The 57671-nt window shown below is 66.6% G+C and carries 53 protein-coding genes, 4 tRNA genes and 1 pseudogene (2 of these 58 cut by a window edge); 46 read left to right on the plus strand and 12 right to left on the minus strand.

Annotation, left to right across the window (positions count from 1 at the left end; all coding sequences use genetic code 11):
• The 5 genes from V3G39_07060 to V3G39_07080 form a co-directional block, all read left to right on the plus strand.
• Nucleotides 1-146: the final stretch of an enoyl-CoA hydratase-related protein gene (locus V3G39_07060; protein XAS77793.1), read on the plus strand. It extends 649 nt beyond the left edge of the window; only the last 146 of its 795 coding nucleotides appear in the window; its start codon lies off the left edge, out of view; it ends in the stop codon at nucleotides 144-146.
• Between the two features lie 93 nt (nucleotides 147-239).
• Entirely contained in the window at nucleotides 240-1019 is a 780-nt protein-coding gene (locus V3G39_07065; protein ID XAS77794.1) for an electron transfer flavoprotein subunit beta/FixA family protein, read from the plus strand.
• Nucleotides 1020-1048: 29 nt separating this feature from the next.
• Entirely contained in the window at nucleotides 1049-2008 is a 960-nt protein-coding gene (locus tag V3G39_07070) for an electron transfer flavoprotein subunit alpha/FixB family protein (protein XAS77795.1), read from the plus strand.
• Nucleotides 2009-2172: 164 nt separating this feature from the next.
• Nucleotides 2173-2712, plus strand: a complete 540-nt coding sequence (locus V3G39_07075; protein ID XAS77796.1) for an MOSC domain-containing protein — start codon at nucleotides 2173-2175, stop codon at nucleotides 2710-2712.
• 12 nt (nucleotides 2713-2724) lie between these two features.
• Nucleotides 2725-3189, plus strand: a complete 465-nt coding sequence (locus V3G39_07080) for a PPOX class F420-dependent oxidoreductase (protein ID XAS77797.1) — start codon at nucleotides 2725-2727, stop codon at nucleotides 3187-3189.
• A gap of 15 nt (nucleotides 3190-3204) precedes the next feature.
• Here the strand turns inward: V3G39_07080 and V3G39_07085 are convergent, their stop codons facing one another.
• Nucleotides 3205-4302: a hypothetical protein gene (locus V3G39_07085; protein ID XAS77798.1), complete on the minus strand. Its 1098-nt coding sequence runs from the start codon at nucleotides 4300-4302 to the stop codon at nucleotides 3205-3207.
• 111 nt (nucleotides 4303-4413) lie between these two features.
• On the opposite strand from V3G39_07085, the gene V3G39_07090 reads away from it, so the two are divergent.
• The 31 genes from V3G39_07090 to V3G39_07240 all read left to right on the plus strand — a co-directional run bounded on the left by V3G39_07090 (nucleotide 4414) and on the right by V3G39_07240 (nucleotide 39114).
• Nucleotides 4414-5619: a cysteine desulfurase family protein gene (locus tag V3G39_07090; GenBank protein ID XAS77799.1), complete on the plus strand. Its 1206-nt coding sequence runs from the start codon at nucleotides 4414-4416 to the stop codon at nucleotides 5617-5619.
• On the plus strand, nucleotides 5619-6755 hold the full coding sequence (gene mnmA / locus V3G39_07095; protein ID XAS77800.1) for a tRNA 2-thiouridine(34) synthase MnmA: 1137 nt from the start codon (nucleotides 5619-5621) through the stop codon (nucleotides 6753-6755). The genes V3G39_07090 and mnmA overlap by 1 nt, the downstream gene beginning before the upstream one ends.
• Before the next feature lie 5 nt (nucleotides 6756-6760).
• Nucleotides 6761-7663: a septum formation family protein gene (locus tag V3G39_07100; protein XAS77801.1), complete on the plus strand. Its 903-nt coding sequence runs from the start codon at nucleotides 6761-6763 to the stop codon at nucleotides 7661-7663.
• A gap of 19 nt (nucleotides 7664-7682) precedes the next feature.
• The gene (locus V3G39_07105) at nucleotides 7683-8660 is read left to right on the plus strand and encodes a methionine synthase (protein XAS78194.1); all 978 of its coding nucleotides are present in this window, start codon (nucleotides 7683-7685) and stop codon (nucleotides 8658-8660) included.
• 104 nt (nucleotides 8661-8764) lie between these two features.
• Entirely contained in the window at nucleotides 8765-10915 is a 2151-nt protein-coding gene (gene ligA, locus V3G39_07110; protein XAS78195.1) for an NAD-dependent DNA ligase LigA, read from the plus strand.
• 56 nt (nucleotides 10916-10971) lie between these two features.
• The gene (locus tag V3G39_07115) at nucleotides 10972-11835 is read left to right on the plus strand and encodes an SDR family NAD(P)-dependent oxidoreductase (GenBank protein ID XAS77802.1); all 864 of its coding nucleotides are present in this window, start codon (nucleotides 10972-10974) and stop codon (nucleotides 11833-11835) included.
• Complete coding sequence (locus tag V3G39_07120; GenBank protein ID XAS77803.1) at nucleotides 11832-12749, plus strand: crotonase/enoyl-CoA hydratase family protein; 918 nt, start codon at nucleotides 11832-11834, stop codon at nucleotides 12747-12749. Before V3G39_07115 ends, V3G39_07120 begins: the two co-directional genes overlap by 4 nt.
• Nucleotides 12750-12814: 65 nt before the next feature.
• The gene (locus V3G39_07125; GenBank protein ID XAS77804.1) at nucleotides 12815-13069 is read left to right on the plus strand and encodes a glutaredoxin domain-containing protein; all 255 of its coding nucleotides are present in this window, start codon (nucleotides 12815-12817) and stop codon (nucleotides 13067-13069) included.
• A gap of 43 nt (nucleotides 13070-13112) precedes the next feature.
• Nucleotides 13113-13409: an Asp-tRNA(Asn)/Glu-tRNA(Gln) amidotransferase subunit GatC gene (gatC, locus tag V3G39_07130; GenBank protein XAS77805.1), complete on the plus strand. Its 297-nt coding sequence runs from the start codon at nucleotides 13113-13115 to the stop codon at nucleotides 13407-13409.
• Nucleotides 13410-13420: 11 nt separating this feature from the next.
• The gene (gene gatA / locus V3G39_07135; GenBank protein ID XAS77806.1) at nucleotides 13421-14956 is read left to right on the plus strand and encodes an Asp-tRNA(Asn)/Glu-tRNA(Gln) amidotransferase subunit GatA; all 1536 of its coding nucleotides are present in this window, start codon (nucleotides 13421-13423) and stop codon (nucleotides 14954-14956) included.
• The gene (gene gatB / locus V3G39_07140; GenBank protein XAS77807.1) at nucleotides 14953-16455 is read left to right on the plus strand and encodes an Asp-tRNA(Asn)/Glu-tRNA(Gln) amidotransferase subunit GatB; all 1503 of its coding nucleotides are present in this window, start codon (nucleotides 14953-14955) and stop codon (nucleotides 16453-16455) included. Before gatA ends, gatB begins: the two co-directional genes overlap by 4 nt.
• A 47-nt stretch (nucleotides 16456-16502) precedes the next feature.
• Nucleotides 16503-17771: a cytochrome P450 gene (locus V3G39_07145; GenBank protein XAS77808.1), complete on the plus strand. Its 1269-nt coding sequence runs from the start codon at nucleotides 16503-16505 to the stop codon at nucleotides 17769-17771.
• Nucleotides 17771-18700 carry a 2-hydroxyacid dehydrogenase gene (locus V3G39_07150; GenBank protein XAS77809.1) on the plus strand — a complete coding sequence of 310 codons (930 nt, stop codon included), beginning with the start codon at nucleotides 17771-17773 and terminating at the stop codon, nucleotides 18698-18700. The genes V3G39_07145 and V3G39_07150 overlap by 1 nt, the downstream gene beginning before the upstream one ends.
• 55 nt (nucleotides 18701-18755) lie before the next feature.
• Nucleotides 18756-19277, plus strand: coding sequence for a histidine phosphatase family protein (locus V3G39_07155; GenBank protein ID XAS77810.1), 522 nt, complete (start codon nucleotides 18756-18758; stop codon nucleotides 19275-19277).
• A gap of 76 nt (nucleotides 19278-19353) precedes the next feature.
• Complete coding sequence (gene ilvD / locus V3G39_07160) at nucleotides 19354-21054, plus strand: dihydroxy-acid dehydratase (protein ID XAS77811.1); 1701 nt, start codon at nucleotides 19354-19356, stop codon at nucleotides 21052-21054.
• A complete protein-coding gene (locus tag V3G39_07165) occupies nucleotides 21047-21847 on the plus strand; it encodes an ABC transporter ATP-binding protein (GenBank protein XAS77812.1) in 801 nt (266 codons plus the stop codon). The genes ilvD and V3G39_07165 overlap by 8 nt, the downstream gene beginning before the upstream one ends.
• Nucleotides 21832-23406, plus strand: coding sequence for a hypothetical protein (locus tag V3G39_07170; protein ID XAS77813.1), 1575 nt, complete (start codon nucleotides 21832-21834; stop codon nucleotides 23404-23406). Before V3G39_07165 ends, V3G39_07170 begins: the two co-directional genes overlap by 16 nt.
• Nucleotides 23407-23476: 70 nt before the next feature.
• Complete coding sequence (locus V3G39_07175) at nucleotides 23477-24151, plus strand: NAD(P)H-binding protein (GenBank protein XAS77814.1); 675 nt, start codon at nucleotides 23477-23479, stop codon at nucleotides 24149-24151.
• A gap of 339 nt (nucleotides 24152-24490) precedes the next feature.
• Nucleotides 24491-26284, plus strand: a complete 1794-nt coding sequence (locus V3G39_07180; protein XAS78196.1) for an acetolactate synthase large subunit — start codon at nucleotides 24491-24493, stop codon at nucleotides 26282-26284.
• A 49-nt stretch (nucleotides 26285-26333) separates the two neighbouring features.
• On the plus strand, nucleotides 26334-26846 hold the full coding sequence (ilvN, locus tag V3G39_07185; GenBank protein ID XAS77815.1) for an acetolactate synthase small subunit: 513 nt from the start codon (nucleotides 26334-26336) through the stop codon (nucleotides 26844-26846).
• A gap of 77 nt (nucleotides 26847-26923) precedes the next feature.
• Nucleotides 26924-27943 (plus strand): ketol-acid reductoisomerase, encoded by a 1020-nt coding sequence (gene ilvC, locus V3G39_07190; protein ID XAS78197.1) that lies wholly within the window; start codon nucleotides 26924-26926, stop codon nucleotides 27941-27943.
• A 448-nt stretch (nucleotides 27944-28391) separates the two neighbouring features.
• Nucleotides 28392-29468: a 3-isopropylmalate dehydrogenase gene (locus V3G39_07195; GenBank protein ID XAS77816.1), complete on the plus strand. Its 1077-nt coding sequence runs from the start codon at nucleotides 28392-28394 to the stop codon at nucleotides 29466-29468.
• Nucleotides 29469-29553: 85 nt separating this feature from the next.
• Nucleotides 29554-30648 carry a branched-chain amino acid aminotransferase gene (locus V3G39_07200; GenBank protein XAS77817.1) on the plus strand — a complete coding sequence of 365 codons (1095 nt, stop codon included), beginning with the start codon at nucleotides 29554-29556 and terminating at the stop codon, nucleotides 30646-30648.
• A gap of 265 nt (nucleotides 30649-30913) precedes the next feature.
• Complete coding sequence (gene cimA / locus V3G39_07205; protein ID XAS77818.1) at nucleotides 30914-32521, plus strand: citramalate synthase; 1608 nt, start codon at nucleotides 30914-30916, stop codon at nucleotides 32519-32521.
• A 34-nt stretch (nucleotides 32522-32555) separates the two neighbouring features.
• A complete protein-coding gene (locus tag V3G39_07210) occupies nucleotides 32556-33461 on the plus strand; it encodes an SGNH/GDSL hydrolase family protein (GenBank protein ID XAS77819.1) in 906 nt (301 codons plus the stop codon).
• Nucleotides 33462-33542: 81 nt separating this feature from the next.
• Complete coding sequence (locus V3G39_07215; protein ID XAS77820.1) at nucleotides 33543-34325, plus strand: fumarylacetoacetate hydrolase family protein; 783 nt, start codon at nucleotides 33543-33545, stop codon at nucleotides 34323-34325.
• A 56-nt stretch (nucleotides 34326-34381) separates the two neighbouring features.
• Nucleotides 34382-35233 (plus strand): glutamate racemase, encoded by an 852-nt coding sequence (gene murI / locus V3G39_07220; protein ID XAS77821.1) that lies wholly within the window; start codon nucleotides 34382-34384, stop codon nucleotides 35231-35233.
• Nucleotides 35230-36018, plus strand: coding sequence for an MBL fold metallo-hydrolase (locus V3G39_07225; protein ID XAS77822.1), 789 nt, complete (start codon nucleotides 35230-35232; stop codon nucleotides 36016-36018). The genes murI and V3G39_07225 overlap by 4 nt, the downstream gene beginning before the upstream one ends.
• Before the next feature lie 134 nt (nucleotides 36019-36152).
• Entirely contained in the window at nucleotides 36153-36929 is a 777-nt protein-coding gene (gene rph, locus V3G39_07230; protein ID XAS77823.1) for a ribonuclease PH, read from the plus strand.
• Complete coding sequence (gene rdgB / locus V3G39_07235; GenBank protein XAS77824.1) at nucleotides 36929-37531, plus strand: RdgB/HAM1 family non-canonical purine NTP pyrophosphatase; 603 nt, start codon at nucleotides 36929-36931, stop codon at nucleotides 37529-37531. Before rph ends, rdgB begins: the two co-directional genes overlap by 1 nt.
• On the plus strand, nucleotides 37528-39114 hold the full coding sequence (locus V3G39_07240) for a molybdopterin-dependent oxidoreductase (GenBank protein ID XAS77825.1): 1587 nt from the start codon (nucleotides 37528-37530) through the stop codon (nucleotides 39112-39114). Before rdgB ends, V3G39_07240 begins: the two co-directional genes overlap by 4 nt.
• Before the next feature lie 420 nt (nucleotides 39115-39534).
• Here the strand turns inward: V3G39_07240 and V3G39_07245 are convergent.
• A pseudogene (locus V3G39_07245) lies at nucleotides 39535-39927 on the minus strand (GNAT family protein).
• A gap of 204 nt (nucleotides 39928-40131) precedes the next feature.
• On the opposite strand from V3G39_07245, the gene V3G39_07250 reads away from it, so the two are divergent.
• Nucleotides 40132-41019: an alpha/beta hydrolase gene (locus V3G39_07250; protein ID XAS77826.1), complete on the plus strand. Its 888-nt coding sequence runs from the start codon at nucleotides 40132-40134 to the stop codon at nucleotides 41017-41019.
• 31 nt (nucleotides 41020-41050) lie between these two features.
• On the opposite strand, the gene V3G39_07255 is transcribed toward V3G39_07250, so the two are convergent.
• A tRNA-Leu gene (locus V3G39_07255) sits at nucleotides 41051-41132 on the minus strand.
• Nucleotides 41133-41197: 65 nt separating this feature from the next.
• Nucleotides 41198-41665 (minus strand): thioredoxin-dependent thiol peroxidase, encoded by a 468-nt coding sequence (gene bcp, locus V3G39_07260; GenBank protein ID XAS77827.1) that lies wholly within the window; start codon nucleotides 41663-41665, stop codon nucleotides 41198-41200.
• A gap of 102 nt (nucleotides 41666-41767) precedes the next feature.
• On the opposite strand from bcp, the gene V3G39_07265 reads away from it, so the two are divergent.
• On the plus strand, nucleotides 41768-42046 hold the full coding sequence (locus tag V3G39_07265; GenBank protein ID XAS77828.1) for a DUF3618 domain-containing protein: 279 nt from the start codon (nucleotides 41768-41770) through the stop codon (nucleotides 42044-42046).
• 53 nt (nucleotides 42047-42099) lie between these two features.
• On the plus strand, nucleotides 42100-42396 hold the full coding sequence (locus tag V3G39_07270; protein XAS78198.1) for a co-chaperone GroES: 297 nt from the start codon (nucleotides 42100-42102) through the stop codon (nucleotides 42394-42396).
• A 96-nt stretch (nucleotides 42397-42492) separates the two neighbouring features.
• Here the strand turns inward: V3G39_07270 and V3G39_07275 are convergent.
• Nucleotides 42493-42568: transfer RNA gene (locus V3G39_07275), tRNA-Lys, on the minus strand.
• A 125-nt stretch (nucleotides 42569-42693) separates the two neighbouring features.
• Here V3G39_07275 and V3G39_07280 point away from each other — a divergent pair.
• Nucleotides 42694-44466 carry a YihY/virulence factor BrkB family protein gene (locus V3G39_07280; protein XAS77829.1) on the plus strand — a complete coding sequence of 591 codons (1773 nt, stop codon included), beginning with the start codon at nucleotides 42694-42696 and terminating at the stop codon, nucleotides 44464-44466.
• 55 nt (nucleotides 44467-44521) lie between these two features.
• On the opposite strand, the gene V3G39_07285 is transcribed toward V3G39_07280, so the two are convergent.
• The 3 genes from V3G39_07285 to V3G39_07295 all read right to left on the minus strand — a co-directional run bounded on the left by V3G39_07285 (nucleotide 44522) and on the right by V3G39_07295 (nucleotide 45636).
• Nucleotides 44522-44597 (minus strand) — tRNA-His (locus V3G39_07285).
• Between the two features lie 96 nt (nucleotides 44598-44693).
• Nucleotides 44694-45338, minus strand: a complete 645-nt coding sequence (gene orn / locus V3G39_07290; GenBank protein ID XAS77830.1) for an oligoribonuclease — start codon at nucleotides 45336-45338, stop codon at nucleotides 44694-44696.
• 224 nt (nucleotides 45339-45562) lie between these two features.
• A tRNA-Arg gene (locus tag V3G39_07295) sits at nucleotides 45563-45636 on the minus strand.
• 77 nt (nucleotides 45637-45713) lie between these two features.
• Between V3G39_07295 and V3G39_07300 the strand changes: the two genes are divergently transcribed.
• The 3 genes from V3G39_07300 to ettA all read left to right on the plus strand — a co-directional run bounded on the left by V3G39_07300 (nucleotide 45714) and on the right by ettA (nucleotide 50843).
• On the plus strand, nucleotides 45714-47429 hold the full coding sequence (locus V3G39_07300) for an ABC transporter (protein ID XAS77831.1): 1716 nt from the start codon (nucleotides 45714-45716) through the stop codon (nucleotides 47427-47429).
• The gene (locus V3G39_07305) at nucleotides 47426-49069 is read left to right on the plus strand and encodes a GTPase (GenBank protein XAS77832.1); all 1644 of its coding nucleotides are present in this window, start codon (nucleotides 47426-47428) and stop codon (nucleotides 49067-49069) included. The genes V3G39_07300 and V3G39_07305 overlap by 4 nt, the downstream gene beginning before the upstream one ends.
• A 91-nt stretch (nucleotides 49070-49160) precedes the next feature.
• Nucleotides 49161-50843, plus strand: a complete 1683-nt coding sequence (gene ettA, locus V3G39_07310; protein ID XAS77833.1) for an energy-dependent translational throttle protein EttA — start codon at nucleotides 49161-49163, stop codon at nucleotides 50841-50843.
• Between the two features lie 104 nt (nucleotides 50844-50947).
• Here ettA and V3G39_07315 read toward each other — a convergent pair whose 3' ends face one another.
• Nucleotides 50948-51910 carry an acyl-CoA thioesterase II gene (locus V3G39_07315; GenBank protein XAS77834.1) on the minus strand — a complete coding sequence of 321 codons (963 nt, stop codon included), beginning with the start codon at nucleotides 51908-51910 and terminating at the stop codon, nucleotides 50948-50950.
• A gap of 57 nt (nucleotides 51911-51967) precedes the next feature.
• Between V3G39_07315 and V3G39_07320 the strand changes: the two genes are divergently transcribed.
• Together V3G39_07320 and V3G39_07325 are read left to right on the plus strand one after the other, a co-directional pair.
• Complete coding sequence (locus tag V3G39_07320) at nucleotides 51968-52426, plus strand: thioesterase family protein (GenBank protein XAS77835.1); 459 nt, start codon at nucleotides 51968-51970, stop codon at nucleotides 52424-52426.
• 2 nt (nucleotides 52427-52428) lie between these two features.
• Nucleotides 52429-53061 carry a hypothetical protein gene (locus tag V3G39_07325; GenBank protein ID XAS77836.1) on the plus strand — a complete coding sequence of 211 codons (633 nt, stop codon included), beginning with the start codon at nucleotides 52429-52431 and terminating at the stop codon, nucleotides 53059-53061.
• A gap of 26 nt (nucleotides 53062-53087) precedes the next feature.
• Here the strand turns inward: V3G39_07325 and V3G39_07330 are convergent, their stop codons facing one another.
• The 3 genes from V3G39_07330 to V3G39_07340 are packed head-to-tail and all read right to left on the minus strand — an operon-like array spanning nucleotide 53088 to nucleotide 56090.
• Nucleotides 53088-54737, minus strand: coding sequence for a glycoside hydrolase family 13 protein (locus V3G39_07330; GenBank protein XAS77837.1), 1650 nt, complete (start codon nucleotides 54735-54737; stop codon nucleotides 53088-53090).
• Nucleotides 54730-55152, minus strand: a complete 423-nt coding sequence (locus tag V3G39_07335) for a globin (protein ID XAS77838.1) — start codon at nucleotides 55150-55152, stop codon at nucleotides 54730-54732. The genes V3G39_07330 and V3G39_07335 overlap by 8 nt, the downstream gene beginning before the upstream one ends.
• A 23-nt stretch (nucleotides 55153-55175) precedes the next feature.
• Nucleotides 55176-56090 carry a mechanosensitive ion channel domain-containing protein gene (locus V3G39_07340; protein XAS77839.1) on the minus strand — a complete coding sequence of 305 codons (915 nt, stop codon included), beginning with the start codon at nucleotides 56088-56090 and terminating at the stop codon, nucleotides 55176-55178.
• Between the two features lie 74 nt (nucleotides 56091-56164).
• Between V3G39_07340 and malQ the strand changes: the two genes are divergently transcribed.
• Nucleotides 56165-57671, plus strand: the 5' portion of a protein-coding gene (malQ, locus tag V3G39_07345; GenBank protein ID XAS77840.1) for a 4-alpha-glucanotransferase. 608 nt of this gene lie beyond the right edge of the window; only the first 1507 of its 2115 coding nucleotides appear in the window; it begins with the start codon at nucleotides 56165-56167; its stop codon lies beyond the right edge, outside the window.

Consider the following 57671-nt stretch of genomic DNA (forward strand, 5'->3'; position numbering starts at 1 on the left):
ACCGAGGCCTGGACGTCGACCTGGACACCGGGCTGAGTATCGAATCGGCGTTGTTCGCCGGCCTGTTCGCTACCAGTGACCGAGCTGCCGGGATGGAGTCGTTCGTCACGCAGGGTCCGGGCAAGGCGCAGTTCACCGGCCGCTGAGGTCGATGAACGGGGCGTTACTCGCCAGTAACCGGGTGACGTAGAATTTTCAGCAGAAGTCGTGAGTACCGCGTCAAAACGAAGGGCTAGGCCATGAACATCGTCGTCTGTGTCAAGTACGTGCCGGACTCCCAGAGCGATCGCACGTTCAACGATGACCACACCACCGACCGCACGAACGTCGATGGTCTGCTCTCTGAGTTGGATGAGTACGCCGTGGAAGAAGCGTTGAAGCTGGTCGAAGGCAGCGAGGGTGAGGTCACCGTCCTGACGGTCGGTCCTGCAGTCGCTCTGGAAGCCATCAAGAAGTCGCTCAAGATGGGCGCTCACAAGGGTGTGCACGTCTGCGACGACGCGATCCACGGTTCGGACGCCGGTGGCACCTCGCTGGTGTTGGCCAAGGCCATCGAGAAGATCGGCTCACCAGACCTGGTGCTGACCGGACTGGCATCGACCGACGGCACGATGAGTGTCGTTCCGGCAATGTTGGCCGAGCGCCTCGGGTTGCCTCAGGTAACCCAGGTGTCGGAGTTGTCCGTTGCGGACGGCGCCGTCAAGGGTCGTCGCGACACGGACGTCGCTTCGGAGACCATCGAAGCGACGATGCCCGCGCTGGTCGGCGTGACCGATCAGATCAACGAGCCGCGCTATCCCTCGCTGAAGGGGATCATGGCGGCCAAGAAGAAGCCGGTCGAGACCTGGTCCCTGAGCGACCTCGGCCTGGATGCGGCGCAGGTCGGCTTCGCAGGCGCATGGACGAAGGTCATCGACGTGACGCAGCGTCCGGCGCGCGCGAAGGGCGAGGTGACGCCGGACGAAGGTGACGGCGGAACCAAGCTGGTGGAGTTCCTGTCCAAGGCCAAGCTGGTCTGACGTGGCGATGAGCGAAGGAAGACAACAACATGGCTGAAGTTCTGGTTCTGGTAGATCACACTGACGGAGCGGTCAAGAAGACCTCTGCGGAGTTGCTCACCATCGCGCGCCGGCTGGGTACGCCTGCCGCCGTGTTCATCGGTAGCAACGTCGAGGCGGCGCGCCCCCGGCTTGCGCAGTTCGGTGCCGAGAAGGTCTACGTCATCGACAACCCGGACATCGACACCTATCTCGTGGCGCCGCTTGCCGAGGCGCTGGAAGCCGCGGTCAAGGCGTCCGGCGACGTGGCGGCCGTCCTCGTGACGACCAGCGGTAGCAACAAGGAGGCCGCTGCCCGTCTTGCGGTCAAGTTGGAGTCGGGTCTGATCACCGACGCGCAGGACGTGCAGGCAAGTGATGAGGGCATCATCGCTACCCAGTCGGTGTTCGCCGGTGGCTACACGCTGCAGGGCATCGTCACCCAGGGCACTCCGATCATCACCGTCAAGCCCAACACCACTGCGCCGCAGGCCTCTCAGGCTTCCGCGACTGTGGTGCAGGTCGAGCTGACCGTCTCCGACAGCGCCAAGGGCGCGAAGATCACCGACATCCAGGAGAAGAAGGCGTCCGGTCGTCCGGAGTTGTCCGAGGCCGCCATCGTGGTCTCCGGCGGTCGTGGCACCGGCGGCGACTTCTCCCCGGTTGAAGGTTTCGCCGACAGTCTCGGCGCAGCAGTCGGCGCCTCGCGCGCAGCGGTGGATGCCGGCTGGTACCCGCACAGCAACCAGGTCGGTCAGACCGGCAAGCAGGTCTCGCCGCAGCTGTACGTGGCGTGCGGGATCTCCGGTGCCATCCAGCACCGTGCCGGCATGCAGACGTCCAAGACGATTGTCGCGATCAACAAGGACGAGGAGGCACCGATCTTCGAACTCGTCGACTTCGGCGTCGTCGGCGATCTGTTCAACGTGCTGCCGCAGGCCACCGAGGCAGTGAAGACCGCCAAGAACTGACGCACTGCAATCGCGCCTACGCCCGCCTCGCCGCACCGGTGAGGCGGGCGTTCGCGTCTAGGGGCCTGCGACGTTTTGGTCGCCAGCGACGCAAACGTCGGGAAAATCGTCGATCGTCCGGCATTCGGGTCGCTAGCGACGCAAACGCTTGGGATGATGTCGCAATGCCCGCAGCAGTGATCGCCGTCCACGTGAGCAGCGTCCACGAATTCAGCAAGGACACGCAAGACCAGATCGTGCTCGACGAAGGCCTGGGGGTGCGCGGCGACGCGCACTACGGAGCGACAGTGCAACACCGGTCGCGTGTCGCTGTCGATCCCAGCCAACCGAATCTGCGGCAGGTGCACCTCATACCGGTGGAGGTTCTGCAGACCGTGCGCGAGGCGGGGTACGACGTGCAGCCCGGTGATCTCGGCGAGAACATCACCACCCGGGGCATCGACCTACGTGGTCTGCCGGTGGGCACTCGACTGACGATCGGCGATGCAACGGTCACGGTGATGGGACTGCGTAACCCCTGTCACCAGATCAACGGGTTGCGCAGCGGCCTGCTCAAGCAATTCCTACGCACCGACGCTGCCGGCCATGTCGAACGACTTGCGGGCGTCATGGGCATCGTTTCCCGCGCCGGTACGATCGCGCCCGGTGACGTGATCACGATGCAACTACCGCCGCAGCCCATGTTCCCGCTCACGACTGTCTGACAGGCTGGGGGCATGAGTCCCAGAGCTGCCACGACTACCCGCGTCGATGCCACCGAGTTGACCGATTTCGTTCGCCCGAGGCACCAGTTCGTGCTGATCACCACCCGCCATGACGGCTCGCCGCAGGCTTCGCCGGTGACCGGCGGTGTCGACGCCGAGGGCCGACTGGTGATCTCCTCCTATCCGGAGCGCGCGAAGTCCCGTAACGCAGCTCGGGATGCCCGGGTCAGCGTGCTGGTCCTGTCCCAGGAGTTCGACGACGAGTGGGTGCAGATCGACGGTACGGCCCAGGTGCTGGCGGGGGAGGAGGCGATCGAGCCGCTCGTGGAGTATTTCCGGGTGATCTCCGGTGAGCACTCGGACTGGGCGGACTACCGCGACGCGATGCGCCGACAGGGCAAATGCCTGATCCGGGTCACCCCGACGCGATGGGGCCCCATTGCAACGGGGGGATTCCCGCCCCGTCTCACCGACTGACCTGCAAAACCGGAGCTACTTCGCGCCGGTCGACCAGGCGGCTACGGCCTTTTTGGACGTCGGTGAGCTCAGCTCCAACAGCGTCCAACTGTTCGGCAGTCCACCTTTGGGCACCCAGAACACAACCGTGTAGGTGCCGGATTTCCCGGACTTGATGAGTGTGTTGCTCAGTGTCTCTCCGGGCGAGGGCAGCCCCCCGAAGCGACATGGCCTGCCCTGACCGTCGAGCAGCACGAACTGGCGGCGGTCCACGTACGCGTCCGCACCTTTCGCGCTGATCTGCAACGAAACCCCCACCCCGCTGACGTCGGCGGGGACCGCATCGGACGCCGGCAGTTCGCGTGGTTTCGGTGCCTGGGCGGTCACGCTGATCCCGATAGCGTCCTTGACGGTCGAGGCCGGCTTACCGAACGGGAACGTCGCGACACCCTTGCGGTCGTAGCCGACCTGCGGACCGTCGCACGCGTTCGTGACGGTCCGGCTTGGTGCGGTGCCCTGTGGGGACCACTTCGCGAGCGCCTGCCGGTCGGTAGGGTTGGCGACGTAGACCACCGAGTACTTCGCCAGGTCTGCATCGGTGGGCACCAGGAATGCAATGTTGCCGTCCGCGCCCGCGCCGCCGCGCACAGTGCTCAGCTGGTAGGGGTCCGGGAGTGGATTGGTAGCCGGTCGCGGGCAGACCCGCCCACTTTCATCGACCAGGACCACGGACGCCGGGGAGACCGCATACGTCCCGTTCGTGACGACTCGCGCCGAGACGTGCACTGAGGCGATGCCGTAGTTCTTGTTGCCGGTGGACGCGGTCGACATGGTCGGTGCGCTGGCCTGCGTGGCCACAGCGCTCTGGTCCCGTGTCGTGACCGGCGCGTCGAATGCCGTGCCCGCACCCTGGTAGGCCGGGGCGGCGCCTCCCGAACAGCCGGCTGGTCCCGCGTTGGTGGTGGTCGTCGGGGACTTGGAAGAACCGGACGCCGTGCTGCCGGGAGTACTGCTGCAGCCCGCCAATCCGAGGGCGGCGCAGGAGGCCACGGCGGCGACACCGACGAAGCACGCGCGTGATCGACCAGCGCGCGATGGTCTGGACGGCACGTTCCGGTAAGCCTCGGTGAACACTGCTGACCTCTCATCGGGATATGGGCAGGGCCCAGTGTGTCAAAGCCCGCCCCGGCGGGCCTGCGACGCTCGGGTCGGCGTGCACCTCCGCCCGGCTCGTAGAATCGAGTGGTGCGCCACTACCTCGACCACGCCGCGACCACGCCGGCGCTCCCGCAGGTCGCCACAGCCGTTGCCGAACAGATGGCCGTCGCGGGCAATGCCTCCTCACTGCATGCCTCCGGGCGGGCTGCCCGCAAGGTCGTGGAGGAATCGCGCGAGATCGTCGCCTCGGCGCTGGGCGCGGGACCCTCGGAAGTCATCTTCACCTCCGGGGGTACCGAGTCGGACAACCTGGCAATCAAGGGTCTCTTCTACCAGCGCCGCGCGGATGACCCGCGCCGTACCCGGCTGGTCGTATCCGCGATCGAGCACCACGCGGTGTTGGACTGCGTCGACTTCCTGGTCGCCCACGAGGGTGCCCAGGTCACCTGGGTACGCCCCGACGGTCAGGGGCGGATCGACCCCGCCGCGGTCCGCGAGGCCATTGCCCTCGACCCGGCGCAGGTGGCGTTGGTATCGGTGATGTGGGCAAACAACGAGGTGGGCGCCGTGCAACCGATCGCCGAGATCGCGGCGGTGGCGCACGAATTCGACATCCCCGTGCATACCGATGCGGTGCAGGCGATGAGCACGCTGCCGATCGATTTCTCCGGTGTCGGTACGGATCTGCTGACCGCAACCGGTCATAAGATCGGCGGGCCGATGGGTGTCGGTGTACTACTCGCCCGTCGCGACATCCGGCTGCGGGCACTGACACAGGGCGGTGGCCAGGAGCGCGGACTACGCAGCGGCACTCTTGACGTCGCGGCCATTCGCGGGCTGGCAGTTGCGGCAGCCGCCGTCACCGCTGACCTGCCTGCCGAGCAGGACCGGCTGGTGGCGCTACGCGACAAGATGATCCGCGGGTCACTCGATGCGGGGTACGACATCTCGGTGAGCGGTCCGCACGAGGTCGGAGATGTCACGCACCGACTGTCCGGCAATGTGCATCTGCTGGTGCCCGACTGTGACGGTGATTCGCTGCTCTACCTGCTGGATGCGGCCGGCATCGAGTGTTCGACCGGTTCGGCGTGCCAGGCCGGGGTGCCGCGACCCAGCCACGTGCTGCTCGCGATGGGGGTGCCGGAGAAGCAGGCCGGCGGGGCGCTGCGCCTCTCACTCGGTCATACCTCCCACGACGCAGACGTGGCCGCCTTCCTGCAAGCGCTACCGGCGGCCGTCGAACGAGCGCAGCGCGCCCACCATGCCGGACGCACCGGCGAGAGGCGGCGCTGATGCGCGTCGTGGCCGCCATGAGCGGCGGAGTGGACTCGGCGGTGGCAGCGGCCCGGATGTTGGATGCTGGGCACGACGTCGTCGGCGTACACCTGGCGCTGTCGCAATCGGCGGCGACGCTGCGTGAATCATCGCGCGGCTGCTGCACGATCGAGGACGCCGGAGACGCGCGTCGGGTCGCTGATCGACTCGGTATTCCGTTCTACGTCTGGGACATGGCGCAGCGCTTCAAAGAGGACGTCATCGAGGACTTCATCGCCGAGTACGCCGCCGGTCGGACACCGAACCCGTGCCTGCGGTGCAACGAGCGCATCAAGTTCGCGGCGCTCTTGGACAAGGCACTGGCGCTCGGGTTCGATGCCGTCGCGACCGGTCACTATGCGCAGATCGTGCAGGGTCCGCACGGGCGCGAACTGCACCGGGCGGTCGACCCTGCGAAGGACCAGTCCTATGTGTTGGGGGTGTTGGACGCCGACCAGCTCTCGCGGGCCTTCTTCCCGCTCGGCGACACCACGAAGCCGATGATCCGCCAGGAGGCGGCAGAGCGCGGTTTCTCGATCGCCAAGAAGCCGGACAGTTACGACATCTGTTTCATCGCCGACGGGGACACCAAAGGCTGGTTGACCTCCCGCCTCGGCGCTGCACCCGGTGACATCGTCGACGACGCGGGCGAGGTCGTCGGCAGCCACGATGGCGCGTTCGCCTACACCGTCGGCCAACGGCGCGGACTGGGTCTCACGGTGCCCCGCGAGGACGGCGCCAAGCGCTATGTCGTCGACGTTCGCCCACAGACCCGGCAGGTCGTCGTCGGGACCCAGGAGCTGCTCGGTATCGACGAGCTCAGCGCCGATCACGCTCGCTGGTGCGGGCCGCCGCCGTCGGGTGAGATCCGGGTGGGCGCGCAGGTGCGGGCGCACGGTGAGGAGATCCCGGCCTACGCAACAGCATCCGGCGAACTGGTGCACGTGCGGTTGGACCGGCGTGTCCGAGGAGTGGCGCCGGGACAGTCGGTGGTGTTGTACGACGGCACGCGTGTCGTCGGATCGGCGACAATCGCGGGAACGGGTCGGGTCTCGCGCTCGTCCAACGACGAAGCCGACGCATCCCGTGCGGCGCATCCGCCGATCAAGGAGTGAGAACGATGAAGAAACCGATCCTGGCAGTGGTGGCTTGCGCGGGGCTCCTCACTGCCTGCGGGGGCGGCGGGAGCGGGCCTACGGTGCAGACATCGGCACCGTCTGCGCCGTCGAGCAGTTCGTCGTCGGGTTCCTCCTCGCCCAGCGCATCCTCCAGTTCCTCCCCGAATTCCTCGTCCTCCTCCAGTGCCGCCGCCTCGACGATCTCTTCGTCCGTCCAAACCGGTCAGTGCCTCGCGGACAAGGACTCCTACGCCGTCGTGCCGTGTACCCAGACCCACATCTACCAGGTGACGGCAGTGATCAAGGACGCCAGGGACACCAGCGATCCGAGCGCTCGCCAGGTTCTACGCACCGAGACCTGCAATGCCTCTGTCCTGAAATTCACCGGTGGTGCCCCGGTGGGGCTGCTCGCCGTCGGTCAGCCGGTCAAACTCCTGGATGACCCGCTGAACGCGAGTCGGATTGTCTGCCTGGTGCACCTGCGCACCGGAGACGACTCCGCCAACCTCCCGATCAACTACACGCTGGCGGACAAACTGACCGGAGCCAATGCCTTCCAGTACACGTTCTGCGTTGACAAGGCTGCCAAGAACTTCAAGATCGTGTCCTGTACGCAACCGCACGGGGCTCAGAGCGTCGGCGGATACCTGTCCGGTCGATATGTCGAGAAGTTTCCAGGCAGGGCGCACCTCGTGGCCCAGCGCGCGAAGCTGTGCCCGCCCGTCGGCCGAGCCTTTCTCGGCACCGACGGCCGCAGTGATATCGAGATCACCGGCCTCTTCGTGAGCGAAAGCGCATGGAAGCTGGGCGACCGGTACGCCGCGTGTTTCGTGCAGGTCAAGACCGGAACCGTCAAGAAGTCGCTGCAAGGGATCGGCACGAAGTCGCTGAGTTCCTATCGTTGATCTGCCGCGTGTCACCGGGATCGGGTCGTGGCCGGGCACCGACCCCAGGCGTGCCAACAGGATGATCCGGGATCTGCTCGCCGAGGAGGGGCTACCTTTTCTGGCGGAGTTGCCGGCCCGGGGCCCGGGCGCGGACCTGGTCGGTCGTACGGCGGCCGCGTTGCCGGATCTGGCCGTTGATCTGCAACCCAGCGGGTGGCGGTTGGCCGGCGGTCGGGGCAGGGATTCCGCACGCGGGGCGGCCTACCTGCGGCAGGATCTGGACGAGTTGGCCGAGGCGTACGACGGGTACACCGGCGAACTGAAGCTGTCGATGTGCGGGCCGTGGACGCTGGCTGCTCAGGTGGCGCTTCCGCGCGGGGAGAAGGCGCTGTCGGACCCGGGCGCGTGCCGGGATATCCGGCAGGCGGTGTGCGCCGCAGCGGTGGACCACCTCGCGCAGGTGCAGTCCCTCGTGCCCGGTGCCACGTTGATCCTGCAGTGGGACGAGCCGGGGTTGACCGCGGTCCTGCAGGGTCGGGTACCCACGGACTCCGGGTTCTCCCGGTTGCGGGCGGTTGATCCGCATACCGCGCGCGAAGCATTCGCCGAGGTGGTCGCCACGACGGTCGGGATCGCACAGGAGGTGGTGCTGCACAGCTGCGCCGGCACGCCGCCGCTCGCGCTGACAGCGGATGTCGCGGGACTCGGTATCGCGGTCGACAGCTCGCTGCTGGAGTTCGGGGAGTGGGAGCAGGTGGCAGAGTTGGTCGAAAGCGACCGCGCCCCGTGGCTGGGGATGCTCCCCTCCGACACCACAGCGCGTCATCCGCGGGAGTACGTCGAGCGGGTCACGACCCAGTGGGGGCGGCTCGGGCTGCGCCCGGCACAGATGGCCGGGTTGACCATCTCGCCTGCCTGCGGGTTGGCCGGTAACAGCGAAGAGCACGCTGTCGCAGTACTGAAACTGTTACAGGCTGCAGGCCAGGAACTGGCGGAGGCCGCGCAGAACTCCTGAACCATTGCGTTGCGTCCTGCTGCAGGTGAGCGCGTGCTCGGGTTGTCGGTCCCCTCGGGCAGGATGGCTCCGTGACCGATCGATCCGTAGTCAGCGACAGTGGAATCCCCGACGAGGCCCGGCACGAGTGGACGACGGCGGCCGAGCAGGCGCGAGCGCACCAGTTCGCTTACCACGTCCGCGACGCGCCTACCGTGAGCGACGGCGAATACGACGCATTGATGCGGCGGTTGAGCGAGCTGGAGCGCGAGCACCCGGCCCTGCGCACCCCGGACAGTCCGACCCAGCAGGTCGGCGCGACCTACAGCACCGATTTCACGCCGGTCGATCACCGCGAGCGGATGCTGAGCCTGGACAACGCGTTCAACGCCGAGGAGATGGCCGCGTGGGCCGCCCGGGTGCAGCGCGATTCCGGCGGCGCAGCAGTGCATTACCTGTGCGAGCTGAAGATCGACGGCCTGGCGATCAACCTGTTGTACGAGGACGGCCGGTTGGTACGCGGAGTGACCAGGGGGGACGGGCGGACCGGGGAGGATGTGACGCTGAATGTACGCACCATCGAGGGCATTCCGCACACCCTGTCCGGCGGTGAGGTGGCAGTGCCGAAGCTGGTCGAGGTTCGCGGCGAGGTCTTCTTCCCGGTCGAGGCGTTCGCCGGGGTCAACGAGCGAATGGTCGAGGCGGGCAAATCCCCTTTCGCCAACCCGCGCAACGCGGCAGCGGGATCTCTGCGGCAGAAGGACCCGAAGGTCACCGCGACGCGGCCGTTGCGGATGCTGGTGCACGGCATCGGTGCCCGCGACGGCTTCGACATCGCCCGGCAGAGCCAGGCGTATGAACTGCTCGGTGCGTGGGGGTTGCCGGTGTCGACGCACAGCAGGGTGGTGGACACCCCGGCGCAGGTCCAAGACTATATCGAGTGGGCGGGTACCCATCGGCACTCCGTGGAACACCAGCTCGACGGGGTGGTCGTGAAGGTCGACGAGGTGGCCGTACAACGTGCGCTCGGGTCGACCTCGCGGGCACCGCGGTGGGCGATTGCCTTCAAATATCCGCCTGAGGAGGTCAACACCAAACTCTTGGACATCCAGGTCAACGTCGGTCGGACCGGGCGGGTGACGCCGTTCGGGGTGATGGAGCCGATCAAGGTGGCAGGCTCCACCGTGGAGATGGCCACTCTGCACAATGCATCCGAGGTACAGCGCAAGGGTGTGCTCATCGGTGACACGGTGGTGCTGCGGAAGGCCGGCGACGTCATACCCGAGATCGTGGGGCCGGTCGTCGAGCTGCGCGACGGCAGCGAGCGAGAGTTCCAGATGCCCACGCACTGCCCGTCGTGCGGTACCCCGCTGGCCTATGAGCGCGATGGTGACAAGGACATCCGCTGCCCGAACGCGCAGTCCTGCCCCTCCCAGCTACGGGAGCGACTGTTCGGGTTGGCCGCTCGTGGCGCGTTTGACATCGAGGCGCTCGGTTGGGAGGGCGCGATCGCGCTGCTGCAGGCAGGCGCGCTGCAGGACGAATCGACATTGTTCCGGCTCACGGCCGCCGACCTGGTGCAGGTCGACCTCTATACGAGGACCGCGAAGAAGTCCGATCCGGAAGACGCGGTCGTGCAGGGTCGGGTGCTGTCGGCGAACGGGCAGCGCTTCCTGGACAACCTGCAGGTCGCCAAGACCCAGCCGTTGTGGCGGGTGCTGGTGGCGTTGTCCATTCGGCACGTGGGGCCCACAGCGGCGCGGGGGCTGGCCGCTGAATTCAGCACCATGCAGGCCATCCGTGAGGCGACCCGCGAGCAGTTGGCCGCAACCGACGGGGTCGGCCCGATCATCGCCGCCGCTGTCATCGAGTGGTTCGAGGTCGACTGGCATCAGCAGATCGTGGCGCGGTGGGAGCAGGACGGCGTGCGGATGGCAGACGAGGTCGACACCTCGATCGACCGGACGCTGGAGGGATTGACGATCGTGGTCACCGGGTCGATGGAGGGGTTCTCACGGGATGAGAGCAAAGAAGCCATCATTTCCCGCGGGGGCAAGGCCAGCGGCTCGGTGTCGAAGAAGACCGACTTCGTCGTCGTGGGCGCCAACGCCGGCACGAAGGCGACCAAGGCCGAGGACCTGGGCCTGCGAATCCTGGACGAGGCGGGGTTCCGGCTACTGCTGGCCGGTGGAGCGGACGCTGTACCGCTGCAGACTGAAACAGGCGGCACCGGCGGCGAGCAGGGTGGTGAGGGCGATGGCGGCGATGAGTACTAGGACTCCGTTGGAGTTCTGGGGCGGACGGATGCGCTCACCACTGCAAAGGAATGCTCATGACGTTGCCTGATATCGAGGTTGCCGGGTCAGTCGCGCTGGTGACGGGCGCTGCGGGTGGGATGGGCGAGCACCTCGCTCTCGGGCTGGCCCGACGTGGCGCGAGCGTGGTGCTGTTGGACCGCGACGAGCCCGGGTTGGCGCGAGTAGCGGCAGCGATCAAGCGGCAGAGCCCGTCGGTGAACGCGTCCACCTATGTAGTGGACCTGTCCGATCGAGAACAGACGGATACTGCCATCTCACGGATTGTGGTCGCTCACCCTGACCTGAATCTGCTCTTCAACAACGCGGGGGTCGCACTCGGTGGCCGCTTCACGCAGACCAGCGAGGCAGATTTCGATTGGTTGATGCAGATCAACCTGCTGGCACCGATCCGAATCACCCGAGCGTTGCTACCGCTGCTGATCGAGAACGGAAATGCCCACATCGTCAACACCTCATCGTTGTTCGGGCTCGTCGCTCCACCCGGTCAGACGGCGTACAGCACCAGTAAGTTCGGGCTGCGCGGGTTCTCCGAATCGCTGCGTCACGAGCTCGGGGAAGAGGACCTTCCCGTGGGTGTCACCGTGGTTCACCCCGGCGGCATCCGCACCAATATCGCTGCTAATGCCCGGGTTGCCGCAGGAGTCACCGCGAGAGAGCGGGTCATGCAGCAGAAATCGTTCGCGGCGATGCTCAGTTACCCTGCCGACAAAGCCGCCGAAGACATCCTTGCAGCTGCGATACACCGCAAGCCACGGCTGTTGATCGGCCGGGACGCGAAGATGCTGGACGTTATGGCGCGTACCCGGCCGGGCAGCTATTGGAAGCTGATGAAAGCCTCGATGACCGTAGTCGCCCAACGAAAGGCCAAGTCCTCATGAGCACCGAATCCGCCCTCGCCACAGATGCCGCCGATGCCACAGCTGCCTACGAGACGATCGAATACGACATCGTCGATGGCATCGCGACCATCACCTTGAACCGACCCGACGCGCTGAACTCCTTCACCGTCGAGATGGCCGATGAGCTGATCGACGTCTTTGCTCGCGCGGGGGCAGACGACGCGGTGCGCGCTGTCATCGTCACCGGATCAGGACGCGCATTCTGTGCGGGGATGGACCTCACCGCCGACGGCAACGTATTCGGGCTCGACCCGGCACTGAAGCCGACCCCTCAGGACCTTCTCGAGCAGTACGACGACCCGGCGATGGTCGACGGCGTGCGCGATACCGGCGGCAGAGTGTCGCTGGCGATCTTCGACTGCCCCAAGCCGGTCATCGCGGCGATCAACGGAGCGGCGGTCGGGGTCGGCGCGACGATGACCTGCGCAATGGACTTCCGACTCGCGTCCACCAAAGCCCGTATCGGGTTCGTCTTCGGCAAGATCGGCATCGTGCCCGAAGCGTGCTCGACGTGGTTCCTGCCGCGGATCGTCGGCATCCAGCAGGCGCTGGAGTGGGTCTACACCGGTGACATCCTGACCGCCGAGCAGGCACACGACGGCGGACTGATCCGCTCGATCCACGAGCCGGAGGACCTACTCGCTGCCGCGACCGAGCTCGCGCACCGCTTCACCGATAACCGCAGCCCGGTAGCTGTCGCGCTCACCCGGTCGATGATGTACCGCAACTCTGCCTCCCCCCACCCGCGCGAGGCGCACAAAGCGGAGTCCCTGGCGATGTACTGGACCAGCTTCGGCGACGGCGTCGATGGTGTTGCCTCCTTCGTTCAGAAGCGGGCCCCCGAGTTCACCGGCAGAGCATCGGAGCTGCCCGACATCTTTCCCACGGACTGACGGGTCGCAGCCTCTGGTGGCCGCGCGCCGGGCATACAGAACGCTGCGGGGACGTTGCACCGCCTGTGACTGAGACGACTGACAAGAGCGACGTGACGATCTACTGGCGACCGGGGTGCGGCTACTGTTCGCGTCTGCGCGCCGACCTCGGCGCTGCCGCAGACGCCGCCACCTGGCGCAACATCTGGGAAGACGACCAGGCTCGCAGCTACGTTGCGAGTGTCAACAACGGCAACGAAATCGTGCCGACCGTGGTCATCGCGGGCAAGGCGCACACCAATCCGAAGCCGGACCTCGTGTTGGCGGCGCTCGTCAGCTGAGCGGCCGGGGCGGGGCACTGCGGCCCACCGATAGAATGGCCGCATGCCACAGCTGTCTACCGCCGAGGTTGCGCATCTCGCCTCGTTAGCCCGGATCCAGCTGTCCGACGCCGAGCTGGAATCGCTCGCCGGACAGCTGGACGACATCATCGGATTCGTCGCCACGGTGGGCGAGATCGCCTCCGATGACGTGCCGCCGATGTCGCACCCGTTGCCGCTGGTCAACGTGACCCGCGAGGACGTCGTACGCCCGAGTCTGTCCCGCGTCGATGCGCTCTCGGGAGCACCCGACGTGCAGGCCGACCGATTCGCCGTCCCCCGCATCCTCGACCAAGAGTGAGTGTGCCTCCCGTGTCTTCAACTTCAGATATCACCACCCGCAGTGCGGCCGACCTCGGCGCCGCGATCGCCGACGGTTCGCTGTCCAGTGTCGAGGTGACCCAGGCCCACCTGGATCGCATCGCCGAGGTCGACGGTGCCGTCCACGCCTACCTGCACGTCGACGCCGATGGCGCCCTGGCAGCGGCCCGCGCGGTCGACGAGAGCCGCGCGGACCGTCGCAGCGACGGCCGGATCTCCCCGCTCGCCGGCGTACCGATCGCGGTCAAGGATGTCGTCGCGACCCGCGGTCTGCCCACCACGGCCGGTAGCAGGATGCTGGAAGGTTGGATCCCGCCGTACGACGCGACGCTGGTCACCCGCCTACGCGCCGCCGGTATGCCGATCCTCGGCAAGACCAACATGGACGAGTTCGCGATGGGCAGCTCGACCGAGCACTCGGCGTACGGGCCGAGCTTCAACCCGTGGGATCTGGAGCGCGCGCCCGGTGGATCCGGTGGCGGTTCCGCCGCGGCCATTGCCGCGTTCGAGGCTCCGCTCGCGATCGGCACCGATACCGGAGGCTCGATCCGTCAGCCTGCGGCATTCACCGGCACGGTGGGCGTCAAGCCCACCTATGGCGGGGTGTCCCGTTACGGCCTGATCGCCCTTGCCAGTTCGCTCGATCAGGCCGGGCCCTGTACCCGCACCGTGTTGGACTCCGCGCTGCTGCACGAAGTCATCGGCGGGCACGACCCGATGGACTCCACCTCCATCGACGCGCCGATCCCCGGCGTGGTTGCGGCTGCACGTCGCGGCGACGTGGCGGGCCTGAAGGTCGGTGTCGTCCACGAGATCTCCGGCGACGGCTTCCAGAGCGGAGTCAAGGACCGCTTCGAGGAGTCGCTGAAACTGCTGGAGGCGCGCGGCGCCGAGATCGTTCAGGTCGGCTGCCCCAGTTTCGTGAAGGGGTTGGCCGCCTACTACCTGATCCTGCCGAGTGAGGCTTCCTCGAACCTGGCCAAGTTCGACGCCATGCGGTACGGCCTGCGCGTCCGTCCCCAGGGAGTGGACAGCCCGAGCGCCGAGCAGGTGATGGCCGCAACCCGCGATGCCGGCTTCGGTGACGAGGTCAAACGTCGCATCATCCTGGGCACCTACGCACTGTCCGCCGGGTACTACGACGCCTACTACGGCCAGGCGCAGAAGGTCCGCACCCTGATCGCCCGCGACTTCGCGGCCGCCTTCGAGCAGGTGGACGTGCTGGTCACCCCGACTGCGCCGACCACGGCGTTCAAGCTGGGGGAGAAGTTGGCTGACCCGATGGCGATGTACCTGAACGACGTGGCCACCATCCCGGCGAACCTGGCCGGTGTCCCTGGAATGTCCCTGCCCAACGGCCTGGCAGAAGATGGTCTGCCCAGCGGCCTGCAGATCCTGGCACCGGCGATGCGCGATGACCGGCTCTACGAAGTCGGCGCAGCGCTTGAATCAGCGCTGCTGGAGCAGTGGGGCGCCCCGATCCTCACCCGAGCACCACACCTTGCCACCATGGAGGCGACCCGATGAGTCTGACCGCCGAAGTCGTCGACTACGACGACGCCGTCGCCCGCTACGACCCGGTCTTCGGGCTCGAGGTGCACGTCGAGCTCAACACCGCGACGAAGATGTTCTGCGGCTGCGCGACCGGCTTCGGCGCGGAGCCCAACACCCAGACCTGCCCGGTCTGCCTCGCGCTGCCGGGTGCGCTGCCGGTGGTCAACACCATGGGCATCGAGTCGGCGATCCGGATCGGCCTCGCGCTCAACTGCGAGATCGCCACTTGGTGCCGGTTCGCCCGGAAGAACTACTTCTACCCGGATATGCCGAAGAATTTCCAGACCAGCCAGTACGACGAGCCGATCGCCTTCGAGGGATACCTCGACATCACCCTTGATGACGGTACCCCGTGGCGGGTGGAGATCGAGCGCGCCCACATGGAGGAGGACACCGGCAAGTCATTGCACGTCGGCGGTTCGACCGGACGCATCCAGGGCGCCGAATACTCCCTGGTCGACTACAACCGCGCTGGTATCCCGCTGATCGAGATCGTCACCAAACCGGTCGTCGGCGCGGGCGAGCGGGCCCCCGAGGTGGCCAAGGCATTCGTTGCGACACTGCGCGACCTGCTGAAGGCACTGGACGTGAGTGACGTGCGGATGGAGCAGGGCTCGGTGCGCTGCGATGCGAACCTCTCGCTCAAACCGCGCGGCGCGCAGCAGCTCGGCACCCGCACCGAGACCAAGAACGTCAACTCGCTGCGCTCGGTGGAGCGCGCGATCACCTACGAGATCGGTCGGCACGCCGCAGTTCTGGACAGTGGCGAAGCGATCTTCCAGGAGACCCGGCACTGGCACGAGGACACCGGCGTCACCACGTCCGGCCGCCCGAAGTCCGACGCCGACGACTACCGCTACTTCCCCGAGCCGGACCTGGTGCCGGTCGCGCCATCACGCGAGTACGTCGAGCGGTTGCGCGCGACGCTGCCCGAACCGCCCACGCAGCGCCGCAAGCGACTGCAGCAGGACTGGGGATACAGCGACCTGGAGATGCGCGACGTGCTCAACGCCGGAGCGACCGAGCTGATCGAACAGACCGTGGCCGACGGTGCGAGCCCGGCCGCCGCGCGCAAATGGTGGACCGGTGAGATCGCCCGGCGGGCGAACGTCGAGGCCAAGCCGATCGATGACTTCGGTGTGACGCCGGCACATATTGCCGAGCTTGCCGGACTGGTCAGTGACGGTCGGCTGAACGATGCGATGGCACGACAGGTTCTGGACGGTGCCCTGGCCGGTGAGGGCACACCGACCCAGGTTGCCGATGCCCGCGGCCTTGCACTGGTCCAGGACGACGGCGCGTTGGAGGCAGCAGTCGATGCGGTCATCGCCGCGAATGTACCCATCGCCGACAAGGTCCGCGAGGGTAAGTTGAACGCGGTCGGTGCCTTGATCGGCGCGGTGATGAAGGAGATGCGCGGTCAGGCGGACGCCGCTCACATCCGCGATCTGATCCTGCAACGACTGACCTGAGGCAACGACGGCGAGCCGCCCGGCGGCTCGCGTGAGAGGCGGACGGCATGGGGCAACCCGGTCTGACGACGCAGGCGAAACTGGCGGGAACGTTCGTCAAGGACCTCTACGTCGCTAAGGCGAAGACCCAGTACGCCGCCCGCGTGCAGCACGGACCGCTTGCCCAGGCCATTGTCTGGCCGGGCAAACTGAACCCCTACCCGTTCTACGACCGGGTTCGTGACATGGCGCCGATCCTGCCGCTGCCCCGGGAAGCCAAGGTGCACGTCGCCTCCGGCCACGCCGTCTGCCGGCAGGTACTCAAGAGTCACGACTTCGGGGTGGGCGGCCGCACGATTGTCGGCAAGGACGCGTTCGAGTTCAGCATGTCGTTGCTGGAGATGGATCCGCCCGAGCACACCCGCCTGCGCCGGGTCGCGGCACCGGCCTTCGCGGCTAGCCGGTTGGGTGGGTACGCGACGGCGATCGAGAAGATCGTGCATGAGCGCCTCGACGATGTCGAGCCCGGTGCGACGTTCGATCTGATCGACCAGTTGGCCGCGCCGCTGCCGATTCGGATCATCTCGGAGCTGCTCGGCGTACCCGATGTCGATGAGCGACGGTTCCTGCGATGGGGCACGGCGCTGGGCAGCGCTCTGGAAGGACCGCACGGGCTGTGGCATGCGAAGAAGATCCTGGACGCGAAGACCGGCCTGGACGCCATGTTCGAGCGAATCGTGCAGCAGCGTCGAGCCGATCCGCGCGACGACATGATCTCGATGCTGGTCGCCGAAGAAGGCGCCGCTGTCCGCTCCGAGGAAATCCTGCCGCTGTGTGTGCTGCTGCTGGTGGCCGGTTTCGAGACCACCGTCAATTTGATCGGCAACGCTGTGCTCGCCCTGATGCGCAACCCCGAACAGTGGCAGCTGCTGGTAAAGGACCCCACGCTCGCGGCGCGGGTCGTTGAGGAGACCCTGCGGTACGACCCGCCGATTCAGTTCACTGACCGGATCGCGCAGCGGGACAGCGTTATCGAGGGTTATGAAGTGCCGGCGGGGCATCGGGTGCTGTGCTTGCTGGCGGCAGCGAACCGAGACCCTGCCCGGTTCGAACGGCCCAACTTCTTCGACATCACCCGCACTGACATCGACCACCTCGCCTTTTCCGGCGGGGTGCACTACTGCGTCGGCGCGCCTCTCGCGCGTCTTGAGGCGCAGATCGCCTTGCGGGTACTCGCCGAGCGGATGCCGAAGCTGCATCCGGGCGGTCCGCCGCGTCGTCGTTCCAGCGTCACCATTCGAGGGCTACGTTCGTTGCCCGTTACGGAGGCTCATTGATGAATCACGTTGTCGCACTGCCCGATGAATCCTGGGCATCGCAATTGAGCGATATCCCCGGCGTCCAGACGGTGGTTTGGGACATGGACGGCGACCCGCCCCGCACTGACATCGCCCTGGTCGTGCCGCCCTATATGGGCGCCGGAAAGTCCCGCCTCGAGCGGTTGGCCGGCTGCGCGCAGTTGGAGGCGGTACAACTGGTCACTGCCGGGTACGAGAATGTGCTGCCCTATCTGCCCACCGGGGTGGCGTTGGCCAACGGTGCAGGGATTCACGACACATCCACCGCAGAACTCGCGCTGGCCTTGATTCTTTCCTCCCTGCGCGGCGTGCCACAGGCCGTACGCAGCGCGGATCACGGCTCGTGGGAGTCGCTGAACGGGCGTAGATCCCTGGCCGACCGACGGGTCCTCGTGCTTGGATACGGCTCGATCGGGCATGCGATCGTGCGGCGGCTGGCGCCGTTCGAGGTATCGGTTACCGCCGTCGCCTCCCGCGCCAGGGACGGCGACGATCTGGTGGACCGGGTCCACGGCACCGACGAACTGCCCAAGTTACTGCCGCACCACGACGTGGTGATCGTCGTCGTGCCGCTCTCGGATGCGACCCATCATCTGGTGGGCGCCGATTTCCTGGCGGCACTGCCGGACGGCGCGTTGGTGGTGAACGTCGCGCGGGGGGCGGTCATTGACACCGATGCTCTGATCAGCGAATGCGCGTCCGGCAGGCTGACCGCGGCCCTGGACGTCACCGATCCCGAACCGCTGCCGCAGGGGCACCCGCTCTGGAGCACTCCCGGCGTGCTCATCACCCCCCACGTCGGCGGCGCCACCACCGCATTCGAGCCCCGGGCGCTGAGCTTCCTGCGCGGGCAGCTGACCCGCGTCGGTCGAGGTGAGGAGCTGTCACACGTAGTCGCCACCGGGTGAACTGTCGCCACCGGGCGAATCGTCGCCATCGGGCGAGCAGTGACATGCTCGGTGCATGACGACTGACCGCCATCGCCTCGTCCTCATCCGACACGCGAAGGCGCAAGAGCCGGGCGCCGTTCCCGACCATGAGCGGGAGCTCGCGCCCAGCGGCCGAGCGGATGCTGCCGCACTGGGCAGGTGGTTCAAGGAGCACAACGTGCAGGTGCAAGAGACGTGTTGCTCCACAGCGGCTCGCACCAGGCAAACGTGGGCCGGCGTCGTGGATGCCTCCGGTATCGGTGCGATCGTCGAGCACGACCGCCGGATCTACAACGCCGAACCGCAGGAGCTGCTCGCGGTGCTGCGCGGGATCGAGGACAAGGTTGAGACGCTCGCGGTGGTGGGCCACGCTCCCGGAGTACCGCTGCTTGCCGCCGAACTCGCTGGGGACGACAGCGATGCTGAGGCTCTCGCATCGTTGGCGGCGAGCTACCCGACGTGCACGGTCGCCGTCCTGGAGTTCGACGGTGCCTGGTCAGACCTCGCAGCAGGCTCGGCGACGCTGCTGGCCGTGCATACGGCACGCGCCGACTGACCGCAGCGGTTGCTACGCCATGGTCGGCTGACGGACCGCTCGACGGCGGACCGCGGGGCGGGTTTAGGCTCCCGGCATGCCTGACACCCCTGATATGAAGCCCCGTAGCCGCGACGTCACCGACGGGCTGGAGAAGGCCGCCTCCCGCGGCATGCTGCGCGCAATTGGGATGGGTGACGAAGACTTCAAGAAACCGCAGATCGGCGTCGCGAGCTCGTGGAACGAGATCACCCCCTGCAACCTGTCGCTGGACCGCCTCGCGAAGGCATCCAAGGACGGCGTGCACGCAGCCGGTGGCTTCCCGATGGAGTTCGGCACGATCAGCGTCTCGGACGGCATTTCGATGGGCCACGAAGGCATGCACTTCTCGCTGGTCAGCCGCGAGATCATCGCCGACTCGGTCGAGACCGTCGTCAGCGCCGAGCGCCTGGACGGCACCGTCCTGCTCGCCGGCTGCGACAAGTCGCTGCCCGGCATGTTGATGGCCGCGGCGCGCCTCGATCTGGCCAGCGTGTTCCTCTACGCCGGGTCGATCCTGCCCGGTATCGCCAAGCTCACCGACGGCACCGAGAAGCAGGTCACGATCATCGACGCCTTCGAGGCGGTCGGTGCGTGCGCAGCGGGACTGATGAGCCGTGCCGACGTCGACATCATCGAGCGGGCGATCTGCCCCGGCGAGGGGGCCTGCGGTGGGATGTACACCGCCAACACGATGGCTTCGGTCGCCGAGGCAATGGGTATGTCGCTGCCCGGCAGCGCCGCGCCGCCCGCGACGGACCGCCGACGTGACGGCTACGCCCGCAAGTCCGGGGAGGCGGTGGTCGAGCTGATCCGTCAGGGGATCACCGCGCGCGACATCATGACCAAGGAGGCCTTCGAGAACGCGATCGCTGTCGTCATGGCCTTCGGCGGATCGACGAACGCAGTGCTGCACCTGCTGGCAATTGCGCACGAAGCCGATGTCGACCTGGCGATCGATGACTTCCAGCGGATCGGCGCCCGGGTGCCGCACCTGGCCGACGTCAAGCCGTTCGGCAGCTACGTGATGTCTGATATCGACAAGGTCGGCGGGGTGCCCGTCGTGATGCGCGCGCTGCTCGATGCCGGTTTGATGCACGGTGACTGTATGACGGTCACCGGGCGCACGATGGCGCAGAACCTGTCGGATGTTCCGCCACCGGACCTGGACGGCAAGGTGCTGCGCGCGATGAGCAGGCCGATCCACAAGACCGGCGGTCTGACGATCCTGAAGGGTTCGCTGGCACCGGAGGGTGCCGTGGTGAAGTCCGCGGGCTTCGACAGCGACGTATTCGAGGGAACCGCAAGGGTTTTCAACGGTGAACGGGCCGCCATGGATGCCGTCGAAGACGGTTCGTTGAAGGCAAACGACGTCGTTGTCATCCGCTACGAGGGCCCGAAGGGCGGCCCGGGTATGCGCGAGATGCTTTCCGTGACCGGTGCCATCAAGGGCGCCGGTCTGGGCAAAGACGTGCTGCTGCTGACCGACGGTCGCTTCTCCGGCGGTACCACCGGCCTGTGTGTCGGGCACGTCGCACCGGAGGCGGTGGACGAGGGTCCGATCGCGTTCGTGCGCGATGGCGACCGCGTGCGGCTCGACGTCGGCAACGCAAGGCTGGACCTGCTGGTCGACGACGCCGAGATGGCACGTCGTCGCGATGAGGGCGTGACGCACCCGGCGCCGAAGTACACCCGTGGTGTCCTCGCGAAGTACGTCCGCCTCGTGGGCTCGGCCAGCAACGGCGCGGTGTGTGACTGACCAGGCTCGACCAGTCCTTCGGGGCGGACCCGGCGGGCCGGCTGTCGTCCTGGACGGACTGGTCAAAGCATTCAACGGGCGCCTCGCGGTGGACCACCTCTCGCTGCAGATCCCGGCCGGATCCGTCTACGGGATGCTCGGCCCGAACGGCGCGGGCAAGACCACGTCGATGCTGATGATGAGCGGATTGATGCGCCCGGACGCCGGGAGCGTGCAGGTGCTCGGCCACGACGTCTGGTCCGACCCGGCCGGCGCCAAGGCGCTCTTCGGCGTATCCCCGGACGGGCTGCGGCTCTTCGACATGCTCAGCGCCGCCGAGTTGCTGCGGTACGTGGGGGAGTTGCGCTCGATGCCGGGGCCGGTGATCGCACAGCGGTCGGCGGAACTGCTGCACGTGCTCGGGTTGAGCGAAGCGGCCAACGTGGTCGTGGCCGACTTCTCGGCCGGTATGACGAAGAAGATCGGGCTGGCCTGCGCAATGTTGCATGCTCCGCGGCTGCTGATCCTGGACGAGCCGTTCGAATCGGTCGATCCGGTCTCGGCGCAGACGATGCGCGGTGTCATCGCCCGGTACGTGGCCGGCGGCGGGACCGTGGTGATCTCCAGTCATGTGATGGAGCTGGTCGAGACCGTCTGCGACCACGTCGCCGTGATCGTCGCTGGGCGGGTGCTCGCGGCCGGACGCACGGATGACGTACGCGGGGGGATCAGCCTGCACCAACGGTTCCTGGACCTGGTCGGCGCCGGGCCGGCAGGCGACTTCGACGGCGGGCTGGCGTGGTTGCGGTCCTGATCCGGCTGAAGCTGAATGTCCTACGACGGACGTTGGGCCGCGAGAGTTCACGCCTGATCAGCTACATCATCGGTGGGATCTTCGCCGGCTTCGTAGCAATCGCCTCCATCCCAGCGGCTATCGCCCTGCGCAGCGCCTCGGTGGACTCGGCGTCCATCTCGCTGCTGGCCCTCGCCACGATGACCGTGATGTGGATGCTCGCCCCGTTGTTGACGGTCGGCGTCGATGCGACCCTGGATCCGCAGCGGCTGTCCCTGTTCCCGCTGCGTGCCCGCCAGCTGTTGCCGGGACTTGTCGCAGCCGCCCTGGTGGGTATTCCGGGTGCTGTGACCATCGTTTTCGCGCTCGCCCACCTGGTCATCTGGAGCCGTTCGATCCCGGCATTGCTGGCTGCATTGTTCGGAGCGGTACTGGGGGTCGTGACCGGCGTCGTCCTGTCGCGGGCGATCAGCTCGATGCTGGCGCGATCGTTGTGGAAGAGGCGCTCGCGATTCCTGGTGATGCTGCTCTTCCCGCTGCTCTATCTGATGCCGGCGCTGTTCAACCTGCTGTTGTTGTCCGGCGGCGGCGGTGCGCTGGGGTCATCGGGTCTGCGGCAGGCCGCCCGAGTCGCGGCATGGTCACCGTTCGGATGGGCGTGGGCGATGCCGTGGCAGGTGGCGCGCGGCGCATGGGGGTTGGCTCTGCTGGATCTGCTGCTGGCCGCCTGTTTCCTGGGCGCATTGCTGCTGCTGTGGGCGAGGGTGCTGAGCGTTGAACTGACCAGCACCGCACCTCAGGAGTCGGCGCGGGTGCGTGATCTACGGTCCACCGCGTGGGGTTCGCGGGTGCGTTCATCCAATCCGCTCGCCGCGGTGACTAGACGCAGAATGCTCGCGTGGCGGCGCGACACCCGGCTCACGGCGCAGGCCGTCTCGATGACAACGGTGTCCCTGCTACCGCTGGTCCCCGCTCTGTTCGACAGGACGGGAGACTTTCCCAGCATTCCGGCGCCCACGCTGCTGATCGTCGCCGCAGGGGTCCTGACGGCCAATGACCTGGCCTACGACGGTTCGTCCTGGTGGATGCAGGTCGTCGCCGGGGTGCCCGGGTGGATCGACCGTGCCGGCCGGGTCCTGGCGATCGGAATCCCGGTGCTGGTGGTCGCGGTGCTCGTGTCGGTGCTGCAGGCTGCGCTGGGCCAACCCGTCGAGTGGTTGCTCGTCAGTGGACCGTTGGCCAGCGCCCTCCTGGTCGCCCTCGGAGTCGGATGCGCGCTCGGTGCGCTCGATCCGGGTCAGGCCCCGCGGCGCGGTAGCAACCCGTTCGCAGGAAACGCCGGCAACGGTGCGCGCGGATGTCTGACCGCGGCCTCGACCTTCATTGCGCCGGCCCTGTTGTCCGCGCCGATCATCATCGGTGCGGTACTGGCCCGCGGGTCCGACACAGGCCAGTTCGCCGTGTTGCTCGCCGGTGTTCTCTGGGGTGGCGGTGTCCTCACGCTCGCCATCTGGTGGGGCGGGCAGCACCTGGATCATCGAGCGCCGGAGATGCTGGACAAGCTGCGCGTCTTCGGCTGATGCGGGCCCGCCAGATCTGCCGTTTACGCGACTCGGGACACAGCCGGATGCGATGGGGCACAGTGGGTCCATGACGACCATCGCAATTTTTGGCGGCCACGGCAAAGTGGCGCTCGCCCTGTCCAGAATGCTGGTCGCTGCCGGCCACGACGTGCGGTCGATCTTTCGTAACGAGGAACACGTGCCCGACGTGCTCGCTACCGGAGCCAAGCCGGCGGTCGGCGACCTGGAGAAGCTGGATGTGCCCGCGATGACCGAGATGCTGAACGGTGTCGACATCGTGGTGTGGGCGGCCGGTGCGGGCGGCGGCAGCGATGCGCGGACCTACGCCGTCGACCGCGATGCCGCGATCCGCAGCATGAATGCGACGGTGGCGGCCGACATCACGCGGTACGTCATGGTGTCGTACTTCGGCGCCGGGCCGGATCACGGCGTACCGCATGACAACTCGTTCTTCGCCTACGCCGACGCCAAGGCGGCCGCAGACGAGTATCTGCGCGGCACGGGACTGGATTGGACCATTCTGGGACCGAGCACGTTGACCGACGACGACGCGACCAGCCGTATCGAGCTCACCGTTGTTGGTCCTGAGTCCACGGATTCCACGATCGAAGGGTCGTCGGTCAGCCGCGCGGACGTCGCAGCGGTGATCGCCGCAGTCGTCGACCTGAAGGCCTCCTGCGGCAAGGTGATCGACTTCAACAACGGACCGACGCCGATCGGCGAGGCGCTGGACGCTTTATGAGCACGGTGACTGTTCGGCGACGGGGTGCACGAGCTCGGTCGATTTCACATAGTGAGATTCGCGTCTCAGTATGTTGACGCTGAAGTAACTCCTGGCGAAACTTGCCGTGTGGCCAGTCTCCTAGTACTTCCAAGGCACGCCCGCTGACAACCCGTCGGTGAGCGTGCCAGCCCTCAATGCCTGTCAAGGCTGGGGGCCTTTTTCATGCCACGTTCGGAAGGCTCACGAAGCCTGCACCAGATTCAGGTACGGCCGGATTCGCAACGCGAGGACACCATGACCAACGTGAAGCAGCAATCGTTCGCTCCAGTGCCGACGGCTCCCGCCGGTGCGGGCAAGGTGACGCCGGCCGTGCCGGTCACGCCGGTAGAGGTGCTCACCGGAGCGCAGAGCCTGGTGCGCACCCTCGAACTGCTCGAGGTCGATACTGTCTTCGGGATTCCCGGCGGGGCAATTCTTCCGGCGTACGACCCGCTGATGGATTCCACCAAGGTGCGTCACATCCTGGTGCGTCACGAGCAGGGCGCCGGGCACGCGGCCCAGGGATACGCCGCAGCCAGCGGCAAGGTCGGTGTGTGTATGGCGACCAGCGGACCCGGCGCGACCAACCTGGTCACCGCGATCGCCGACGCCTACATGGATTCGGTGCCGATCGTGGCCATCACCGGGCAGGTGGCGTCCCGGGTGATCGGGACGGACGCCTTCCAGGAAGCGGATATCCGTGGCATCACGATGCCGATCACCAAGCACAACTACCTGATCACCAAGTCAGCGGACATCCCCCGTGCACTGGCTGAGGCGTTCCACATTGCAGGCACGGGTCGACCCGGTCCGGTACTGGTCGACATCAGCAAGGACGCCCTGGTCGGCACGGCCGAATTCAGCTGGCCGCCGGTGTTCGATCTGCCCGGATACCGCCCGGTCACCAAACCGCATCACAAGCAGATTCGCGCTGCTGCCGAGCTGATCGCCGGCGCTGCGCGTCCGGTGCTCTACGTGGGTGGCGGAGTGATCCGCGCGGAGGCTGCCCGTGAACTCGCGCAGCTGGTCGAGTTGTCCCAGATCCCGGTGGTCACCACGTTGATGGCACGGGGCGTCTTCCCCGACAGTCACCCCTTGCACCTGGGCATGCCGGGTATGCACGGATCAGTGGCAGCCGTGACGGCACTGCAGAAAGCCGATCTGCTCATCGCGCTGGGCACCCGGTTCGATGACCGGGTGACCGGCGAGATCTCTTCGTTCGCTCCCGAGGCGAAGGTGATCCACGCGGATATCGACCCCGCCGAGATCTCCAAGAACCGGGCCGCCGACGTGCCGATCGTGGGGGACTGCAAAGAAGTCATCAGCGAGCTGATCATGTCGATACGCGCCGATCAGGAAGCCGGTCGCGGCGGTGACTACGCCGAATGGCGCACCCGCACGCAGGGGTGGGCCGCTACGTTCCCGCTCGGTTACACCCCGGACGACAACGCCACGGCAATCGCGCCGCAGTACGTCATCGAGCGGATCGGCGCACTGACCGGACCGGAAGCCGTCTACGCCTCGGGTGTCGGGCAGCATCAGATGTGGGCCGCTCAGTTCGTGCAGTACGAGCGCCCCAACGCGTGGCTGAACTCCGGCGGACTCGGCACCATGGGGTACGCAGTGCCGGCCGCGATGGGCGCGAAGGTGTCCCAGCCCGACCGCGTGGTGTGGGCGATAGACGGTGACGGATGCTTCCAGATGACCAATCAGGAGTTGGCGACCTGCGTCATCAACAACATCCCGATCAAGATCGCCATCATCAACAACTCCAGCCTCGGCATGGTGCGGCAGTGGCAGACGCTGTTCTACAACCAGCGTTACTCCAACACCGACCTGAACACCTCGGTAGGTTCGCGGGTGCCCGATTTCGTCAAACTGGCGGACGCGTACGGGTGCGTCGGTCTGCGCTGCGAGCGCGCCGAGGACGTCGACGCGACGATCCTGAAGGCGCTGGAGATCAACGACGCGCCGGTCGTGATCGACTTCGTGGTCGAACGCGACGCGATGGTCTGGCCGATGGTCCCCTCGGGTGTCAGTAACGACATGGTGACGGTGGCGCGGGCGATGACCCCCGTCTGGGACCGCGACAGTGACGACGGCCAAGAATGACCGCCACGAGTAGAGCACTGCAGGCATTCAGGCGACGAGGAGAACTCTGATGGCGCGGCACACCCTTTCGGTGCTGGTGGAGAACAACCCCGGCGTCCTGGCACGTATCGCGGGCCTGATCTCGCGGCGCGGATTCAACATCGACTCGCTGGCAGTCGGCCCGACGGAGCACCCCACGATGTCGCGGATGACGATCGTGGTCGATGTCGAGCAGGTCGCCCTGGAGCAGGTCACCAAGCAGCTGAACAAGCTCATCGAGGTACGCAAGGTGGTCGAGCTGGAGTCGGATGCTTCGGTGCAGCGCGAGATCGTGCTGATCAAAGTGCGCTGCGACGCCGGGAACCGAGCAGAAATCGTGCAGATCGCCGAGTTGTTCCGGTGCAATGTGGTGGACGTGGCCAACGACTCGCTGGTCATCGAAGCGACCGGCACACCCGGCAAGCTGACGGCACTGCTGAATATTCTGGAGCCGTACGGTGTGCGCGAGCTGGTGCAGTCGGGGTTGGTGGCCGTGGGTCGGGGCGGTAAATCCATTACCGACCGCTCCCGGCGCTCGGCCTGAGTTGACCGCGAGCCACCCGACACACTTGACCAGACATCATTCGATCAACCAAGGAGATTCATACTGTGCCTGCTGAGATGTTCTACGACGACGATGCCGACCTGTCGGTCATCCAGGGTCGCAAGGTTGCCGTCATCGGTTACGGAAGCCAGGGCCACGCCCACGCGCTGAACCTGCGTGACTCCGGTGTTTCCGTGGTCGTCGGTCTGCGGGAAGGTTCCCCGTCGCGGGAGAAGGCGCAGAACGAGGGCCTGGAGGTGGCGACCGTCGCCGAGGCCGTCAAAGGCGCCGATGTCGTCATGGTGCTCGCGCCGGATCAGATCCAGCGCAGCCTCTACACCGCGGAGATCGAGCCGTATCTGGAGCCGGGCAACGCCCTCTTCTTCAGCCACGGGTTCAACATCCGCTTCGGTTACATCGTGCCGCCGGAAGGTGTGGACGTCGTGATGGTTGCGCCCAAGGGCCCCGGCCACCTGGTTCGCCGCGAGTATGTCGACGGTCGCGGCGTGCCCGTGCTGGTTGCCGTCGAGGTCGACGCCACGGGTAACGCCTGGGAGCTGGGCAAGTCCTACGCCAAGGGCATCGGCGGACTGCGTGCCGGCGGCATCAAGACCACCTTCACCGAAGAGACCGAGACGGACCTGTTCGGTGAGCAGGCCGTCCTCTGCGGTGGCGCGTCGCAGCTGGTGATGTACGGCTTCGAGGTGCTCACCGAGGCCGGTTACCAGCCGGAGATCGCCTACTTCGAGTGCCTGCATGAGTTGAAGCTGATCGTCGATCTGATGATCGAGGGCGGTATCGCCAAGCAGCGGTGGTCGATCTCCGACACCGCCGAGTACGGCGATTACGTGTCGGGTCCGCGCGTTATCGACCCGCACGTCAAGGAAAATATGCAGGCCGTGCTGGCGGATATCGTGAACGGCAACTTCGCCAAGCGCTTCATCGAGGACCAGGACGCCGGTGCCCCGGAGTTCAACCGGCTGCGCGAGCAGGGCGCCCAGCACCCGATCGAGAAGACCGGCAAGCAGCTTCGTGGCCTGATGAGCTGGATCAAAGACACCGACTCGGACTATGTCGAAGGTTCAGCCTCCCGCTGAGTTACCACCATTTGGACATGCTCAACGGGGCACATATGCCCCGTTGAGCATGTCCAAATCGGGAGAGTCAGTCCGACTGCTTTCTCAAAATGTGAGATGCGGGTATCGAAGTGTGGATACCCGGGCCTATTCTCGATCCAGGTTCGGCGCCGACCGGCGTCCCCAGACTCACCAGCCCACCTGACTGTCATCAGCGGTTACCCCCGCATCGACGGCGCGCGGCTCACGCATCGATTACCTGGGAGAGACATGTCTGAGAATCAGCTCGAAATGCAACGCGCTCTGCAAGAATCAATGGATCTGCGCGACTGACGACGCGGATACGAAGCAAGCCCCGGACATCTGGCCGGGGCTTCTTCATGTTCCGGACGCATGACCGTCGGCTCGGATGTCTTGCCATGCGAGATCGCTGTTTCGAATGCCAAGACAGTGATTAGCGTGCGCGGGTATGACGATCAACCGCACGGATCCCTCAGCAGTCTCATTGCCCGACGCGATCAACCTGGCGGTCATCGGCGGTGACGGGATCGGCCCGGAAGTCGTTGCCGAGGGCTTGAAGGTGCTGGACGCGGTAACGACCGCGCGCGTTTCGCGCAACGAATACGACCTCGGCGCGCGTCGCTGGCACGCGAGCGGCGAGATTCTCCCGGACTCGGTCGAGACCGAATTGCGTGGCCATGACGTCATCCTGCTGGGTGCGATCGGCGACCCGAGCGTGCCGAGTGGGGTCCTGGAGCGCGGCCTGCTCCTGAAGTTGCGGTTCGATTTCGACCACTACATCAATCTGCGCCCGGCGAAGCTGCTTCCGGGTGTCCGCTCACCGCTCGATGTGGACAGCGTCGCTCCCGGTGGGATCGACTTCGTGGTCGTGCGGGAAGGGACCGAGGGCCCCTACACCGGCAACGGCGGAGCGCTGCGCGTCGGTACGCCGGGCGAGCTGGCTACCGAGGTGAGCGTCAATACCCGCTTCGGCGTCGAGCGGGCGGTGCGTGACGCGTTCGCCCGTGCCCAGGCCCGCCCACGCAAACACCTGACGTTGATCCACAAGCACAACGTGCTGGCCTACGCAGGTCACCTGTGGCGCCGCACCTTCGAAGAGGTGGGTGCGCAGTTCCCCGATGTGACGACCGCCTACTGCCACGTGGACGCGGCCACCATCTACCTGGTGACCGATCCAGGCCGGTTCGACGTGATCGTCACCGACAACCTCTTCGGAGACATCGTCACCGACCTGGCAGCCGCGGTGACCGGGGGTATCGGCCTGGCCGCCTCGGGCAATATCAACCCCGAAGGCACCGCGCCGTCGATGTTCGAGCCGGTTCACGGGTCAGCACCCGACATCGCCGGCCAGGCCAAGGCCGACCCCACCGCGACGATCCTGTCGGTCGCCATGCTCCTGGAGCACCTGGGGCGGCCAGACGAAGCCGCCCGGGTGCACGCAGCGGTCGCAGCCGACCTCGTCTCGCGCGGTGCTGTCCCGCGCTCGACCAGTCAGGTCGGCGACGCCATTGCCGCTGGAGTATGAGCGTGCGGCGTAGCCTGATCCCACCCCAGCCCCAGTAACGCGCGTCACACCCAGCACGCGCGGCACGCACTCCGAGGAGACCGACATGGCCCTGACCTTCGACGTGACCGAGCGCCCCGACCCCGTCAGCGACCAGCAGCGCGCCGCCGTGCTGGCCGACCCGGGCTTCGGTAACTACTTCACCGACCACATGGTCACGGTGACGTGGACGAAGGGTGTCGGTTGGCACGATGCGCGCGTCACCCCCTACGGTCCGATCGCCATCGATCCTTCTGCGGCTGTGCTGCACTACGCGCAGGAGATCTTCGAGGGGATGAAGGCCTACCGGCATGCCGACGGCTCGGTCTGGACCTTTCGGCCGGAGCGGAACGCTGCCCGATTCGCCCGCAGCTCTGCCCGGATGGCGTTGCCGGTCATGGACGAGACGGACTTCATCGATTCGTTGCGGGCGCTGGTTACCGTCGACAAGTCGTGGGTGCCCGAGGCCGATGGCGCCGAAACCTCGCTCTACCTACGTCCGTTCATGTTCGCGTCCGAGCCGTTCCTCGGGGTTCGTCCCTCGAACGTGGTGACGTTCTGTGTGATCGCCTCACCGGCCGGCGCGTATTTCAGCGGGGGCGTCAAGCCCATCTCGCTGTGGATCTCCACAGATTTCGCGCGTGCGGGCGACGGGGGAACCGGTGCAGCCAAGTGCGGTGGCAACTACGCGTCCTCGCTCGCGGGCCAGCTCGAAGGTAATGAGCAGGGCTGTGACCAGGCCGTCTTCCTGGACTCCTCGACGCATACCTACATCGAGGAGCTCGGCGGGATGAATCTGTTCTTCGTCTACCGCGATGGTCGCCTGGTCACGCCCTCGCTCACCGGATCGATTCTGGAAGGGGTGACCCGCGACTCGATTCTCACGCTGGCCAAAGAGCTGGACCTTCGTCCCGAAGAACGCCGTATTCCGATCCAGGAATGGAAGGACTGCGCCGCGTCCGGGGAGATCGCGGAGGTGTTCGCCTGCGGCACCGCGGCCGTCATCACACCCGTCGGTGAACTGAAATGGGATGGTGGATCGTGCGATCATCGCCGCGCGGGACACACCGATGAGGTGGCCCTGAAGCTGCGGTCGGCACTACTGGACATCCAGTACGGCCGAGTGGAGGACACCCGCGGCTGGATGACGCGGCTCGCCTGACGACGCAAGAGATTGTTCACATGGTGAGACGATCGTGTCGAAGTGTGGACGGGAAAAGCCTGAGGCGAGATAGTCGGCGGGTGATGACCTTCCGGTTCGCAGCCACCGCTGCGACGACGATTACCGACTAGCGCGTCGGACCACCCGGCGCGCGACCTCCCGTTACCTCGGGAGGTTTTTTGCTCCCCGGGCATCACCCACGCACCGGAGGCGAGCGCCGGCCAGAGGTTTCACCGCACCTCGCCAGCACCCGGAAAGGCCCGCGATGAGCGGTTTCGACCTGTACGACACCACCTTGCGTGACGGCGCACAGCAGGAAGGTCTGCAGTTGTCCGTCGATGACAAGCTGTCGATCGCCCGGCTGCTGGACGAGCTCGGTGTCGGCTTCATCGAAGGTGGCTGGCCCGGTGCCAACCCCAAGGACACACTCTTCTTCGCGCGAGCCGTCACTGAACTATCGCTGCAGAATGCGCGCCTGGCGGCGTTCGGCAGCACCCGGCGAGCCGGTATGAGCGTCGACGAGGATCCGCAGGTGGCCGCACTGCTCGCGGCCGGCACGCCGGTCGTAACCCTGGTCGGCAAATCGCACCCCCGCCACGTGACCGACGCGTTGCACACCACCCTCGAGGAAAATCTCGCGATGATCGCGGACACCGTCGGCTATCTCGTCTCGGCCGGCCGGGAGGTCTACCTGGATGCCGAACACTATTTCGACGGATTCGGTCACGACCACGGGTACCCGCTGGAGGTTGTACGGGTTGCGACTCAGGCCGGCGCAACGGCTGTCGCTCTGTGCGACACGAACGGCGGGATGCTGCCGCACGACGTCGAGACCATCGTTACTGAAACCATCCTGGCCACGGGGGCGCGGGTGGGCATCCACGCGCACAACGACAGCGGTTGTGCCATCGCCAACAGCATCGCTGCTGTCCGGGCCGGCGCGATGCATCTGCAGGGGACCGTCAACGGCTACGGCGAACGCACCGGCAACGCCGACCTGATCGCGGTGGTCACCAATCTGCAGCTCAAGCTCGGTATGCAACTGGTGACCGGTGACCAACTGGCCGGCGCCCATCACGTCAGCCATGCGGTCAGCGAGATCACCAACATTGCGCCGTTCGAGCGGGCGCCGTATGTCGGATCGAGCGCCTTCGCGCACAAGGCCGGTCTGCACGCCAGCGCGCTGCGGGTGGATCCCGACCTCTACCAGCACATCGACCCGGCGCTCGTGGGCAATCGGATGCGCACCCTGGTCTCGGACATGGCAGGGCGCGCGAGCATCGAGTTGAAGGGCCGCGAGCTCGGGATCGACCTCGCGGGTCATCCGGAACTGCTGACCAGGGTGCTGAACCGGGTGAAAGAACTGGAATGCGCGGGGTGGAGCTTCGAGGCCGCCGATGCGTCGTTCGCGCTGCTGTTGCACGAAGCGCTGCACGGTTCGCCCGCGTCATTGTTCGAAGTGCAGAGCTGGCGGGTGGTGACCGCCGGCGAACCTGATCGCGGGGCACTCTGCGAGGCCGACGTCGTGCTGCAACTCGCAGGCGGCAGCGCGAGCGCGAAGGGGGCGGGCAACGGCCCGATCAACGCCCTCGACCACGCGCTGAGGGGGGCGCTGATGCCGACTTTCCAGCAGTTGAAGACGTTCGAACTGATCGATTTCAGGGTGCGCATGCTGGACAGCCAGCAGGGCACGGATGCCACGGCCCGCGTGATGATCGACACCACGGACGGCGAGCGCACCTGGACCACGGTCGGGGTCGCGCCGAACCTGGTGCACGCCAGTTGGTTGGCACTGGTCGACTCCTTCACCTTCGGCTTGCTGTATCCGGACACAACCACCGCCTCGATGTCCTATCCTGCCAAAGCGATGTGACCCACGTCGCATCGCTTCTGCAAGGAGACTCCCCGTGCGCTTTTCCTCCCGTTCTGCCGTTGTGGCGACCATTGCACTGACAGCCACTGCCGTTGTCCCGATCGCGTCCGCGTCGTCGCGGCACAACACGTCGACGCCTGTCGCGCCACACGGGGTCTCCAATTCCCGCGGCGCGTGGTCCCCGTCGTACTACGTGGCGCTCGGAGATTCACTGGCAGCCGGTTATCAGCCCGGCAAGGGTGACAACAAGACCGGCGGGTACGTCGGTGGTGTCTACAACACCTTGAAGAGGACCACTCCCGGTCTGCGGCTCGCGAACCTGGGGTGCAGCGGGGAGACCAGCGCGACCTTCATCAACGGCAGCCGGTGCTCCTACGGCGCCGACGGTCGCAGCCAGCTCAAGTCGGCGCTGTCCACGCTGAGCAAGATCAAGGGTCACGTGAAGCTGGTGACCCTCGACATCGGCGCGAACGACGTCCAGACGTGTGTCTCCAAGACCGGTGACATCGACTACACCTGCATCGCCAACGGGCTGGCGGCGGTGGCCGCGAATCTGCCGAACATCACCAAGCAGCTGCGTACCGCGGTCGGTCCGAACACCAGGATCGTGCTGCTCAACTACTACAACCCGTTCCTGGTCACCTACCTGCAGGGCGGCGACAAGAAGCAGGTCGCGCAACTGTCCAGCGGGCTGCAGGGTGTCCTGAACGCCGCTATCGGCTACGGCGCCGCCACGGGCGATGGCCAGGTTGCCGACGTCGCCGGTGCGTTCGACAGCCTGAACTGGTTCACCATGGTCAAGACGTCCTACGGCATCCTGCCGCAGAATGTCGCGAACATCTGCAACCTCACCTACATGTGCGCGAAGGGCGACATCCACGCCAATGACACCGGCTACGCGGTGTTGACCAAGACCGTCCTGGCGGAGTTGCAGAAGTAACCGTCCCGGCGGCATGACCGACATGTGGGCTGGCCCGGGATCCAACGGGCGAGGTGCACCTGCATCGCCTATCGTGCGAACGTGCGCATTGCGAGATACACCACAGGCGAAGATCCGACGTACGGGCTGGTAGACGGTGCGGGGGAGAAGATTGCCCAGATCTCCGGCGACCCGCTCTATTCCAAGATCGAGTTGACCGGAGTCACCACGACCGTCGAGCAGGTGCGATTGCTCGCGCCGGTCATCCCGCGTTCGAAGGTCATCGGGATTGGTAAGAACTACGCAGCACACGCGCGTGAGATGGGCGGGGAGCCCCCGACCGAGCCGTTGATGTTCCTGATCCCCAATACCGCCGTCATCGGCCCGGATGACCCGGTGGTGATGCCCCCGCAGAGCGACCAGATCGCGTACGAGGGAGAGCTCGCGGTCGTCATCGGCTCGATGTGTCGCAATGTCAGCGTGCAGGACGCGTTGTCGGTGGTCTTCGGCTACACCTGTGCCAACGATGTGACCGCTCGGGACCTGCAGACCACGGACGGCCAGTGGGCCCGAGCCAAGGGCTTCGACACCTTCTGCCCACTCGGTCCGTGGATCGAGACCGACCTGGACACCTCCGACCTGCGGATCCGCACGCATCTGGCCGGTGAGCTGGTGCAGGACGGCACCACCGCAGACATGATCCATGATGTGCCCTCGCTCATCTCCTATGTCTCGCAGGCTTTTACGTTGCTACCCGGTGACGTGATCCTTACCGGCACGCCCGCAGGGGTCGGGCTGGTCGAGCCCGGTCAGCGGGTGCAGGTCGAGGTTCAACACATCGGGACCCTCAGCAATCCGTTCGTGCGCCACGACGACGGGGAGTGACGAAGGTCTCCGGTTACCCGCCGGTAGAGGCGCGTTTGTGAAAGTAAAGTGGGGTGGTGTCTGATGCGCCGATCGGGATCTTCGACAGCGGGTACGGCGGTCTGACCGTTGCGCGTGCTGTCCTGGACCAGTTGCCGCATGAATCGGTTGCCTACCTGGGTGACACCGGCCGCGCTCCGTACGGGCCGAGGCCGATCGCCCAGACCCGCGAGTTCGCGCTGCAGTGTCTGGATCGTCTCGCCGACCACGGCGTCAAGATGTTGGTCATCGCGTGCAACACCGCCAGTGCAGCCGTCCTGCACGATGCCCGCGAGCGCTACGACGTGCCGGTCGTCGAAGTCATCCGACCTGCCGTCCGCCGTGCTGTGCGGGCGACCCGCAACGGCCGGGTCGGCATCATCTCCACACAGGGCACCCATCAGTCCGGTGCCTACCTCGACGCGTTTGCGGCAGCCCCCGAGCTGGCGGTGACCAGCGAGCCGTGTCCTCGTTTCGTGGACCTGGTGGAGTCCGGTGTCACCGGCGGCGCGCAGATGTTGTCTCTGGCGCGGGAGTATCTGCAGCCGCTGCGCGAACGCGATATCGACACCCTGGTCCTGGGTTGTACGCATTACCCGCTGCTGACTGCGGTCATCTCCTATGTGATGGGCGACGGGGTCACGCTGGTGTCCTCGGCCGAAGAAACCGCGAAAGACGTCTACCGGGTGCTGGCTGACCTGCAGGATCTACGACCCGATGACCTGGCCCCTCCCGGACATTCGTTCACCACCACCGGTGATCCCGAGCAGTTCAAGGCACTCTCGAAACGATTCCTCGGGATGGGTCCGGAGTTCGATCACGTCTTTGTCAACAATTTCGGTCAGCAGCCTGTCGTGGTCACTGCAGAGACGGCAGGGGCACGCCGATGAAACTCACCGTCGTGGGATGTTCCGGATCCTTCCCGGGCCCGGATTCGCCGGCCTCCTGCTATTTGCTCCAGGAGCAGCACAACGGGCGGGTGTGGAATCTGTTGCTCGATCTCGGCAACGGCGCACTCGGTCCGCTGCAGCGGCACATCGGGCTGCACCAGATCGATGCGATCGTGATCAGTCATCTGCATCCTGACCACTGCATGGACCTGTGCGGGCTTTTCGTGGTGCAGAAGTACGACCCGATCGCGTTGGGTGAGCAGCGCCCTCCGATCCCGGTCTTCGGTCCGCAGGACACCGGTGCGCGGATCTCCCGGGCGAACGGAGTGACGGTCGCCGAGACGCGGGATGTGCACGGGCTGGATCCGCAGTTCGATTTCAAGACGTTGCGCTCGGGGATCACCTTCCGGGTAGGTCCGTTCACGATCACCCCGACGAGAGTGAACCACCCCGTCGAGGCCTACGGCGTGCGGGTCGAGGCGGGCGGTCGTTCGCTGGCCTATACAGGTGACACCGACGCGTGCCCGGCGCTCGCGGGCCTGCTGGGCGGCGCCGATCTCGCATTGGCCGACGCCGCGTTCGTCGAGGGCCGCGACACCATCGAGGGAATCCATTTGTCCGGTGCCCGGGCGGCGCAGGCGGCACTGGACGCCGGCGGAGTCGCTCGGCTGATGTTGACGCACATACCGCCGTGGAACGACCCCGAGGTGTGCCTCAAGGAAGCCTCGGGTATCTGGCTCGGCGAGGTCGAGTTGGCGCGCGCCGGAGCCACCTACGACGTCTGACCGCACGCCTGCTTCCGTCCAGCGGCGGTGTCCGGCGCCCGGCGGCGGGGAAATTCGTACGCCGCTCGCCTACGGTGGCCGCCGCTCGACGGCCGGGATGTGGCGGTGTCAGGTGCGGCTTCTATCGTTGGGGTATGACGGAATCCCACTTCGGCACGACGACGGTCCCACTTCGCCACGACGGGCGCGCACCCGATGAACTACGCGACGTCCGGTTCACCCGCGGCTGGTTGGACCACGCCGAGGGCAGCGTGCTGGTGGAGTTCGGCAAGACCCGCGTGCTGGTTGCCGCATCCTTCACGCAGGGCGTGCCGCGCTGGATGAAGGGTCGCGGCACCGGGTGGATCACCGCCGAGTACGAAATGCTGCCGCGCGCGACCAACACCCGCTCGGACCGGGAATCGCGCAAGGGCAAGGTCGGCGGGCGTACCCATGAGATCTCGAGGCTGATCGGCCGTAGTCTGCGGGCCATCATCGACATGGAGGCGCTCGGCGAGAACACCATCGTGCTCGACTGCGACGTCCTGCAGGCCGATGGCGGCACCCGTACCGCTTCTATCACCGGGGCCTACGTCGCGCTCGTCGACGCGATCGAGCATGCCCGCAGCAAGGGCCTGATCGCGAAGGACGCCCAACCACTCACGGGCACCATCGCCGCGATCAGCGTCGGCATCGTGCAGGGCAGCCCGGTGCTGGACCTGGACTACCCGGAGGACTCGACCGCTCAGACCGACATGAACGTCGTGATGACGGGAGCCGGTGGGTTTGTGGAGGTGCAGGGGACGGCCGAGGGCGCGCCGTTCAACCGTTCCGAGCTGGACAGCCTGCTGGGGCTGGCAGCTGGGGGCATTGCGGATCTCACGCGTATGCAGCGGGGCGCGCTGTCAGCGCCGCTACCGGATCGCTCTTGATGACGACGGTCGTCCTTGCCACACGCAACGCAGGCAAACTGCGAGAGTTCCAGGCACTGATCGCCGACGATGATGCCCTGGCAGCAATCCAGGTGGTCAATGTCTCCGAATTCACTGGTGTGCAGGACGTGATCGAGTCCGGGGTGACGTTCGAGCAGAACGCCGCCCTGAAGGCATGCGCTGTGTGCGAGGCGACTGGCCTGCCCGCCATCGCTGACGATTCGGGCCTGTGCGTGGACGTACTCGGTGGTTCTCCCGGTGTGTTCAGCGCCCGATGGGCCGGTGTGCATGGCGCAGACCAGGACAATATCGATCTGCTGCTGGCCCAGACCGGCGACGTCGATATCCCGATGGCCGCCCAGTTCGTCTGCTGCGTGGTGCTGGCCCTGCCCGGCGGCGAGGTACACACCCGGCGCGGGGAACTGCACGGCACCATCACGCGAGAACAACGCGGCGCCGACGGTTTCGGGTACGACCCGATCTTCGAACTGCCCGACGGACGCACGCTTGCTGAGCTCCCGGCCGCCGAAAAGAATCAGATCTCTCATCGAGCGATCGCAATGCGTGCCATGCGCGTGGAAATGACAGATGTGCTGACATGAGCGCCGACACCGACATCGAGCACGTCACCGCGGCCCCGGCGGCATCTCGCAGTTGGTTGGCGGTCCTCGGGGGAGTTGCCGCTGGCGCCGTCACCATTGGCGTGGCTGAATTTCTGGCGGGGGTCACCGAGCGCTTCGGCTGGAGTGGTGGCACACCGTCGCCGGTCATCGCCGTCGGGGAAGCGTTCATCGATCGCACTCCGCCGTGGTTGAAAGATTTCGCGGTCAGCAACTTCGGTACCAACGACAAAACGGTGCTGCTCGTCGGGATCGCGGTGGTGCTGCTGCTCCTCTCATGCGGTATCGGCTACCTGCTGAGGCGCTCACCGGTCGGGGCACTGGTCGGGTTCGTCGTGTTGATCGCAATCGCGATGGCCGCCGTGCTGACCCGGGCAGGCGCCCGACCGGCGGATCTGGTGCCGACAGTGATCGGTGGTCTCGCGGGCCTGTTCATGCTCCACCGGTGGCGTGGCCTACTCGACATCGATACCGGGCGTCATGACATCGGGGTGGCCGATCGTCGGCAGGTGTTGACCTGGACGGCGCTGAGTGTGGTCGGCGGGGCACTGGCGCTGGCTGCCGGTCGCGCCATCAGCGGCAGTGCGCGGGCTGTGCAGGCCGCGCGCGCGACGTTTGTCGCACCGTCGGTCGCCAAGCCGGTGACGGTGCCCGCGGGAGCCTCGGTCGGGGTGCCGGGAGTGACGCCGTTCATCGTCCCGAACGACCAGTTCTACCGCATCGACACTGCCCTGCAGGTGCCGCAGGTGGAGGCGGCCAGCTGGAAGCTGAAGGTCACCGGGATGGTCGACCGGGAGATCGAGATCGACTGGGAGACACTGCTCTCCAAGCCGATGCAGCAGGCGATGGTGACATTGATGTGCGTCTCGAACGAGGTCGGCGGCAGCCTCAACGGCAACGCGATCTGGACCGGATGGCCGATCCGGGAGCTGTTGAAGGAAGCCGGCGTCAAGCCGGGTGCGGACATGGTCCTGTCCACCAGCGTCGACGGGTTCACGGCCGGTTCGCCCATCGAGGCGCTGACCGATGACCGCAATGCGCTGCTGGTCGTGGCGATGAACGGTAAGGCGCTGCCGGTCGAGCATGGTTACCCGGTCCGACTGGTGGTGCCAGGTCTCTACGGATATGTCAGCGCCACCAAGTGGGTCAGCCAACTGGAGGTGACCACCTTTGCGGCGAGCCAGGGCTACTGGACCCCGCGCGGCTGGTCGGCACTGGGCCCGGTGAAGACCTCATCGCGTATCGACGTGCCGGTCAGCGGGCGGTCCGTGTCAGCCAGCAACGGCAAAGTGGCGATAGCGGGAGTGGCCTGGGACCAGCACACCGGCATCAAGGCCGTGCAGGTCCGTATCGATGACGGTCCGTGGCAGGCAGCTCGGCTCGGCACCGACGCCACACCGGACGCATGGCGGCAATGGGTGCTGGCATGGGAGGCGACCAAGGGCCGTCATACGGCCACCGTGCGCGCAGTGAACGCCGAGGGGAAGATCCAACTCGCTGCGGAGGCCCAGCCGGCGCCGAACGGTTCGTCCGGTCTGCACTCGGTCACCTTCACCGTCACCTGATCCCACCCCCGAGTGGCATACATATGTTTCTAGTGGCGCACTCCTAACTGGACCACTGGAAACATATGTATGCCACTCGGGGGAGGGCAGAGCGCGCCAGGCCTGATAGTCCGCTGACTGTCGGAAACCGATCGCGTGGTCGTGCTCGCGCGCCCACTGCACGAGCAGCACGTAACGCGAGGGGTGCTCCAGCGAGCGGACCAGCCGCACCGAGCGGCATCCCACCTGACGGCCGATGATCGGCGCAGCCAGCTCGAACGCCGCCTCGTACGCCGCCTCCTGGCCCTCTCGCACCCTCAGTTCCACCTGCTCCAGCACCGGTTCAGCGGGTCGAGGGTCACCTGGATGGATGGCCATGAGGTGTTCGGCGTACCAGTCGCCGTCGAACTGCAACGCCCGCCGGACGGTGCCCTCGATCGCGAAACCGGCCCGTTCGTAGACCCTGATGGCGCGGGTGTTGAAAGTGAAGACGGTCAAGGTGATTCGTTCGATTCCGACCGCGAAGGCATGCTCGAGAAGCAGTGCGAGCGCCTCGCTGCCGCGGCCACGGTTCTGCCCGTTCGGGGCCAGCAGTGTCCGGAAGTTACAGCTGCGGGCGGCTGGGTCCCACTCGTTGAGGACGACCTCGCCCACGCACTTGCCGCTGGCCAGGTCGACCACCGCCAGATCGAGCCGGTCGAGTTGAGCGGCGCGGGTCAGATACCACTCACGTAGCTTCTCCGGACCGTCATCGCCCGGCGCGTTTGCTTCCTCGCTGCTCGCCACGCTCCCGGTCAGGCGGCGGATGTCGGGATCTGCAATCGCTGCCGTCATGGCCGGCAGATCGTTTTCCCGGAACGGGCGCAGTTGTACCCGCACACCGGTCAGGATCGGTTTCGGGGCCAGCGGATGGTCTGGGGTCACTCGCAGACACTAACGTTCTGCAGAACCCTCGGAACGGGCGCAGTGGGTGTCACCGTGTCGCCGCCAGCTCCTTGGACTCCGAGCTCTGCGCACTCATCTCCCGGGAGCACCACTATGACGAGTACTGCCATGACCCTGCTGGAACTTCCCGACGGGCGCCACCTGGACGTGCTGGTGGACGGGCCGGATATGGCCCCGACTCTGCTGTTCCACCACGGCACGCCGGGCTCGGCTGCGCAGTACCGGTTCATCACCGGTGCGGCCCGGGCTCTCGGTCTGCGAACGGTCACCTACTCCCGACCCGGGTACGGAGGCTCATCCCGCCACGCCGGTCGTACGGTCGCCGATGCCGTCCCGGACGCACTGGCGGTCCTGGACCACGTCGGGGCCGCTGACTGCGTGACCGCGGGATGGTCCGGTGGCGGGCCGCATGCGCTGGCGTGCGGGGCGCTCGCCCCGGACCGGGTGCGGGGCGTGTTGTCGATGGCGGGTGTCGCGCCGTACGACGCTGCAGACCTGGATTTCCTCGCCGGCATGGGAGCGGAGAATGTCCAGGAGTTCGAGGCGACGCTCGCAGGCGAGCAGCGGCTACGCGAAATCCTCACCCCCGAGGCCGAGCACCTCGGTCAGGCGACCACTGAGGTCATCGCCGCAGAGATGGCCACGTTGTTGTCGGCATCCGACCTTGCTGTCCTCAGCGACGACTTCGGTGCCGATCTGGCTGCCAACTTCCGCGAGGGCCTGCGAAACGGACCGGACGGCTGGATCGACGATGACCTCGCCTTCGTTCGGCCGTGGGGTTTCGATCCTGCTGCGATCGGCGTACCGACATCGGTATGGCAGGGCAGCGAAGACCTGATGGTTCCCTACGCGCACGGTCAGTGGCTCGCCCGAAATGTAGGGCGAGCCACAGATCGGGCACACCTGCTGGAGGGTGAGGGTCACCTGTCGGTGATCATCGGCAGCATCGAGGCAATGCTCACCGAGCTGGTTGCCGGATAACACCGGCATACCGAACCCGGCGGTACGTCAGTGCGCGAGGCGGGACTCGAACCCGCACACCCGAAGGCACCAGGACCTAAACCTGGCGCGTCTGCCAATTCCGCCACTCGCGCGCGCCGCACCATCGTAGGGTGCCGCCGGGCCCGCGACCACCGCGGCGGCTACCCAGGCGGCGTGGTCAGCCGATCTTGAGGGCCTTACGCAGTGCGGCGACGTGTCCGGTGGCCTTGACGTTGTACTTCGCCAACTCGACGTTGCCATCCGGGTCGATCACGATCGTCGAGCGGATCACGCCGGTGACCGTCTTCCCGTAGAGGTTCTTCTCACCCCATGCGCCGTACGCCGTCAGCGTCGCCTTGTCCGGGTCGGCCAGCAGCGGGTAGGACAGCAACTCCTGCTCCGCGAACTGGGTGAGTTTGTCGGTCGTGTCGGGGGAGATGCCCAGGACGGCGTATCCGGCGGCTTTCAGCGGCTCCAGCGAGTCGCGGAAATCGCACGCCTCGGTCGTGCAACCGGGGGTCATCGCCGCCGGGTAGAAGAAGAGCACCACGTGCTGACCGGCGTAGTCGGACAGTGCGACCTGCTCTCCGGTGTGGGAGGTGAGTTCGAAGGTAGGTGCCGGCGTACCGGTGTCGAGTCGTGACATGCGGTTCTCCCGAAGGTTTGAGGGCTGGTTTGCGTTATCGTCTCAGGCAGAGCAGTACGCCGGTTCAGGCACTTCCACCAGACGCCTTCTTCAAGGAGAACCATGGCCGACAAGTCCAAGCCCGCAGCACCCACCGCCAAGGACATCGAAGCGGACCTCGCTGCGAGTCGCGAACGCCTGGCCAGCACGATCGATGAGCTGGCGTTCCGCGCCCAGCCCAAGGAAATTGCCCGTCGTGGCGCGGAGGACGTGAAGTTGAAGGTCAACGCCGCGACCCGGACCCCCGACGGCAACCTCGCGACAGACAAGATCGGCTACGCCGTCGGCGGCATCGGAGCGGTCTCCCTGTTACTGGGTCTGATCCGGCGCGCGCGCTCCTGACGTTGAACTCCCACGGTCCGCTCGGGCCCGCTCCGGGGCGGTTGCCGATCCGGATGCTGCACGACCGCGTCCTGGTTTCTACCGGGGGCGAGGCCGGCGAACGACGCTCCGGGGGCGGCATCGTCATACCTGCGACTGCGAGTGTCGGTAAGCGACTGATGTGGGCGCAGGTGATGGCCGTCGGTCAGCACGTACGGCAGGCACAGGTGGGGGATCGGGTGCTTTTCGATCCTGAGGAGCGTGCCGAGGTGGAGCTGTCCGGGCGGGACTACATCCTGCTACGTGAGCGCGACCTGCATGCAATCGCCCAGGACGACAGCGACCAGGGCGGCACAGGCCTGTATCTGTGAGCTGGGGCCGGCCGCGAACATCGGCTCCCAGAGGTTCGACACCGCAGCACGAAGCGCCCGGCACATATGTACCGGGCGCTTCCTGTTATTTCGAAGTGGTGCGCCATCAGGGACTCGAACCCCAAACCCGCTGATTAAGAGTCAGCTGCTCTGCCAATTGAGCTAATGGCGCAACGGGGAGAGACTCTAGCAGGGGCTCTGCGCCAGAGCGAAATCGCTTCCGCTACCGAGTATTCGACGCCCCGGCGGGTAAGTTTCCCCGCAGTGACCCCAGCCCCGATCGCGAGGACCTCCCCGATGAGCGTCATACCGTATCTGCCCGTCGAACGACCACAGGAAGAGATCCCTGCGACCGCGCAGAAGCCCGACTGGTCCGTAGCGTTCAAGCGGGCGCGCACCAGGTTTTCCCAGGACGAGTGCACCGACAAGGCCGCCTCGCTCACCTATTACGGGATGCAGTCGATTTTTCCGGCGCTGATTGCCTTGCTGTCGTTGATCAATGTTTTCGGCAACGGCAAGGAGACCACCACCAAGCTGGTCAATATCCTGGCTCAGATTGCCGGTAAGAAACCGGGTGACCTCTCGGCGATCACCACCTTCATCAACAGCGTCAACACAGCGGGCGGAGGCACCATCGCGCTGGTCGTGGGTATCGGCGGCGCAATCTGGTCCGCGTCCGGGTATGTCGGTGCCTTCGGGCGGGCGCTGAACCACATCTACGACATCGGCGAGGGCCGCCCGTTCATGCGGCTGCGTCCGGTGCAGCTGTTCGTGACCATTGTCGATCTGGTGCTGGTCATCGTGGTGATTTTTGCGATCACCACGACTGGTGCCGTTGCTACCTCGATCGCGGGCGAGGTCGGCATCCCCAGCCAGGCCGTTCTGATCTGGGACATTGCCAAGTGGCCCTTCGTCGCTCTCATCGTGGTGTTCCTCATCTCGCTGCTCTACTGGTCCACCCCGAACGTCCGCAAGACCAAACGGATGCTGATCAGTTGGGGCGCGCTCATCGCATTCGTGATCTGGGTGATCGGTAGTTTCGCGCTGCTCACCTACTTCCTGCTGACCAGCGGTTCCAGCTACACCAAGACGTACGGCGCGTTCGCCGGCGCGATCATGTTCCTGCTGTGGCTGTGGATCACCAACCTGGCGATGCTGTTCGGTGCTGAGATGGATGCGGAGCTGATCCGCACCAGGCAGCTCAAGTCCGGGATGCCGGCCGAAGAGCTGATCCTGCTGCCTGCGCGCGACGAGAGCGGGCTGGAGAAGAAATCCGACAAGCAGTTGGACATCGTGGAGCAGGCACGCGGTCTTCGAGCCGAGGCGGAGCGTGATCTGAAGACGCCGCACAGCGATGCGCTGGATGCGTTCATCAAGGATCAGGCAGACTCCAAGGACAAGAAGAATCCCTACGGGCCTGACGTACGCACGATGCGGGTCACCGAACAGGAAAGCGTTACCGACACGATGATCGAGATGGGCAACGTCCGGCTGGACCGCGACGAGGCCTCCGGCAAAGCGAAGAAGGAGGCTGTTATGACACGTAGCACCGGTGATCCTGAGCAGGATCGCGAACAGGTCGAGAAGTCGCGCGCGCAGCGCACGGCGGTTGCAGTGGCCCACTCCAAGCGGGAAAGGGTCGTGCGCGACCGCCTGGCGGCCGCTGAGGCCAAGGCGGCCACGAAGCGTGCAGCACAGCAGAAAAAGCAGCAGGAGCAGCTGCAGGCGTCAGCTCAGGCTCTCCCGCAGAGCAAGCGGTGGGAAGCGGTGGAGGCCGTCCGGGCGCAGCTTGCACCGACGGAGTCCGTCGACCGCGACCACATCGAAGCCGAGCGGGCCGACCGCCGGTCGCAGTTCTGGGCGCGGACGAAGGAAGCCGCCAAGGTGAAGGCCCGTCAGGACCGCGAGGCGCCGGCGCCGCTGCCTGCAAGCGGCTCACACGCCGCCGGTGAGCACGAGATCCCCTTGCGCGCCGAAGACGTCGATCATCGCGAGAGCGCGGCCCAGGCAGTGCTGGGAGCCGAGCGTGCGCATCGTCGCGACGACTGGTACGCCAGCCACCAGCGATAGCCGCTGAATGACAATTGCCCGACACGACGTGATGTCGTGTCGGGCAATTGCCGTGTGGGGTGAGTGACGGGACTTGAACCCGCGACCACCGCGACCACAACGCGGTGCTCTACCAGCTGAGCTACACCCACCATGGTGTTGCGCCGACCGCTGCGACAGACGTAAACGAAAGCAGCGGCGGCAGCGCAGGCAACGCGGACGATCATACCTGCCGCGCAGCCCCCGCCCTACACCCCTGCGGCTGGGGTCTGCTTCGCCTCGTACTCGGCCGCGATGCCGCGTGCTGTCTTTGTGTCCGGACCGGGAGGAGCCACGAAAACGGCCTGGCGCCAGTAGCGCAGCTCATCGATCGACTCGCGGATGTCGGCCAGCGCGCGGTGCCCGCCGTTCTTGGCAGGAGCAGCGAAATACGCCTTGGGGTACCACCGGCGAGAGAGTTCCTTGATCGAGGACACGTCGATGATCCGGTAGTGCAGATGTGCTTCCAGGACGGGCATGTCACGAGCCAGGAAGCCGCGATCGGTGCTGACGGTGTTCCCGGCGAGCGGCCAGCGGCGCTCTTCGGGGGCGAACTCGTTGATATAGGCCATCACCTGCTCCTGGGCGGCCGTCATACTCAACCCGGCATCCAGTTCCGCCAGCAGACCGCCGGTGGTGTGCATGGTGCGCACGAAGTCGTTCATCTGCTCCAGAGCCTGCGCGGGCGGCTTGATGATCACGTCGACGCCGTCGCCGAGCTGGTTGAGGTCGAAGTCGGTGACCAGCGCCGCCACCTCGATCAGGGCGTCGTGCTCCAGGGACAGGCCGGTCATCTCGCAGTCGATCCACACGATGCGGTCGGTGCGTGCTTTGTCTTCGCTCACACCGGACACCCTAGGGGCGCGACATTCCGGCCCCCATCCTCACCCGCTGCGGGGGGCGTGCGTCGCAGTATCTGACCCTTGCGCACTGCACCATCCGATCCTGCGGCGGACTGCACGTGTGCCGGACGGGGACGGACGGGCCTGGGTGAAGGAAAGGAGCTCCACAAAGCTCGTTACCGAGCCATCCGCAGCCCTGTCTCCTTCCTGCAGGCACACCCGGTGAAGCCGGACAGTGCCCCCGGCAGGATTCGAACCTGCGACCTAGGGATTAGAAGGCCCTTGCTCTATCCATCTGAGCTACGGGGGCGAGCGCAGCAAGTGTAGGACGCGCGGCGGCCGGCCGGGTGAGTTGAGTATGACGATCCGACGCGCGAGACTTGCGCCGTGACACGAGCGCTCGAGGCAACAGTGCTGCACGCGGCGCTGCAGGCCCTGCGCGCGCAGGTGCAGAGCGTCGCGTTGCCCTTGGACGTGCAGGGGGCGCCGGCCGTTCGGCATACCCGCCGCGAGTTGCTCGCCCAGCTCGATGACTACCTGATACCGCGGTCTGCAGCGTTGGATGCACCGCTGCTCGCCGTGGTCGGTGGATCCACCGGCGCCGGAAAGTCGACCCTGGTCAACTCGGTGGTCGGGGAACAGGTGAGCAGAAGCGGTGTGCTGCGGCCGACGACGATGTCGTCCACGCTCGTACACCACCCGCAGGACGCCCGCTGGTTCAGCGACGACCGCGTGTTGCCCGGTCTGGCGCGGATCACCGGTGATCACGGCGATGTGAGCGACCCGGGCTCGCTCCGACTGGTGGACTCCAACGGGATACCTCAGGGAGTCGCGCTGCTGGATGCGCCCGATATCGACTCGGTCGTCTCGGCGAACCGGGATCTGGCGCGGCAGTTGATGTCGGCGGCCGACCTGTGGATCTTCGTCACCACAGCGACCCGCTACGCAGACGCCGTTCCGTGGCAGTTGCTGCACCAGGCCATCGAGCGCGGTACGTCCGTGGCGATCGTGCTCAACCGGGTCCCCACCGTCGCGATGGAAGACGTGCGGGCCCACTTCGCGGACATGTTGACGCAGCAGGGGCTGGGTAGATCTCCGGTCTTCGCGATCGTCGAGACGGCGCTGGAGGATGACCGGCTGCCGGTCCCGGAGATTGCCCGACTACGCAGCTGGCTGCATTCGCTCGCCGGCGACGCCCACGCACGCAACATCGTCATCCGCCGCACCCTGGATGGTGCGCTGGACTCCCTGGAGCAGCGGACCGGTCAGCTACAGGATGGTGTGAACGCACAGGCGCTTGCCGCGAACCGGTTGCGGGGCGGCGTCCACCAGGGCTTCGCCGGCGCGTTGGGCGGTGTGCAGGAGGGGATGAAGGATGGTTCCCTGCTGCGCGGCGAGGTCTTGGCCCGCTGGCATGAGTACGTCGGCACCGGAGAGGTGCTACGCCAACTGGAGGAGCAGGTCGGCCGCGCCCGGGACCGCATTGCGTCCTACCTGCGGGGGCGCGGCAAGGTCGCTCCTGCGGCACAGGATCTGGGCGATGCTTTGCAGTCCGGTGTCGTGGTGCTCGTGCATTCGCACGCCCAGACCGCGGTGGACGGCATTGCCCGCGGATGGCGCAACAGCGCCGAGGGTGCGCCGTTGATTGCTGCAAACCCGCAGCTGGCGCGTTTGTCACCGGACTTCACGACGCGGGCGGAGCAGCTGACTCGGCGTTGGCAGGGTGACGTGTTGCAGATGGTGCGTGATGAGGCAGCCGGTAAGCGCACGACGGCCCGGTTCCTTGCGTTCGGTGTCAACGGGCTGGGCGTGATGGTGATGCTGATCGCGTTCTCTGCCACCTACGGACTCACCGGTGCGGAGGTCGGTATCGCGGGCGGTTCGGCCGTCCTGGCCCAGCGGCTGCTCGAGGCGCTGTTCGGTGATCAGGCGGTGCGCAGCCTGTCCCTGCGGGCGCGGACGCTGCTGTTGGAAGCCACGGGTGAGCTGTACGCGCAGGAGAGGTCGAGGTACGAGAGCGTGCTCGACGACGGGGCCGCCACCATTCACTCCGATGAAGGTCTGAGGCAGGCAATCCGTACCTTGAAGAAGGCCAGACGATGACTGTTGAGAAGGACGGCGGCCGACCCGTGCCCGCAGTCCCCGACGATCAACTCCTGGCGCGTACCCAGCATCTGCGGGATGCGTTGGAGCACGGCGGCGCACGACTGCCGGTCGGGCAGGTCGACGCGGCCAGGGTGGTACTGGACAAGGTCGCCGCGCGCACGGCGCTCGGCGGCACCCGCACAGTGGTGGCGCTCGCAGGGGCGACCGGGTCGGGCAAGTCCACGCTGTTCAATGCACTGGTGGGGGAGCCCGTTTCGCGGATCGGCGCCCGTCGCCCCACCACCTCCCGCCCGGCGGCTGCGGTATGGGGCGCCGAAGCAAGCTCTGACCTGCTGAGCTGGCTGCAGGTGGATACCCGCCATCAGGTTGCCGAGGACACCCCGCATGCTGCTGAACTGGACGGCATGGTGCTGTTGGACCTGCCCGATTTCGACTCGCATGTGGGTGCGCATCGGATGGAGGCCGACCGGGTGCTCGACCTCGCCGATGTCTTCGTGTGGGTCACCGACCCGCAGAAGTACGCCGACGCCGTCATGCACCGCGACTACGTGTCCAAGCTGTCCGGACATGACGCGGTCACCATTGCGGTGCTGAACCAGGTCGATCTGCTCCCGCGTGACCAGGTCCGCAGCTGCGTCGACGATTTGCGACGGCTGATGTTGGCCGACGGTCTGGACGACGTGCAGATCATCCCCGCGTCGGCCGCACACAACCGAGGTGTCGACGAGATCGTTCTGGCGATCGCCCACGTGGTGCGGGCCCGCAACGCCGCCGAGCAACGACTGCTCGGGGATCTAGCCGTCCGGGCCGAACGGCTGCGCGAGCATGTTGCCGATCGCGAGCCTGCGGTCCAGGACGCGAGCCTCGAACTGGATCGCGCGTTGGGGAAGGCAGCGGCGGTGCCCGTCGTCCTCGACGCGGTCGAGCGGGATTTCGTCATGCATGCCACCCAGCACGGTGGCTGGCCGTTCACTCGATGGGTGACCCGGTTGCGCCCGGCACCGTTGTCGAGGTTGGGCCTGGACAAGGTCGTCAAAGGCGCGTTGAGTCGCCAGGAGAGCAGTACCGTGCTGGGCCGCTCATCGCTGCCGCCGGCCTCTCCCGCTGCGCGCGCCGGCGTCGATCTCGCGACCCGCACGTTGAGTGAGCAGGCCTCGCAGGGTTTGCCACCGCTGTGGGCCGATGACGTGCAGGACGCCGCCGTACCGGACGAACAGCTCTACGACGAACTGGATCGCGGCGTGATGGGGGTCTCCCTGCGCGGACGCGAACCCGGGTGGTGGGCTGCGGTGAGCCTGCTGCAATGGCTGTTCGCCGTGCTGGCGATCGTGGGTGCGGCCTGGTTGCTCGGACTGTGGATACTGCGGCTGGGCCAGATCGAGGTGGCTACGCCCACTCAGGGCGTGTTCCCCGTCCCGCAGTTGATGCTCGTGATCGGGGTGGTCCTCGGGGTGGGGCTCGCTGCCTTGTCCCGATGGCTGGCGCGGCAGGGCGCGCGACGTCGTCGTCGGGTGGTCGCAGCCGAACTCGGCGCCCGGATCAGCACTGTCGCGGCGCAGCAGATCACCGATCCGGTCAACCGCGTGCTGACCGATCATCGACTCACCCGAACAGCGTTGGACGAAGCCACCCGCTGATTCGTCGTGGGCGACCTGCACGCTGGGGCCCACGATTGCGGAGCAGGCACTCGATTCGGCGGGAGTGCGCGTCCCGACTAGCCTCTGCCCTATGCCTGAGTTCATCTACACCATGACCAAAGCGCGCAAAGCAGTCGGCGACAAGGTCATCCTCGACGACGTCTCGATGTCGTTCTACCCGGGCGCCAAGATCGGCGTCGTCGGTCCCAACGGTGCCGGCAAGTCGACCATCCTGAAGATCATGGCGGGCCTTGACCAGCCCTCCAACGGTGAAGCGCGCCTATCGCCCGGCTACAGCGTCGGCATCCTGCTGCAGGAGCCGCCGCTGACCGAGGACAAGGACGTGCGCGGCAACGTCGAGGAGGGCATGGGCCAGATCAAGGCCGATGTCGATCGCTTCAACGCCATCTCCATGGAGATGGCCGAGCCGGACGCCGACTTCGACGCGCTGATGTCCGAGATGGGCACCCTGCAGGAGAAGATCGACGCCGCGAACGCCTGGGACCTGGACTCCCAGCTGGAGCAGGCGATGGACGCGCTGCAGTGCCCTCCCGGCGATGCCGACGTCACTGTGCTCTCCGGTGGCGAACGCCGCCGCGTCGCGCTCTGCAAGCTGTTGCTGTCCAAGCCGGATCTGCTACTGCTGGATGAGCCCACCAACCACCTCGACGCAGAATCGGTGAGCTGGTTGGAACAGCACCTCGCTGCCTACCCCGGCACCGTTCTCGCCGTAACTCACGACCGGTACTTCCTGGACAACGTGGCCCAGTGGATCGCGGAGGTCGACCGCGGCCGCCTCTACCCCTACGAGGGCAACTACTCCACCTACCTGGAGAAGAAGGGCGAGCGGCTCAACGTCCAGGGCAAGAAGGACGCCAAGCTCGCCAAGCGCCTGAAGGCCGAGCTGGAATGGGTGCGCTCCAACGCCAAGGCCCGCCAGGTCAAGAACAAGGCCCGCCTCGCCCGGTACGAGGAGATGGCTGCGGAAGCCGACCGCACCCGCAAGCTGGACTTCGACGAGATCCAGATTCCGCCGGGTCCGCGTCTGGGTTCGCAGGTCATCGAGGTCAAGGATCTGAAGAAGGGCTTCGGCGACCGGGTCCTGATCGAGGGGTTGTCGTTCACGCTGCCGCGTAACGGGATCGTGGGAGTCATCGGCCCGAACGGTGTCGGTAAGACCACGCTCTTCAAGACCATCGTCGGCCTGGAGAAGGCGGATGCAGGTGAAGTGAAGGTCGGCGAGACAGTCGAAGTCTCCTACGTCGACCAGAGCCGTGGTGGGCTGGACGCCGAGAAGTCACTGTGGGAGCTGGTCTCGGACGGGCTGGACTACATCAAGGTCGGCAAGGTGGAGATTCCTTCGCGCGCCTACGTGTCACAGTTCGGCTTCAAGGGACCGGATCAGCAGAAGAAGGCCGGCATCCTGTCCGGTGGGGAGCGCAACCGCCTCAATCTGGCGCTGACGCTGAAAGAGGGCGGAAACCTGCTGCTGCTGGATGAGCCGACCAACGACCTGGACGTGGAGACGCTTGGATCGCTGGAGAATGCGTTGCTGGAGTTCCCCGGCTGCGCCGTCGTCATCAGTCACGACCGGTGGTTCCTGGACCGGGTCGCGACCCACATCCTGGCCTACGAAGGCACCGAGGCGAACCCGGCGAGCTGGTACTGGTTCGAGGGCAACTTCGATGCCTACGAGGAGAACAAGGTCGAGCGGCTCGGCGTCGAAGCCGCCCGCCCGCACCGCGTGACGCACCGTCGCCTGACCCGCGACTGATCAACCCGCCGAGCGGCGGCGTCCACCACCCAGCGGCGAGGTAATAACCTCGCCGCTCGGCGTCGGAGCCCGCCGCTGGACGGACCGACGACGGTCAGCGGTCATCACGCCTGGGGCTTGACCCGGACCATCCCCTCTTGTGCGACCGAGCAGATGAGCGTGCCGTCCAGGCCGAACATCTTGCCCAGCCCGAGACCCCGACCGCCGGACGCCGAGGGCGACTCCTGCTCGTACAGGACCCAGTCGTCGATCCGACCCGGCCGGTGGAACCACATCGCGTGATCCAGTGAGGCGGGCCGAAGCCCGGGGGAGGACCACACCAGGCCGTGGCGCCGCAGCACCGGCTCCAGCAGGGAGTAGTCCGAGGCGTAGGCGAAGACGGCAGCCTGCAGCAGCGGATCTGCCGGCAGTTCGCGCAGCGCCTTCATCCACACCATCTGGTGAGCTGACTGCTGCCGTCCGGGACGGATGAAGAGCGCCCCTTCGACGTTTCGCACGTCCATCGCCCGCTGACGCCAGTGGTGTGCTGTCGGATGGTCGATACCGGCCAGCTCCTGCTCGGTCGTCCAGGCGCGCTCGGGGTCCGGGGCGGCGGGCATCGGTGCCTGGTGGTCCAGTCCGTCGGCCGGCTTCTGGAAGGACAGCGTCGCGGACAGGATCGTCTCGCCGTACTGCATCGCGTGCACCCGGCGTACCGAGAATGAGTTGCCGTCGCGCAGGTTCTCGACCGCGAAACGGATCGGGTGTCTGGAGTCGCCGGCCCGCACGAAATATGCGTGCAGCGAATGGATCTGGCGGTCTTCGGGGGTCGTACGACCGGCGGCGATGACGGTCTGCGCGAGCACCTGGCCACCGAATGCCCGCCCGTGCGGCGTGACCTGTGAGCGCCCGATGAATGCGTCCAGGGTGCGCACCGAGACGTCTGCGTCGATGGCCCCGTCACTCGCCGTCGGTTGGAACGACGTGCTGCCGGCCGGTTGCAGGTCAAGGATCTGCAGTAACGCGCCCACCGGGTCCTGCTCGGCTTGAGCTGCGCTGATTGCGGGGAGGTCGTCGGCATCGGTCACGCGGGCGACTCTATCCGGGGCACCGGTAGGACCCGGGGACCGGCGATAATCATGGGTATGGCGACACATCCCTTCTTCGTTCGCGTCCCGCTGCGCTGGTCCGATATGGACGCGCTGCGCCATATCAACAACGTGCAGTTCGTTCGGTTGCTGGAGGAGGCACGCATCATGGCGTTCCAGGAGTGGTTCGCAGCTGCAGACCAGGAAAACCTGCGGCCCCGGCTGTTGATGGCGCGCTGCGAGATCGACTACCTACGCCAGCTGCAGTACCGCAGCGAGCCGATCGTGATCACCACCTGGGTCACCCGTATTGCCGGCGCGTCGTTCGACATGGGGTACGAGGTGCGTGAATCACCAGACGGTGACGAGGTGTTCGCGACGGCGGAGACGACCCAGGTCGCGTTCGATATGGACACCCAGCGGCCGACCCGGCTGACCGGATATGCCCGTGAGGTGCTGCAGCAGTACGCCGGTGGGCCGGTCACGATGAAGCGCCGCCCGGCAGGGCACATCTGAGCATGGCCATCATTCAACTGGCCGATGCCGACACCTGGGCCGACCTGAGCACCTTCTGTGCGCGAGCTCGCACCCTGGATGCGGACGGCGCGATGCGGCTGCAAGCGAGTGGGACAACGCTCGCGGTGTGGGTGGGGGTCACGTCGGGGCAGGACCTGTCCGGGCGCGGTACAACGCTCGGGCTGCGGGTGCTGGGCCTCGCCGAGCCCGCCCAACTGGATGCCATCGTGCCGATCGGCGCCGTCGGAGACCGGCTGGCGCGTGCGTCGAACGGCACCGAACTTGACGTCCCCCCGCAGGAGGTACGAGCGGCGTGGGCCTCGGTGAGTCCACCTCGCGAGGGGTGGACACCGGCCGGGTCGGTGGCTGTCACCGTGTTGAATGACGCCGCAGCGCAGGGCATAGCGGAGATTGCGCAGGGTGCACCGACCGGATCGGGCAGCGCCGCCGTGCAGGATCTGCGGCGCCGGGTGTGGGGTCGCGCGCTGCCGGGTGAGCGCCCGGAGACCTTGCCTGCCTCGGTGGCATTTGCCGCCTACACCCTCGGATTCCTCGTCGGCGACACCGCGCAGGTCTTCACCGCCGGGCGGTGGCACCGGGTGAGCACCTCTGCCGGTCACGTGCTGTGCCGTTGATCAGCCGGCTCTGATCGGTCCGCGTTTCATCTCGTAGAACTGTCGCCGGTCAGCCACACTGTCGTATCGGTGGGGATCGACCCGCCTGTAAGTGGACCACTGGACGCAACCACCGTCCATCCGGACGGAAGCGCAGAGAGCGTGTCGCCGAAGTTGGTGACTGAGCGCACCGGCCCGTTGTCGAAGACAAGCACAGCTGCGGATGCCTCGACCCACTGCACGACGCCGGCGCCGAGCCCGTGCTCTCGGCGCACTCGCAGCAGGGTGCGGTACAGCTCCAGGGTCGAACCCCGCACGCCCACCTGCTGATCCACAGCCAGTGCGGGGTACGACGCCGGTTGCGGCAGCCACGACTCACCGGTGTCGTTGAACCCGGCGGCCGGCGCATCCCGAACCCAGGGCATCGGCACCCGGCAGCCGTCCCGGCCACGGATCGTGTGCCCGGTGCGGGCGTACGTCGGATCCTGCCGATCCTCATCCGGCATCGTGGTGTGCTCGGGCAGCCCGAGTTCCTCGCCCTGATACAGGTAGGCACCGCCCGGCAGCGCGAGCATCATTGCGGTGGCGGCCCGGGCCCGCCGCAGACCGAGCTCGGCATCCGGCTGCGGGTCCTGCGCGCCGATGCCGTTCAACGTCGCCGACTCGGGTGGCAGACCCATCCGGGTGGCATGGCGGACCACGTCGTGATTGGACAGCACCCAGGTCGTCGGTGCTCCGACGGCGGCGTTGGCCTCCGACGTACCGTCGATGACATCACGCAGTGCAGTCGCCGACCACGGTGTTTCGAGGAATTCGAAGTTGAACGCCTGATGGAACTCGTCCGGCCTCACGTATTTGGCGAGCCGGTCCGGCGGGACCACCCACGCCTCGGCGCACATCATCGGCTCGGTGCCGGACTGCGCGCCATGCTCGTCCAGCAGGGCGCGCCACTCGGGGTAGATCTCGTGCACCCCGGGCTGGTCCCACATCGGCTGACTGCCGTCGGCCACGTGCGACGTACCGTTCGAATCGGGCAACCCCGACTCTTTGACGAGGCCGTGCGCGACATCCACGCGGAACCCGTCGACCCCGCGATCCAGCCAGAACTGCAGGACGCGCTCGAATTCCGCGTGTACTTCGCTGTTTTCCCAGTTCAGATCCGGCTGCTTGACGTCGAAAAGATGCAGATACCACTGGCCGGGAGATCCGTCTGCCTCCCTCACCCGCTCCCAGGCGGGGCCGCCGAAGACGCTGTCCCAGTTGTTCGGCGGCAGTGCGCCATCCAGGCCCGACCCGTCGCGGAACAGGTAGCGGGCGCGCTGCGGTGACCCCGGCGCGGCCGCCAGTGCGGCTGCGAACCAGACGTGCTCGTCGGAGGTGTGGTTGGGCACCAGGTCCACGATCAGCCGCAGGCCCAGGTCGTGCGCGGTGTCGATGAGCGTCTCGGCATCCGTCAGCGACCCGAAGAGCGGGTCCACGTCGTAGTAGTCGGCTACGTCATACCCGGCGTCGGCCTGCGGTGAGGTGTAGAACGGCGAGAGCCACACGGCGTCGACGCCCAGGTCGCGAAGGTAGGGCAACCGGGCGATGATGCCCGGCAGGTCGCCGATTCCATCGCCGTCAGCGTCCGCCCAGGAGCGCGGATAGATCTGGTAGACGACGGCCGATCGCCACCACGGCGCGGTCAGGTCATTCATCGTCGAGGGAATTCACCAACGAGTAGGCCGCGCGGGTGAGGTAGTCGCGCAGCAGGAGGTCGTGGCTCTCGTCCAGGTGCAGGGTGTCGACTGCATTCAGCATGTGCAGCAGCCAACGGTCCCGCTGAGTGGGCGTCACCTGGTAGGGCACATGCCGCATCCGCAGTCGCGGGTGGCCGCGTTGCTCGCTGTAGGTCGTGGGCCCGCCCCAGTACTGCTCCAGGAATCCGAGCAGCCGGTCTTCGGCGGGGCCCAGATCCTGCTCGGGATACAGGGCGCGCAACGGCTGGTCACCCGCGACCCCGACATAGAACTCGTGGACGAGTTTCGCGAAAGTCTCGTGTCCGCCGACCTGCTCGTAGAACGACTGCTGCTCCGGTGGGGGGGTAGACGGTGTCGAGGGTGTCAGCGGCATGGGTGGCAGTCTTCCAGTCGAACTCACTGGGCGTTCCCGGAGGTGTACGGCGGCAGCTGTGGCGACCTGATACCCGCTGCGTCCAGGGCGACCTTCGCGCGCTCGCGGATCTCGCGGGACATGGCGTACTGCTCACCCGGCACGCATTTGGCGATGATCCGCAGGGTCACGCCACCGCCCACGACCGATTCGACACCGGCGACGACGGGGGTCTCCAACAGCTTCTCCTTCCACGGTGATTCATCGTCGACGAGTTCGGTCACCGCGCGGAGGGTCACGAGGGCCTTCTCGATGCTCTGGTCGTAGGCGATGGGTATGTCGATCGTGGTGGTCGCCCAACCCTGCGACTTGTTGCCGACCCGCAGAATCTCGCCGTTGCGTACATACCAGACCACGCCGTTCGCGTCGCGCACCCGCGTCACCCGCAGCGCTACTTCTTCAACGGTGCCGATCGCCTGCCCGGTGTCGATGACGTCACCGACGCCGTACTGGTCCTCCATGATCATGAAGATCCCGGAGAGGAAGTCCCGGACAAGGCTCTGCGCGCCGAAACCGAACGCGACACCACCGACACCGGCGGAAGCGAGCAACGGCGCCAGCGGCACGCCGAGTTCGGCCATCACCATCATGGCGGCGATACCGAAGACGATCAGGGTCGAGACGGACCGCAGCAACGAGCCCATCGTCGCGGCTCGCTGGCGTCGACGTTCAGGGTCCAGGCCGGCCGCTGCACGGATCACCCTGGTGGCGCCGGCAGCGGCGGCAGTCCGCTCGCTGGAGCGGGTCTCCATGGCTGCGACAGCTCGTCGGATCGCGCGATGGATGGCAAAACGTAGCAGGATCGCGCCGAGCACGATGCCGATCACGGCGAGAGGAGTCCCGAGGAAGAGTTCCCACCCGGACTGGGTCGTGCTGGCGGCAAACGGCAGAAACTGCATCGGGCCAGTGTGGCGGCCGCGCCGGGAGCGCCCAAGTTGCTGGTGATCAGCGCCCGCTCTGCAAGACTGCGACCATGTCCGAGGGGTCTTTGCTGGCGCAGCTCGCCCGCGCACATGGAGTTGCCACCGACTATCGGGACTGGAAGGACAACCCGGTCACCGTCTCGGACGAGACGATCGTCGCGGTGCTGGGTGCGCTCGGCGTCGACGTGTCCGACGACGACGCAGCAGCCGCCTCCCTGGCCTCGATGCAGGACGAGGAGTGGCGGCGGGTACTGCCGCCCGTCGTGGTGATCCGGCAGGCCACCGAGCCGTGGGTTGCGGTGCACCTGCCGCATGGCGCCGATCTGCAGGCGCAGGTCGAGCTCGAGCACGGCGGATGCCTGGAGGTGGAGCAGGTCGACCACTGGGTGGACCCACGCGACATCGACGGCGTCAGCATCGGCGAAGCGACGCTGAAGCTACCCGGCTCGCTGCCACTGGGCTACCACGTCCTCGTGGTGCGTACCGGTGCGGACGAGCACCGGATGAGCGTCATCGTCACGCCCGTCCGACTGGAGTTGCCCGCCGCGCTGCGCACCGACCGTGCGTGGGGACTGCAGGCTCAGCTCTACGGCATCCGCAGCGATCGCAGCTGGGGTATCGGCGACGCCGCCGACCTCGCCGAACTGGGCACCTGGGCAGCACGTACCGGGGCAGACTTTGTCCTCGTCAACCCGGTGCATGCTGCCGAGCCGGTCGCGCCGATGGAGGCCTCGCCCTACCTGCCGACGACCCGCCGATTCGTCAACCCGATGTACATCCGGGTCGAGGAGATCGTTGAGCTCGGGTACCTGTCCGCCGCAGAACATCAACTGGTCGAGTGGCACGGGGACGACGCGCGCCGCCTCAACGCGCTGGAGCAACTGGACCGCGACGGGTGTTGGGCGGCCAAGGAAGCCGCGTTGCGGATGATCTTCCGGGTGCCCCGCACGCACCGCCGGGTCCGGGAGTTCGAGCAGTTCTGCACCGCGGAGGGCCAGGGTCTACGCGACTACGCAACCTGGTGCGCGCTGGTCGTCGAGCGCGGACTTCCGTGGCAGGAATGGCCTGCGGAACTGCAGGACCCGGGCACCGACGCGGTGGCCGCAGAGCGCGAGCGCCTCGCGGGCGAGGTCGAATTCCAGTCCTGGTTGCAGTGGATCGCCCAGCGCCAACTGGCCGATGCCCAGCACGAGTTGCGTTCTGCGGGAATGGGCGTGGGTGTCGTGCAGGATCTCGCCGTCGGCGTACACCCCGGTGGAGCGGACGCCTGGGCGCTCGCGGGCGTCCTGGCCAGTGACATCAGCGTCGGAGCACCGCCGGACGACTACAACCAGCTCGGTCAGGACTGGAGCCAGCCGCCGTGGCGCCCGGACCGCCTCGCTGAGCAGAGTTACGCGCCCTACCGGGAGATGATCCGCACCACGCTGGAGATGTCCGGCGGGCTGCGGGTGGACCACATCCTCGGGCTCTTCCGCCTGTGGTGGGTGCCGCGCGGTAAGTCACCGGTCGAGGGCACCTACGTGCGCTACGACCACGAGGCGATGGTCGGCATCCTGG

This window comes from Dermatophilaceae bacterium Sec6.4, from assembly GCA_039636865.1.
GTDB lineage: Bacteria > Actinomycetota > Actinomycetes > Actinomycetales > Dermatophilaceae > Allobranchiibius.

Bases quoted from the DNA above. Each gene is read 5' to 3' on its own strand.
- V3G39_07320 (XAS77835.1), top strand. From the start codon at position 51,968: ATGGCGACACATCCCTTCTTCGTTCGCGTCCCGCTGCGCTGGTCCGAT.
- V3G39_07065 (XAS77794.1), top strand. From the start codon at position 240: ATGAACATCGTCGTCTGTGTCAAGTACGTGCCGGACTCCCAGAGCGAT.
- cimA (XAS77818.1), top strand. From the start codon at position 30,914: ATGAGCGGTTTCGACCTGTACGACACCACCTTGCGTGACGGCGCACAG.
- ilvD (XAS77811.1), top strand. From the start codon at position 19,354: ATGCCTGACACCCCTGATATGAAGCCCCGTAGCCGCGACGTCACCGAC.
- V3G39_07115 (XAS77802.1), top strand. From the start codon at position 10,972: ATGACGTTGCCTGATATCGAGGTTGCCGGGTCAGTCGCGCTGGTGACG.
- V3G39_07270 (XAS78198.1), top strand. From the start codon at position 42,100: ATGCTGCACGACCGCGTCCTGGTTTCTACCGGGGGCGAGGCCGGCGAA.
- V3G39_07200 (XAS77817.1), top strand. From the start codon at position 29,554: ATGGCCCTGACCTTCGACGTGACCGAGCGCCCCGACCCCGTCAGCGAC.
- V3G39_07120 (XAS77803.1), top strand. From the start codon at position 11,832: ATGAGCACCGAATCCGCCCTCGCCACAGATGCCGCCGATGCCACAGCT.
- bcp (XAS77827.1), bottom strand. From the start codon at position 41,665: ATGTCACGACTCGACACCGGTACGCCGGCACCTACCTTCGAACTCACC.
- V3G39_07280 (XAS77829.1), top strand. From the start codon at position 42,694: ATGAGCGTCATACCGTATCTGCCCGTCGAACGACCACAGGAAGAGATC.
- ettA (XAS77833.1), top strand. From the start codon at position 49,161: ATGCCTGAGTTCATCTACACCATGACCAAAGCGCGCAAAGCAGTCGGC.
- V3G39_07305 (XAS77832.1), top strand. From the start codon at position 47,426: ATGACTGTTGAGAAGGACGGCGGCCGACCCGTGCCCGCAGTCCCCGAC.
- V3G39_07080 (XAS77797.1), top strand. From the start codon at position 2,725: ATGAGTCCCAGAGCTGCCACGACTACCCGCGTCGATGCCACCGAGTTG.
- V3G39_07340 (XAS77839.1), bottom strand. From the start codon at position 56,090: ATGCAGTTTCTGCCGTTTGCCGCCAGCACGACCCAGTCCGGGTGGGAA.
- gatB (XAS77807.1), top strand. From the start codon at position 14,953: ATGAGTCTGACCGCCGAAGTCGTCGACTACGACGACGCCGTCGCCCGC.
- V3G39_07150 (XAS77809.1), top strand. From the start codon at position 17,771: ATGAATCACGTTGTCGCACTGCCCGATGAATCCTGGGCATCGCAATTG.
- V3G39_07265 (XAS77828.1), top strand. From the start codon at position 41,768: ATGGCCGACAAGTCCAAGCCCGCAGCACCCACCGCCAAGGACATCGAA.
- V3G39_07195 (XAS77816.1), top strand. From the start codon at position 28,392: ATGACGATCAACCGCACGGATCCCTCAGCAGTCTCATTGCCCGACGCG.
- V3G39_07335 (XAS77838.1), bottom strand. From the start codon at position 55,152: ATGCCGCTGACACCCTCGACACCGTCTACCCCCCCACCGGAGCAGCAG.
- V3G39_07325 (XAS77836.1), top strand. From the start codon at position 52,429: ATGGCCATCATTCAACTGGCCGATGCCGACACCTGGGCCGACCTGAGC.
- V3G39_07330 (XAS77837.1), bottom strand. From the start codon at position 54,737: ATGAATGACCTGACCGCGCCGTGGTGGCGATCGGCCGTCGTCTACCAG.
- rdgB (XAS77824.1), top strand. From the start codon at position 36,929: ATGACGACGGTCGTCCTTGCCACACGCAACGCAGGCAAACTGCGAGAG.
- V3G39_07240 (XAS77825.1), top strand. From the start codon at position 37,528: ATGAGCGCCGACACCGACATCGAGCACGTCACCGCGGCCCCGGCGGCA.
- V3G39_07145 (XAS77808.1), top strand. From the start codon at position 16,503: ATGGGGCAACCCGGTCTGACGACGCAGGCGAAACTGGCGGGAACGTTC.
- rph (XAS77823.1), top strand. From the start codon at position 36,153: ATGACGGAATCCCACTTCGGCACGACGACGGTCCCACTTCGCCACGAC.
- mnmA (XAS77800.1), top strand. From the start codon at position 5,619: ATGCGCGTCGTGGCCGCCATGAGCGGCGGAGTGGACTCGGCGGTGGCA.
- V3G39_07250 (XAS77826.1), top strand. From the start codon at position 40,132: ATGACGAGTACTGCCATGACCCTGCTGGAACTTCCCGACGGGCGCCAC.
- V3G39_07175 (XAS77814.1), top strand. From the start codon at position 23,477: ATGACGACCATCGCAATTTTTGGCGGCCACGGCAAAGTGGCGCTCGCC.
- gatC (XAS77805.1), top strand. From the start codon at position 13,113: ATGCCACAGCTGTCTACCGCCGAGGTTGCGCATCTCGCCTCGTTAGCC.
- V3G39_07225 (XAS77822.1), top strand. From the start codon at position 35,230: ATGAAACTCACCGTCGTGGGATGTTCCGGATCCTTCCCGGGCCCGGAT.
- V3G39_07070 (XAS77795.1), top strand. From the start codon at position 1,049: ATGGCTGAAGTTCTGGTTCTGGTAGATCACACTGACGGAGCGGTCAAG.
- V3G39_07075 (XAS77796.1), top strand. From the start codon at position 2,173: ATGCCCGCAGCAGTGATCGCCGTCCACGTGAGCAGCGTCCACGAATTC.
- V3G39_07155 (XAS77810.1), top strand. From the start codon at position 18,756: ATGACGACTGACCGCCATCGCCTCGTCCTCATCCGACACGCGAAGGCG.
- ilvC (XAS78197.1), top strand. From the start codon at position 26,924: ATGTTCTACGACGACGATGCCGACCTGTCGGTCATCCAGGGTCGCAAG.
- V3G39_07100 (XAS77801.1), top strand. From the start codon at position 6,761: ATGAAGAAACCGATCCTGGCAGTGGTGGCTTGCGCGGGGCTCCTCACT.
- ilvN (XAS77815.1), top strand. From the start codon at position 26,334: ATGGCGCGGCACACCCTTTCGGTGCTGGTGGAGAACAACCCCGGCGTC.